We start from the raw sequence: 56,273 nt of genomic DNA, 5'->3' as shown, positions 1-56,273 counted from the left end.
CAGTACGAGCGCGCCCTGGCCCTCTTCGAGCTGTGCCGCTTCGCCGAGGCACGCAAGGCCTTCGGCGCGCTGCTCGACGACCCGGAGCGGGCCGCGCACGTGCACCAGCACCTGGGCCTGCTGCTGGAGCGCGAGGGCAAGTGGAAGCTCGCGCAGGGACACTTCGACAAGGCCCGCGAGCTGTCCCCCGAGGACTTCCCCACACCGCCGCTGCCCTCGCAGGAAGACTTCCGCGCGGCGGTGATGCAGGCCGTGGCGGACCTGTCGGGCGACATGCGCCGCGACCTGAAGGGCGTGCCGGTGGACACCGAGGAGCTGCCCTCGGACGCGGACCTGCTGGCGAACCAGCCGCCCCTGTCCCCCACGATTCTCGGCCTCTTCCGAGGCCCCTCTCTCAGCGAACCCTGCGACGGCAAGGAGACCCCGTGCCGCTCGGTGGTGCTGTACCGCCGCAACCTGGCGCGCGCGGTGCGCACCCCGGACGAGCTGCGCGAGCAGATTCGCGTGACTTTGTTGCACGAGGTGGGGCATCTGCGCGGCGAGGACGACGAGGAACTGGCCGCGCGCGGCCTGGAGTGAACACACACATGCCATCCCTTCCCACCGCCCGAGTCAGTCTCAAGGGCGCCAAGTCCCTGCGCCGTGGCAACCCGTGGCTCTACCGCACGGAGCTGACCGAGCCGCCCGCGGTGGACTCAGCCGGCGCGGTGGTGGCCGTGGTGGATCCGCAGGGCAATCCCATTGGGCAGGCCCTCTACGCGCGGCGCTCACCGCTGGCGCTGCGCCTGCTCACCCGGAAGAGCCCCACGGAGGAGCCGGTCGATGACGCCTTCTTCCGGCGCCGGCTGGAGGCCGCGCTCGCGCGTCGTGCGGTGATGTCGGGGCGGGACGGCCTCCGACTGGTGCATGGCGAGGCGGACCTCCTGCCCGGCCTCTTCGTGGACCGGTACGGCGGAGGCCTCACGCTCCAGACGCTCTCCGAGGGGATGGACGCCCGCAAGGAGAAGCTGGCGCGGATGCTGGTGGAGCTGACGGGCGTGAGCCACGTGGTGTGCCGCGACGACGCCTCGGGCCGGGACTTCGAGAGCCTGCCTCGCGAGGTGCGACTGCTGCACGGCGAGGGCGACGCGCGCTTCACGTACCACGAGGGGCCGCACCGCTTCTCGGTGGACCTCTTGGGCGACATGAAGACGGGCGCCTTCTTGGACCAGGTGGACAACCATCTGCGCGCCGGCGAGCTGGCGCGGGGCGAGGGCCTGGACTGCTTCAGCTACCACGGCGGCTTCGCGCTCGCGCTGTCGCGGCACTGCAGCTCGGTCATCGCGGTGGAGCAGGACGCCAAGGCCGCCGCGCGCGCGCAGGCCAACGCCGAGGCCAACGGTCGCGCCAACGTGAAGGTGGAGAACGCGAACGCGTTCGACGTGCTGCGCCGCTTCGACCAGGAGGGCCGCCGCTTCGACACCATCGTGTTGGATCCGCCCGGCCTGGCCAAGCGACGCGAGGGGCTGGCCACCGCGCTGCGCGCCTACCATGAGCTGAACCTGCGCGCGCTGCGCTGCCTGCGGCCGGACGGGCTGCTCGTCACGTGCTCGTGCTCGGGCAAGCTGGACCGCGCGGGCTTCGAGGAGATGGTGTTGTCGGCCGCGTCGGACGCGAAGCGGCCCGTGCAGATTCTGGAGCGCCGGGGCGCGGGGTTGGATCACCCCGTGCTCGCGGGGCTGCCGGACACCGAGTACCTCAAGGCCCTCTACGTGCGCGCCCTGTAGTCGCGGCGCGCGGCGGGCCTCACGGCATCCCCATCTCCTTGCGCAGCCGGGCCACGACCTTGAAGTACTCAGTGCGGGGGAAGGGGACGTTGAGGATGTGGAAGTCCTTCTTGGACAGGCCCACGCAGCCGAAGCAGTAGTTGCTGTCCTGCATGTTGCGGCACAGCACCAGGTAGGCGCTGTGCGTGCAGTTCTCGCTCTGCTGGCAGTAGGCGCTCGCGTGGCAGCTCTTGCAGTCCACGCAGTGCGAGCAGTTGTTGCACAGCTCGCAGCGCGTGCAGTGCGTGCATTGGTGGCAGCTGTCGCAGTCCTTGCAGAACATGCAGTTGGCGCAGCGCTGACACCCCTCGCAGGCGTAGGAGCCTGGGTTGCCGGGGTCCTGCGCGTACTGCTTGGACAGCTTCTGGAACTGGTCCAGGAACTCGCGCTTGTTCAGCGCCGCCACGCCCTCGCGCGTCGCCGCCTCCTCGGCCAGCAGGTCCGGGGTCGCCATGGGCCGAGTGCCTCTGTCCTTCACCGCCACGGATGCTCCTTGCGCTCTCATTGCAGCCGGGCGAGCCCGGCCAGATCGATTCCGCGTGCCACCCGCCGCACCTCCACGGTGCTCGGGAACCCCCGACTGGTGACGGCCACCACGTAGCGGTCGCCCACCACCAGGTTCGCCTCCGCCAACGCCTCGTCCGCGTCATAGCGCACGAAGCCCACCGCCTCCTCCCAATGAATGGGGGCAGTGGGGTCGCTGGCCGGGCGGTCCTTGGCCTTCTCCGCGGCGTCGCGGATGGCCTGGGCAATCTTCTCGCCCATCGTGGTGTCCACGATGCGCACCTTCACTTCGCGCCCCTCACCTCGCGTGTAGGTCCGCTCGGCCTCGGACACGGACACGTCGCCGTACTTGCCGGTGGAGCCGGACATCCGGCCCACGGTGAAGCCCTCCAGCGACTCGGGGAGGAACGGGGTCAACTGCTTGAAATAAACGCAGGGCGCGGTGCTCACCGCGGAGGGGGGCAGCTCGGCGGGCGCCGTGCGGGGGGAGTCCAGGCAGCTCGCGTTCGCGACGAGCACCAAAAAGGCGATGGCCGGGCCCAAGAAGTTGTCGCGCACGGCCGAATCAAAGGGTATCCCCGGCCCGCGCGCAATGGACCTCTCGAAGCTCAACCCTCCGCAGCGCGAGGCGGTGGTGACCACCGACGGCCCGCTCTTGGTTCTGGCGGGCGCCGGCAGCGGGAAGACCCGCGTCATCACCCATCGCATCGTCCACCTCCTCAACGAGCGGCCGGGCAACCTGCTGGCTCGCAACATCCTCGCGGTCACCTTCACCAACAAGGCCGCCACGGAGATGAAGGAGCGGCTGGTGCACATGGCCGGCCAGCGCGCCCAGGGCGTGCTCGTGTGCACCTTCCACGCGTTCGGCGCGGAGATGCTCCGCGAGGACATCCACCGGCTGGGCTGGCCCCGCAAGTTCGCCATCGCGGACATGGGAGACCAGCTCGCCATCATCCGCCGCGCCATGCGCGAGCACCGCATCGATGATCGCGCCTTCGACGCGCGCAAGGTGCTGGGCCTCATCTCCAAGGCGAAGAACTCGGGCGTGGCGCCTCAGCCCAAACCCGAGGGGTTGGGCGATGACTACGACCTCATCACCCACCTGGTCTTCGCGGACTACCAGCTGGCGCTCAAGGCTCAGGGCTCGGTGGACTTCGATGACCTCCTGGTGTTGCCCACGCGCCTCTTGCGCGAGCACCCGGACCTGCATCGCAAGTACACGCAGCGCTTCCGCTACCTGCTGGTGGACGAGTTCCAGGACACCAACCACGCCCAGTTGGAGCTGCTCAAGGAACTGGCGGGTGAGTCGCGCAACGTGTGCGCGGTGGGTGACGACGACCAGTGCATCTACTCGTGGCGCGGCGCCGAGGTGCGCAACATCCTCGACTTTGATCGCCTCCACTTCAACGGCGCGAAGGAGGTGCGCCTGGAGCAGAACTATCGCTCGTCGGCGATGATTCTCGACGCGGCCAACGCGGTCATCTCGAAGAACCCCGAGCGCAAGGACAAGCGCATGTGGACCGACCGCCGGGGCGGGGCGAAGGTGAAGCTGGTGGCGTGTCCGAACGACGAGGAGGAGGCCCGCTTCGTCGCGTACGAAATCCAGAAGCACATGTCGCTGGGCTACCGGGCGGAGGACATCGCGGTGCTCTACCGGACCAACGGCCAGTCACGTCCGGTGGAGGAGATGCTCCGCGAGAAGAACATCTCCTACGAAGTCGTGGGCGGCAGCGAGTTCTTCGACCGGCGCGAGGTGAAGGACGTCATCGCGTACTTCAAGGTCATCGCCAACAAGATGGATGAGATCTCCCTCATGCGCATCGTCAACGTGCCGGCGCGCGGCATTGGCGACGTGACGATGGAGCGGCTGCACGGGCACGCGCAGAAGGAGGCCGTGACGCTGTGGTCGGTGATGCGGCGGGCCACGCAGTACGAAGACCTGCCTCCTGGCGCGGGCGACAAGGTCATCGAGTTCGTGCGCCTCATCGAGCGCTACCGCGAGTCCTTCGAGCACGGCAACCTCGCGCAGATGACGCGCAAGCTGCTGGAGGAGACGGGCTTCCGCGACGCCACGCGCGCGCACGCGACCTCCGCCACCGCCGCGGACAAGAAGCTCAAGAGCGTGGATCAGGTGCTCACCTCGCTGGAGAACTTCGAGAAGCGCGAGGGCCCCAAGGCCAGCCTCCTCACGTACCTGAACCGCCTGAGCCTGGACACGCGCCAGGAGGACGACGACGAGGACGTGCCCGGCGGCAACCGCCGCGTCACCCTCATGACGGTCCATGCCTCCAAGGGGCTGGAGTACCGGCTCGTCTTCTTCATCGGGCTGGAGGAGGACCTCATGCCCCACGGCGGCATGCAGGGCGAGGCGCAGAACCTCGAGGAGGAGCGCCGCCTCTGCTACGTGGGCATCACCCGCGCCAAGGAGCTGCTCTACCTCACCCGCGCCACCACCCGCGTGAAGCGCGGCAAGGAGGTGCCTCGCACGCCCTCGCGTTTCCTGGAGGACCTGCCCCCCGAGGCCGTGGAGACCATGGACATGGACGCACCGCGGCAAGGCCCCCCGGACGAGAAGGAAAAGAACTTCTTCGCCAACCTCAAGGAGCGCTTCAAGGCGCGCCCGCTGCCGCCCGGCTCGGGCACGCCGGGCACCGGGTCCTAGTCACCCCGGAAAGGGGAGCGGAGGGCCGAGCGGGCGCCCGTTTCCGCGACCTCCCGGGTTTCAAGGCAGGGAGGCTCGAAATTCGGGGCGGGGAGGTCGGCTCGACCTTGACTTGATCCCGGCCGCCCGCTAGGAGGTTCGGCCTTTCCGGGCTTCTACCGAGAGATTGGGTGGATGACCCGCGGTTGGTTTGTGGAGTGCAAGAAATGTCGCAGAAGACCTACAGCGCTAGGGCGGCGGACATCAAGCGCCAGTGGCACGTGATTGACGTGTCCGACAAGGTGCTTGGCCGCGCGGCCAGCCAGATCGCCACGCTGCTCAAGGGCAAACACAAGCCCATGTACACCCCGTCCATGGACACGGGTGATCACGTCATCGTCATCAACGCCGACAAGGTGAAGGTGACGGGTACGAAGGAGACGGACAAGCACTACTACCGGCACCCGCGCGCGGGTTTCCCCGGCGCCCTCAAGATCACGACGCTGGAGAAGCTCCGTCAGCGTCACCCCGAGGACATCATCCTGAACGCGGTTCGCCGCATGCTCCCGCGCAACGCGCTGGGGCGCCAGATGATGACGAAGCTGAAGGTCTATGCCGGTGACACCCACCCGCACGCTGCCCAGAAGCCGGTCGCGCGCGAGGTTGAGGCGTAAGGGAGCCCACGTCCATGCCTGTCAATCCTGAGCTCGGTTTCTATGCTACCGGCCGCCGCAAGGAGGCCACGGCCCGCGTGTGGCTCCGCCCCGGTAACGGCGTCGTCACCATCAACGGCCGCGACATCAACGACTACTTCGGTCGCGAGACCTCCAAGATGGTGCTCAACCAGCCCATCGAGGTCCTCGAGCAGAAGGGCAAGCTCGACGTCACGGTGAACGTGCGCGGCGGCGGTCTCTCCGGTCAGGCCGGAGCCATCCGTCACGGCATCGCGCGCGCGCTGTGCGCCTTCAACCCGGAGTTCCGTCCGGCGCTGAAGAAGGCCGGCTTCCTCACCCGCGATGCTCGCGCGGTCGAGCGTAAGAAGTACGGCCAGCCGGGCGCTCGTCGCCGGTTCCAGTTCTCCAAGCGCTAAGCCGCTTCGGTCCTCTTCGGAGGCCGTACCTCGGCGGAGATTCCCACTCGGGAATCTCCGCCGTTGTGCTTTTGGGGGTGCGTCGCGCCCCGTCGCGAGGGCGGAGGGCGTTCTGCTACCATCCGGCCCGCTCATGGAACTCAACGAAATCCTCCAGATCGCCCTGCGCGGCGGCGCCTCCGACATCCACCTGAAGGCGGGCCTGCCGCCCATGTTCCGCGTGGATGGCTCGCTGGTGCCGCTCAAGGACGGGCGCCGTCTGCCGCCGGAAGAAGTCGCCCGGATGGCGTTCGGCATCATGAACGAGTTCCAGAAGGAGAAGTTCAAGGTCAGCAATGACCTGGACCTTGCCTATGGCGTGCCGGGGCTGGGGCGCTTCCGCGTCAACGTCTTCCAGCAGCGTGGCACGGTGGGCGTGGTGCTCCGAGTCATCCCGTTCAAGGTGATGACCATCAAGGACCTGCTGCTGCCCTCGGTGCTGGAGAAGATCTGCGGCGAGGAGCGCGGGCTGGTGCTGGTGACGGGCACCACGGGCTCGGGCAAGTCCACCACGCTGGCGGCGATGATCGATCACATCAACGCCAACGAAACCAGCCACATCATGACCATCGAGGACCCCATCGAGTTCCTCATCCGGGACAAGCGCTCGCTGGTGAATCAGCGCGAGGTCGGGGTGGACACGATGAGCTTCTCGCAGGCGCTGAAGAGCGCGCTGCGCCAGGACCCGGATGTCATCCTCGTGGGCGAAATGCGAGACCACGAGACCATCGAGACGGCGCTCCACGCGGCGGAGACGGGTCACCTCGTGATGTCCACCCTGCACACGCTGGACGCCACGGAGACCATCAACCGCATCGTCTCCGCCTTCCCGCCGCACCAGCAGAAGCAGGTGCGCCTGCAGCTCTCCAGCGTGCTCCGAGGCGTGGTGAGTCAGCGCCTCGTGCCGCGCGCGGACGGCAAGGGCCGCGTGGCGTCCGTGGAGGTGCTGCGTGTCACCGCGCGCGTGCGCGAGATGATCGAGGACAAGGACCGCACGAAGGAGATCCACGACGCCATCGCGCAGGGCACGGACACGTACGGGATGCAGACGTTCGATCAGTCCCTGATGGGCCTGGTGCGCCAGGGCCTCGTCACCTACGAGGAGGCCCACCGCCAGGCGAGCAACCCGGACGACTTCGCGCTGCGCTTCTCCGGCATCAGCGGCACGTCCGACTCCAAGTGGGACAACTTCGACTCGAAGCCCGGCGAGGCGCGGCCCATCCCCGGCTCCGCGGCCTTCGCGCAGAAGGGCGCGCCCACCGCGGGGGCGCCCGTGCCGACCCCTGTCCCCACGGCGCCCGCCGCGCAGGCCCCGCGCCCTGGAGCGCCGCCGGTGGCCCGTCCGCCCGCGGCAGCGCCAGGAGCCCCGGTGGCCCGTCCTCCGAGCGCGGCGGCCTCGGGTGCCCCGGTGGCGCGTCCTCCGGCTCCCGTGCCCGCCGCGCGTCCTCCCACGCCGGCGCCGGCTCCCGCGCCCGCCGCGGGAGGCGACGACGACTTCCAGATCGAACGCTTCTGACCTCGCTACGCGTCGTCATCCCCCAACTGCGCGCGCAGCCGGGTGAGCCGCAGGGGGCCGACGACGCCCTCCTTCGACAGGGCCTGGAGGAGCTGCACGGTGGCGCGCACGCGCGCGTCCTGCTCCTCCTCGGGCTTGTCGACAATCTCGGCCTCGAGCAGCGCTTCCAGGTGCTCGGGGTTGATGGGGGCGGGGCCCTCGGACCACGCGATGTCGAACAGCGCGCGCGCCATGTGCTCGCGCGCCTTGCGGTCCACCTCGTTCGCGGTGCCCTTCACGAAGGCGAGGAAGAGCGCGTCGACAGACTCCTTGGTGAGCGCCGCCAGCGCGGGCACCTCACCCAGGGCCTCCTGGACGAAGTCGCGGTCGAACGAGTCCACCTCCTGCTCGTAGCCGAAGGCCTCCTCCAGGAGGATGGAGGCGATGAAGGCATCGGCCTCCTCTTCGCTGGCGCCTTCCTCGGCCAGGGCCTCGCGGGCCTTGCGAGTGGGCTCGGCCAGCACGGCGTCATCCAGCAGCGCGCGCGCCGAGGCGTGGGCCGCCAGCATCACCACCGCGGCCTGCGCGTCCGAGGCCAGCACGCGTCCCCCCACGCCCAGCAGGGTCGTGCGCTGCTTGGGGTGCGCGGCGGCCGCGGCGACGAAGGCCTGCTCCTCGGGCGAGAGAGGCTCTCCGGCCTTCTCCTTGCGGAGCGTCTCCTTGGCGACATCTGCGGTGAGGTAGTGGGCGAGGACAGGGTGCATGGCCGGGCCTGTTACCACATGGTAGGGAACGGATGATGGTTCCGGAGCTGGAGGGTCCCGAGGCTGTCAACCGCGCCACCGATGCGTGCCTGCGCCTGCTGTCGGTGCGCGCGCGCAGCCGGCACGAGTTGCTGCTGGCGCTGGAGCGCAAGGGCTACGCGGCGCCCGTGCGGGACGCGGTGCTCGAGCGCCTCCTCGCGCTGGGCTACGTGGACGACGAGCGCTTCGCCCAGGAGCGCGCCAGGGCCCTGCTGGAGCGGGGCAAGTTCGGGCCCCGGGCCGTGCTCCAGCGACTGCAGGCCCATGGGCTGGCGCCGGAGGTCGCGCGCCGGGCGGTGGGGGCCGCCAGCGGCGAGGTGGAGTTCGACGCGGAGGCCACCGCGCGGCAGGTGCTGACGCGGCGAGGGCTGCTCGGCCGCACCCTGGACGCGAAGGAGGTGGCTCGGGCCGCACGCCTCCTGACCAGCCGGGGTTTTTCGCCAGACGTCATCCGCGCCGTGTTGGGTCATCCTTCGCTGGACCCCTCGGGGCTGGACGAATAGCGTGAGCAGGACCCCATGCGCTCTGTCGTCGCCTGTCTGACCACCCTGTTGCTGCTGACCTCCGGCTGTGCCGCTCTCACCCAGGGCCCCGCTGGCGAGCCGAACTACGCCACCCAGGCGGATGCGAACCTGGCCCTGGGCGAGAAGGCCATGGAGGACAAGGACCTCCTCAAGGCGGAAAAGTACTTCGAGTACGTCCGCACCAAGTTCCCCTACCTGGAGGCCGCCCGCGAGGCGGAGCTGCGGCTGGCGGACGTGGACTTCGCTCGCGAGATGTTCCCGGAAGCCCGCGACAAGTACGACGCCTTCATCAAGCTGCACCCCACGCACGCGAAGGTGGACTACGCGGCGTACCGCGCGGCGCTCACCTACGTGCAGGAGTACCCCTCCGAGTTCTTCGCGCTGCCCCCGTCGAAAGAGAAGGACCAGAAGGCCATCCACGACGCGCTCTCCGCGATGACGGACTTCCTGCGGCAGTACCCGGACTCGTCCTACGCGAAGGACGCGAAGGCGGCCGCGGACGATGCCCGCAAGCGGTTGGCCGAGCACGAGCTGTACGTGGCCGCCTTCTATGCGAAGCGGGAGCACTGGCCCGCCGTGGCGCAGCGTCTGGAGGGGCTGCTGAAGAACTACCCGGGCACGCAGTATGAGGAGCAGGCGCTCTTCGACCTCCACGACGCCTACTTGAAGATGAAGGACGCCACGCGCGCGCAGGAGACGCTGCGGCAGGTCGTCAAGCGCATGCCGGGCACGCCCGCCGCGGAGCGGGCCCAGCGTATGCTGGGGCCGTGAGGAGCACGCAGGACTGGAGCCGCCTGGGTGGGTTGTTCATCGCCGCGCTCGCGGGCGCCGTCGCGCTCGCGGTGCTGGGGCCCCGCCTGCTGGGGTTCGCGGGCGGCCCCGAGGTGGAGATCATCACCGCCCTCAAGCGCACGGAGAAGGACGGCCTGGAGCTGCCCATCCCCGGCGCGGGTGCGTCGCTGACCTCGCGCACGCACCACTTCTCCCGCATCACCGTGGCGGTGGCCCCTGGCGGCCAGCGCGCCGAGGCGTACGCGACCCTGGACTTCCAAGGGGCGCTGGGAGGCACCACCGTCAGCACGGCCGGCGTGGAGCGCGTGCCCTTCGTCCTGCGCAACGGGGACTGGGTGCCCGCGACCTCGCATGCTCCGCGACTGGCGGCGGTCGTCACCGCGCTGGAGACGCGGCGACGGGCGATGGAGAAGGGCAGCACGGAGGACCTCACGCGGCTCCTGGCCCCGGCCGGCGACGGTGGAACCCGAGGCGTCGTCGACGGCGGAGGGCGGGAGTGGGACGACCTGCTCGCGGTGCGCCACCGCCGCTACGGGGTGGAGTCCTGGTACGCGCGACTGGAGCGCGACGAGGCCGTCGTGACGGAGCACTACCGCCTGGAAGGAGATCTCCCCGATAGACCGGTGGACAGCCGGGGCGCGCGAGAGCTTTCGCTCGTTCGCGAGGGGGATGAATTCTTGTTTTCGCTCCGGCTCATGTAGGCTACCGCAGCGGAGGCAGGCCCCGGCTGGGCCGAGTCATGGAAGAAGCCCTCAAGCAGCTATTGACCCTCGGCCGCGGCTACTTCGAGAAGAAGCAGTACGCGCAGGCCGAGCCGTATCTCGCGAAGGTTGTCGAGCAGAATCCGACGTTCGCGGACGTCTACAACATGCTCGGCATCATCTACCACGACCAGGGGCAGTTCGCCCGGGCGCAGCGGGCGTTCGAGTCCGCGCTGAGGCTCAATCCGGCCTACACCGAGGCGGCGCTCAACCTGGCGGTCATCTACAACGACATGGGCAAGTACGCCGAGGCGAAGGAGGTCTATCAGGCCGCCCTCGCACGGCAGAAGGGCAGCCCGGATGACCTCGACCCCTACGTGATGAAGAAGGTCGCGAACATGTACGCCGACATCGGCGACGTGTTCGCCTCCGGCGGCTTCTGGTCGCGGGCCATCGACGAGTACCGTCGCGCGCTCGCGCTGTTCCCCGAGTTCGTCGACATCCGCCTGAAGCTCGGCAACGCCCTGCGGGACGCGGGCGACAACGACGCCGCGCTGTCCGAGTACGAGCAGGTCATCGCTCAGAATCCGGCGTACATCCCAGGTCGCATCAACTACGGGATTGCGCTCTACTCCGCGGGGCGCCGCGACGAGGCGGTGCAGGTCTGGCAGGACGTGCTGGTGCGGAGTCCTGGCAACAAGAGCGCGCAGATGTACCTCAACCTGGTGAAGGAGCCGGGGAAGGCCGAGCAGGTAGGTTGAGGACCATGGAAACCCTCTTCATCGAGGTCGTGGCACCGTGAGCACTCCGAGCGGTTCGGCGGCGAAGTCCTACGCCCTCAAGTTCATCTCCGGGAAGTACCAGGGCGGAGAGTTCCCTCTGAAGTTGGACAAGCAGATCGTCGTGGGGCGGTCCAGCGAGTTGGACATGGTCCTCGTGGAGGACATGGTCTCGCGCAAGCACGCGAAGATTCTCTTCTCCGACGGGAAGATCACCATCGAGGACCTGGGCTCCACCAACGGGACCTTCGTCAACGGTGAGAAGGTCAAGCAGGCGCGCCTGAAGGAAGGGGATCGCATCCTCATCGGCACGTCCATCCTCAAGCTCGTGCACCAGGGCGCCGAGGGCGCCAGCGTGGACGAGGGCATGGCCATGAAGAAGCTGGAGGAGGCCGCCGCCGCCCAGGCCGCGCGCACCACCAAGGCCAGCTCGATGACGGGGAAGATTGAAGAGATTCCCCTGCCGGACCTGCTCCAGCTCTTCCACACGTCCAAGAAGAACGGCGTGCTGGTGGTGACGAACCAGCAGGAAGGGAAGATCTACCTGCGCCAGGGCCGCGTCTACTACGCGGTCATCGACGAGAACCACAACCTGGGGCCGCAGAAGAGCTTCAACCGCATCGTCACCTGGGAGCAGGGCGACTTCGAGCTGCGCGCCGCGGACAGCCAGGAGTTCATGGTGGAGCTGGACTCGTCCACCGAGGCGCTCCTCATGGACGCCCTGCGCCAGCTCGACGAGTTCAAGCGCATCCAGTCGCAGCTGCCGGCCCTGGCCTCGCCGCTGCGGCTTCCGCAGCCCCTCACCGCGCCGCTGAAGGAGCTCACGCCCGAGCTGATGGACGTGCTCCAGCTGGTGCACAACCACGGCTCGCTGAGCGGGGTGTTGGACCACTCGGATGGCGATGACGTGGTGACGGCCGAGGCCGTGGTGCAGCTCATCAAGCGCGACTACGTGCGCGCGGAGTAGGGGACGGCATCATGGCGGACGCGAAGCCGGTGAGGCCCAAACGCCTCACCGAATTGAGTCACTGCGCGGGTTGAGCTGCGAAGCTGCGGCCCGCGGATCTGGCGCAGGTCCTGCGCCACCTGAAGACTGTGAAGACTCCTCAAGCGCTGGTGGGTTTCTCGACCCACGACGATGCGGCCGTCTATCGCCTCACGCCCGGCCTGGCCGTGGTGGAGACGGTCGACTTCTTCCCGCCCGTGGTGGACGACCCGTTTCAGTTTGGTGCGATCGCCGCGGCGAACGCGCTGTCGGACATCTACGCCATGGGCGCTAAGCCCGTGTTCGCGCTCAACCTCGTCGGGTTCCCGGACGGCGTGCCGATGAAGGTCCTGTCGCGCATCCTCGCGGGCGGTCAGTCCAAGGCGGACGAGGCGGGCATCCCCATCCTCGGCGGCCACAGCATCCGGGACCCCGAGCCGAAGTACGGCATGGCCGTCACGGGCGTGGTCCACCCCAAGAAGGTGCTGACCAACGCGGGCGCGAAGCCGGGGGACGTGCTGCTGCTGACGAAGCCGCTGGGCTCGGGCATCGCGACCACGGCCATCAAGCGCGGCGAGGCCTCGCGCGAGATGACCCGGCGCGTGGTGGCGCTGATGTCCACGCTGAACAAGGCGGCGGGCGAGGTGTTCGCGTCCGGACGCTTCAAGGTGAACGCGCTCACGGACGTGACGGGCTTCGGGCTGTTGGGGCACCTGCTGGAGATGATGACGGGCGCCAAGGCTCGCGCGGTGCTGGACCTGGAGCGCATCCCGCTCATCGCGGGCGTTCCCGCGCTGGCCGAGCAGGGCGTGGTGCCGGGAGGAACCAAGTCCAACCTGGCCCACGTGAAGAAGAAGGTGCGCTTCCCCGAGGGACTGCCCGAGCCCATCCAGTGGGTGCTCGCGGACGCGCAGACCAACGGCGGCCTGCTGGCCAGCGTGCCGGCGCGCCATGCCCTCAAGGCGCTGACGGCGCTGGAGAAGGCGGGCGTGGACGCGGCGCTCATCGGCGAGGTCCAGGCGGGACGTCCCGGGATTGACGTCATCGGCTGAGGCGCGGTCGCGCGTGTCGGCTGGAGGACCGGGAGCGGGTCGTAAGTTCGCTCGCTGCGCCGGGGTCCGCTAGCATTCAGGCGGGTATGTCGCCGCGCCGTACCGTCTCCCTCCTCGTGCTGTTGTGGCTGAGCCTCGTCCCGGACCTCGCGGGGGCGAAGGAGCGCGCCGCACGCATCGTCATCGACCCTGGACATGGCGGAGCCAAGGAGGGGGCCCACGGTCCGGGGACCTTCCTCGAGAAGGACATGGCGCTGCAGGTCGCGCTGAAGCTGCGCGACAAGCTGGAGGCGGCGGGGGCCGAGGTCTTCCTCACCCGTGACAGCGACGCGCTGCTCGCGCTGTCCGCGCGCGTGGAGTTCAGCAACCAGCATCAGCCGGACCTGTTCGTCTCCATCCACGCCAACTCCATGCCCACCAAGCGGCTGCGCGCGCGCACGGATGGCATCGAGACGTACTTCCTGTCCGCCAACGCATCCGGCGAGGCGGCTCGGGCGGTGGCGGATCGCGAGAACGCGGAGGCGCCCACGGCGAAGGCTTCGCGTGGGGGCTCGACGCTGGCGTTCATCCTGGATGACCTGGTGCGCACGGAGGCGCACTCGGATTCATCGCGGCTGGCCTATGCCATCCACCCACGGCTGGTGGCTCGCACCGGGGCAGGGGACCGGGGTGTGCAGCAGGCGCCGTTCTTCGTCCTCATGGGCGTGGAGGCGCCGGCGGTCCTCGTCGAGGTGGGCTTCATCTCCCATCCCGAGGAGGGCGCCCGCCTGAGTCGTGGGGACTACCAGGACAAGCTGGCCGCGGCCATCTCGGACGGGGTGTTGGCGTTCCTGCGAGAGACGCGGAAGCGCGACGCCAGCCATGCCGAACCCATGGCCGGCACACCGGCACCCTGATAAACGGCGAGCTTCGACTCTTGCCTCCCTTTTCGAGAGGAGCTTCCCGTGCGTTCCTTCAACCGCGGTGCGCTGGACCTTCGCCCTGTCATCCTGACCCCTGGCGTGAACCGTTATGCCGAGGGCTCCGTGCAGGTGGAGTTCGGCCACACGAAGGTGCTCGTCACCTGCTCGGTGGAGGACCGGGTTCCGCCCCACTTGATGGGCAAGGGCTCCGGCTGGGTGACGGCCGAGTACGGGATGCTCCCGCGCTCCACGCACACGCGCAGCAACCGCGAGGCGGCGAAGGGGAAGCAGGCCGGCCGCACCATGGAGATTCAGCGGCTCATCGGGCGCTCGCTGCGCGCGGCGGTGGACCTGACCACCCTGGGCGTGCGGACCCTCACCCTGGACTGTGACGTCATCCAGGCGGATGGCGGGACGCGGACGGCCTCCATCACGGGCGCCTACGTGGCGCTGTCCCTGGCGCTGCGCGCGCTGCACAAGCAGGGCTCGCTGTCGAAGCTGCCCAAGCTGACGCCGCTGGCCGCGGTGTCCGTGGGCGTGGTGAACGGCGAGGTTCGGGTGGACCTGGACTATGAGGAGGACTCGTCGGCGGAGGTGGACTTGAACCTCGTGGCCACCGAGGACGGCCGCATCGTCGAGGTGCAGGGCACGGCCGAGCACAAGCTCTTCGAGCGCAAGACGCTGGACGCGATGCTCGATGGGGGCATGGCGGCCATCAAGCAGCTCGCCGCCGCGCAGGCCAAGGTGCTGGGATGACGAAGGCGCGGCTGCTCTTCGCCACGACGAACGCGGGGAAGCTCGCCGAGCTGCGCAAGCTGGTGGGGGACGCGGTGGACGTGGTGTCCCTGGCGGACCTGCCGCCCATTCCGGAGCCGGTGGAGGACTCGGACACCTTCGAGGGCAACGCGCTGAAGAAGGCGCGAGCGTACTCGGAGGCGACGGGGATGCCCGCGCTCGCGGATGACTCGGGGCTCTGCGTGGATGCGCTGGACGGGCGGCCCGGGGTGTTGTCCGCGCGGTATGCGCCGGGCAGCGACAAGGACCGTTACGAGAAGCTGCTCGCGGAGCTGCAGGGCGTGCCGGATGCGAAGCGCACGGCGTCCTTCGTGTGCGTGCTGGCGTTGGTGACGCCCTCGGGCGAGGCGCGTATCGAGCACGGCCGGTGCGATGGGCACATTGGCCACGTCCCTCGGGGGACGCACGGCTTCGGGTACCAGCCGGTGTTCCTGGCGGAGGGGCTGGGGGGACGCTCGATGGCGGAGATGACCCCGGATGAAAAGACGGCGGTGTCGCACCGTGCTCGGGCCTTCGCGAAGATGCGGCCCGCGCTGCTGGCGCTGTGAGGAAGGTGACGGGCGTTCGTCATTGCACTCTTGCGCGTGCGTCCACGATGGGCCAAGAATGCCCGCACTTCTCGGGGCGTAGCGCAGCCTGGTAGCGCACCTGCCTTGGGCGCAGGGGGTCGGAGGTTCGAATCCTCTCGCCCCGATTTGAAGTGAAGCCGTAGCGAAGAGGGATTTCGCGGCCAGCTCCAGTAGCTCAGCTGGATAGAGCACCGGCCTTCTAAGCCGGGGGTCGCAGGTTCGAGTCCTGCCTGGGGCGCTCGACCCGGCGTCGAAGATTCTTGAGGACACTGCTCCCGCCTCTGTGGGCGGGAGCAGGACCCAACCCCTTCCTTCCAGTCAGCTGCCGGATGACCTCGACTCTCGGCAGCCCGAGCGGCTCGTTCTCGGGCTGCGCCGCATGGCCAGGCACTGGTGGCTAGCGCGGGACGATTGAGTCGGCTTCTCCCTGCATCCGCGATGCGGCGCTCGCTGGCGTCATTGATGCGCGTGGCGGTGCCTTGGCGGAATGGGCGATGGCCATCCGCGGATGGGGCACGACCTCGCTCAGCCCAAGAAAACCATCGGATTCCAAGGGGTTGTGCGGAGAGGCGATGCTCCGCGCGAAGGATCCGAACGATGCGCGACAGCGATCGCACATTTGGACCTTGAACGGGCCCAGGTTCCGAGGTAGGGAAGCCCGCGTTTTCGTGGTGACGGCGGCCATAGCTCAACTGGTTAGAGCGCCGGACTGTGACTCCGGAGGTTACCGGTTCGATCCCGGTTGGCCGCCCTGTTTCGCCCGCCTTGCCCTGCGTCCATAGCTCAACTGGATAGAGCACTGGCCTTCGAAGCCAGGGGTTGGGGGTTCAAGTCCCTCTGGGCGCGCTTCTCGAAGTCCCGGATGTGGTTCGGGACTCCGGTGTGGGTCGAGCGCTCGTCAACGGAAGTTGACCGAGCATCCCAACACCAGCCGCAGAAATCCCACCGCGCTCCGTTTCTCCAGGTGCCTTCTTCGCTCCCGGCCCGCGACGGTGGGGCACGCGCGCAGGCCCTCCCCAGAAGATTGCGCTCCTCTGGGAAGGGCCGTGCTTCGTTTCTCAGGCGCCCTGTGCGCTCGCGCTGGTGCTCTTCGGCGTGGGGCCGTGGAAGCGCAGCTCTGTCTCAGCCTCCAGGGCCGTGAGGTTCTCGCGCATCGCCTTGGCCCAGCGTGCCTTGGGTTGCTCCATCAGCTTCTCGTGCGCCAGATCGATGGTCTCGGTCAGCTCGGAGTCCGTCAGCTCCGTGGTCGTCTTTCCCTTGTGTGGCCCGAACGCGACCAGGACGGAACTCGTTCGCTCCGCTACAGGCGCCAACGGCACGTCCACGGAGAGTCGCGCGGCCTCGGCCTCATCCTGGGTCGGTGGCGTGAGCGGCAGGGGAGAGAAGGAGGCCTTCACTGGCCCCGGCTTCGCGCCGAGCACTTCATAGGTCCCCGACGCGGGCGCGGGCTCGTCGTGCAGTGACTCAAACTCGTCGGCGGGCATCTCCTCACGGACGTACAGGCCGCCGAAGGCCTCGGGATACGCCTTGCGGAGCACCGCCACGCGGGCGCACTTCTCGATCATCGTGGTGGGGATGCGCGCCCACAGCGGCGTCTGCTGCACGTATCCAGAGAAGTCGAGCCACACCACGACAGGGAGCTTCGCGTCGCGGACCACGCGCGACCACGCTCCAACGAGCGCGCCCTTGCGCTTGGCCGGGTTGAAGCGATGCACCACCTCGCCCTTGCCCTGGTCGACGATGATCTCATCCTCGGCGAACACCGCGCTCGCCTGGATGCCCTTGAAGTCCGGGAAGCGCTCGGCCCGGGCGAGCATGCCGGCCTCGGACGGCTGGAACTCGTACTTGGTCGTCCAGTTGGGCCGCTCGCGAGTGCCGGTGTTCTGCCGGCGCGCCACGCAGAAGGCCTCCTTGAGCAGCGGATCCAACCCGCTGCGCTTGCACTGCTCGATGAAGAGGGCGAACTCATCCTCGCCAATGCCCCGGGGGCAGATGGTGCGCTTGATCAGCTCCACGCGCTCCCGGCTCCACGGATTGCTCGAGGCCACCGCGGCCTCCGTCTTCGCATTCACTTCCGTCACGGTCATCTCCTGCCTTGCTGCTCGAAAAGGGCGGACGACCCCCGTCCGCCCGCATGGCGCCGCCTCGTTCGTGGCTGGGGCCGCCCGCGCTTCGCTCTCGGTGCGAGACGTCTCTTGCTCCGAGGACGGAACGCGGGCCGCGGCGAGGAGCAACAGCCCATGCCGACAGGGGCTTCACGTGCGCGGGGCGGCAGCGCGGAGCCAGGCCGGAACTCGGCCGTCCAGCCGCGAACAGAAAGAATGAAGCAGGGACGTGCGAAAACGCTTTGACAGCGCGCACAGGCCACGGTAGTTACGCCGCCACTTGGACGTCGCGAACGCGACACACCGAGCGCAGGTCCGGGAGCGTAGCTCAATTGGCAGAGCAATGGACTCTTAATCCATAGGTTGTGGGTTCGATTCCCTCCGCTCTCATCACGGGGCCCCTTCAGCAATGAAGGGGCCCCGTTTTTTTTCGGCACTGGGCTCGCGCTGTTCGCGCGTGGGCCAGAGTCGCGCGAAGGACTGCCCTGGCGTCGGTGTTTCGCGGTAAGACGACAAGCGCACGCGGGGACCGTCGGGCGGGTGGCGAAACTGGTAGACGCACCAGACTTAGGATCTGGTACCGCAAGGTGTGAGGGTTCGAGTCCCTCCTCGCCCATTTCGCGTTGACCCGCTCGTGCCTATCCCCTAAACGCGCACGTCCCACTTATCCGGCGCCGTCAGGGGTTTGATGCCCAGCACGGCGGCGAGCGAGGCCCGTATGAAGGTCCAGGTCGAGGAGCTCTCTCCCATCGAGAAGAAGCTCTCCATCGAGGTCGACACCGCCCGCGTGGCGGAAGAGCTCACCCGCGCGTATACCGCGCTCGGCCGGCAGGTGAAGCTGCCTGGCTTCCGCCCGGGCAAGGTTCCCCGTCGCATCCTGGAGCAGCGCTTCCGGGAGCAGGTCGAGGACGACGTCATCCAGCGCGTGGTGCAGACCTCGTATCTGGAGGCCGTGCGCGCCCACAAGGTGGAGGCCGTGTCCTCGCCGCAGGTGACCAACTCGGGCCTCAAGCCGGACGCGCCGTTCGCCTATGAGGCGCGCGTCGAGGTGAAGCCCAAGGTCGAGGCGAAGGAGTACGACGCCCTGCCGCTCGCCAAGGTGGACACCGCCGTGGCCGACGCGCAGGTCGACGAGCAGCTCGAGCGCATGCGCCAGTCGCAGGGTCGCGTGGAGGCCGTCACGGATCGCGACGTCGCCGCCGCGGGTGATCAGGTCACCATCGACTTCGAGGCGACGGTGGACGGCAATGCCTTCGAGGGCAGCAAGGCCGAGGGCATTGGCGTGCAGGTGCGGCCCGGTGAGCTCATCCAGGGCAGCATCGAGGCGCTCGCGGGCGTGAAGGTCGGCGAGTCCAAGGATATCGACTACACCTTCCCGGCCGACTACCAGGCCGAGGACGTTCGCGGGAAGACGGCGCGCTTCCACATCACCGTCAAGGCGCTGCAGAAGATGGTCCTCCCCGCGCTCGACGACGCGTTCGCCCAGGGCACGGGCATGGCTCAGACGGCGGATGAGCTGCGCACGAAGCTGCGCGCGGACATGGAGAAGGCCCGCAAGGCGCAGGCCCAGCAGGACGAGCGCGAGGCGCTCATCAAGGTCCTCATCGATCGCAACGCGTTCGAGGTCCCGCGCGCCATGGTCGAGCGCGCCATCGACTCGATGCTGGATGGAGCCCTGCGCCAGATGGCGCGCCAGGGAATCGATCCGCGCCGCCTCAACCTGGACTTCAACCGCCTGCGCGACGAGATGCGCGAGAAGGCCGTCCAGGAAGTGAAGGGGACGCTGCTCTTCGAGGCGGTTGCCCAGAAGGAGGGCATCCAGTCGACCGATGCGGACGTGGAGAAGCGCATCGAGGAACTCGCCGCGGAGGCGAACCAGCCCGTGGCCCAGGTGAAGAAGTACTTCAAGGGCGAGGACGAGCGGCTGGGGTTGTCTCTGCGACTCCGAGAGGAAAAGACGATTGAATTCCTGAAGGGCCGAGCGAAGTATTCCTGAGGTCTTTCCGCCGAGCCCCCTTGCGAGGTCCACGTCATGCCCTTCATGCCCGTTCCCTACGTCATCGAGCAGACCCATCGGGGTGAGCGCTCGTACGACATCTACAGCCGGCTCCTGAAGGACCGCATCGTGATGCTGGGGACGGAGATCGACGATGACGTCGCGAACGTCATCGTCGCGCAGCTCCTGTTCCTCGAGTCCGAGGACCCGGACAAGGACATCAACCTCTACATCAACTCGCCGGGCGGTTCGGTGACCGCCGGGTTGGCCATCTACGACACGATGCAGTACGTCAAGTCGCCGGTGTCCACCATCTGCGTGGGGCAGGCCGCGTCCATGGGCGCGGTGCTGCTGCTCGCCGGCGCGAAGGGCAAGCGCTTCACCCTGCCCTCCAGTCGCATCATGATTCACCAGCCGCTCGGCGGCGCGCGCGGTCAGGCGACGGACATCGAGATCCAGGCGCGGGAAATCCTCCGCATGAAGGCCCGGCTCAACGAGCTCATCGTCAAGCACACCGGACAGTCGATCGAGCGCGTGGAGAAGGACACCGACCGCGACTACTTCATGGGGGCGTCAGAGGCGAAGGCGTACGGCATCATCGACGCCATCCAGGACCCCCGGAAGTCGGTGGCCGCGAAGGAAGAGAAGAAGTAGGCAGGCGCCGGGGCCCTCGACGGGCCTCGGTCTAGCGGCCGGAGGCTGCGGGGAATGATGGCCCGCGCCTCCGGCTTTCTGCTTTCTGCGCCGCGTTGCCGCTGCTTGTTAAGTACCTGGAAGGTCCGTGGACGCCCTGGACAGGGGCTGACTAGATTGAATCAGGGTTTCCAGGTGCGGGGCGTTTAACGGGGTAGGGGCTTTACCGGCGCAGCGAGGGATTTCATGGCGGGCAAGAACGTGGAGAAGCGAGACAACCAGACCCTCTGCTGCTCCTTCTGCGGCAAGTCCCAGAAGGAAGTGAAGAAGCTCATCGCGGGCCCAACGGTCTACATCTGCGATGAGTGCATCGGGCTGTGCAACGACATCATCGCGGAGGAGATTGACCGCGAGGAGACCAAGGACACCAAGCTGCGCATCCCTCGGCCGAGCGAAATCAAGGCCGTGTTGGATGAGTACGTGGTCGGTCAGGAGCGAGCCAAGAAGACGCTCTCCGTGGCGGTGCACAACCACTACAAGCGCATCGAGTCCAAGATTGCGATGGACGACGTGGAGCTGCAGAAGAGCAACATTCTGCTCCTCGGTCCCACCGGGTCTGGAAAGACGCTGCTGGCGCAGACGCTCGCGCGCATCCTCAACGTTCCGTTCACCATCGCGGACGCCACGTGCCTCACCGAGGCGGGCTACGTGGGCGAGGACGTGGAGAACATCATCGTCAACCTGCTGCAGGCGGCCGACCACGACATCGAGCGGGCGCAGCGCGGCATCGTCTACATCGACGAGATCGACAAGATCGCCCGCAAGTCGGAGAACCCGTCCATCACCCGTGACGTCAGCGGCGAGGGCGTGCAGCAGGCGCTCTTGAAGATCATCGAGGGTACGGTGGCCAACGTTCCGCCCAAGGGCGGACGCAAGCATCCCCAGCAGGAGTTCCTGCAGGTGGATACCACCAACATCCTCTTCATCTGCGGCGGTGCCTTCGGTGGCCTGGAGCAGATCATCGAGCGGCGCCTGGGCGGGCGCAGCCTGGGCTTCGGCGCGGAGATCCAGTCGAAGAAGCAGCGCAACCTCTCCGAGCTGCTCAAGCACGTGGAGCCGGAGGACCTGCTCAAGTTCGGCATGATTCCGGAGTTCATCGGTCGTCTGCCCATCATCACCGCGCTCGAGGAGCTGGACGAGCCGGCGCTGGTGAACATCTTGGGTCAGCCCAAGAACGCGCTCACCAAGCAGTACCGCAAGCTCTTCGAGCTGGACGGCGTGGCGCTCAAGTTCACCGAGGGCGCGCTCAAGGCCATCGCCTCGGAGGCCATCCGCCGCAAGGCGGGCGCGCGCGGCCTGCGCTCCATCCTGGAGACGGCCATGCTGGACGTGATGTACGAAATCCCGTCCCGCAAGACGGTGCGCGAGGTGGTCATCTCCGAGGAGGTCATCCTCAAGAAGAGCGACCCCGTCATCCTTCACGCGCAAGAGAAGGACGCCGCCGAGCCGAAGAAGGAATCCGCCTGAGTCGCGCTTCTCCCCTCGGGAGAAGCGCAGTCTGACGGGGCGCGTCACGTGGTCGCGAAGCCAGCGACTCGGACGCGCCCCGGGTGTTCTCAGGTACCCCGCGACGGGAGGGCAGGCGGGCCTCGTCGCGGGGCTCACTTTTTGTGGGACGGGCCGTTGGCTTTCTGTATCTGCTTCGGCCCATGCGAAAGCTGCTCGTTCCCGCCCTGATGTCCCTCGCGGCGTGCGCCACCACGCAGGAGGCCGCGCGCGAGGCAATTCCCGCGTCCGCCTCGGCGGATGCCCGGCCCGCGGTCGCCGCGGCTCGCTCGGAGGATGTCTCCCGGATGGCTTATCCCCACACTCCGTCCCAACCCATCGTGGACACCGTGCACGGCGTGCAGGTGGCGGATCCCTACCGCTGGCTCGAGGACGAGAAGGCGCCCGAAGTCCAGGCGTGGATGAAGGCCGAGAATGATCAGGCGCGCGCCGCGCTGGCCCAGATGCCGGGCCGAGACGCGCTCGCCCAGCGCTTCCGCGAGCTGTACTACGTGGACTCGATGACCGCGCCCCTGCGGCGAGGCAGCCGGTACTTCTACTTCCGCACGCACAAGGACAAGGAGAAGGCCATCCTCTACTGGCGCGACGGCGAGGCCGGCGCGGAGAAGGTGCTCCTCGACCCGAACGGCTGGAGCAAGGACGGCACCGTGTCCCTGGGCACGTGGGTGCCCTCGTGGGACGGCAAGCGCGTGGTGTTCGCGCAGCGGCCCAACGCCGCGGACGAGGCCGTGCTGCACGTGCTCGACGTGGACTCGGGTGAGTGGTCCAAGGTCGACGTCATCGAAGGTGCGAAGTACGCCGGCCCGCATTGGACGCCCGACGGCAAGGGCTTCTATTACGAGTGGCTGCCCACCGACCCGAGCATCCCCGTGGACGCGCGCCCCGGCTACACCACGCTGCGCTTCCATCAGCTGGGACAGGACCCCAAGAACGATGCGCTGGTGCACCCGCGCACGGGTGACCCCACCACGTTCCTTCAGGGCGACCTGAGCCGCGACGGCAAGTACCTCTTCGCCTACGTCATCCGCGGCTGGAGCGAGAACGACATCTACTGGAAGCACCCGGGTGAGAAGGACTGGCGGCTGCTCGTGAAGGGGCAGGGCGCCAAGTACACCGTGCTCGCGTGGAAGGACCGCTTCTACGTCACCACCGACGAAGGCGCCCCGCGCCAGCGCGTCTTCGTCGTGAACCCGACGAAGCCCGAGCGCGCCGCGTGGCGGGAGCTGGTCGCCGAGGACCCGGTGGCCTCGCTGGAGAACACCACCGTGGTGGGCGGACACCTGTCGCTTGAGTACCTGCGCGATGCCGCGACGGAGGTCCGGTTGGCCACGCTCGAGGGCAAGCCCGTGCGCACGGTGCAGCTGCCCGGCGTGGGCGCCGCGTCCAACCTGCTGGGGCAGGAGGATTCAGACGAGGCGTACTTCTCCTTCAGCTCCTTCACCACGCCGCGGCAGGTCTACAAGACGTCCGTCGCCAGCGGGAAGGTGAGCCTGTGGTCGCGGGTGGAGATGCCCATGGACCCGGACGCGTACACCGTGGAGCAGGTCTTCTACCCGTCCAAGGACGGCACGCGGGTGCCCATGTTCGTGGTGTACCGCAAGGGCCTGAAGCGCGACGGTACCGCGCCCACGCTGCTGTACGGGTACGGCGGCTTCTTCGTGAGCATGCAGCCCGCCTTCCGCTCCAACATCCTGCCCTGGCTGGACGCGGGCGGCGTGTACGCGGTGGCCAACCTGCGCGGTGGTGGTGAGTACGGCAAGGCGTGGCACGACGCGGGCCGGCTGGCGAACAAGCAGAACGTGTTCGACGACTTCCACGCCGCGGCCGAGTACTTGACGCGCGAGCACTACACGCAGCCGAGCAAGCTGGCCATCTACGGTGGCAGCAATGGCGGCCTCCTGGTGGGCGCGGCCATGACGCAGCGCCCGGAGCTGTACGGCGCGGTGGTGTGCGCGGTGCCGCTCCTGGACATGGTGCGCTACCACCTCTTCGGCAGCGGGCGCACGTGGACGCCGGAGTACGGCTCGGCGGAGGACGCGGCGCAGTTCAAGACGCTGTATGCCTACTCGCCCTACCACCACGTGCGGCCGGACGTGCGCTACCCCGCGCTGCTGATGATGAGCGCGGACCACGATGACCGCGTGGACCCGCTGCACGCGCGCAAGTTCGTCGCGGCGCTGCAGGCCGCCCCGGGCAACACGTCGCCGGTGCTGCTGCGCATCGAGGCGAACTCCGGGCACCAGGGCTCGGACCAGGTGGCCAAGGCCATTGAGTCCAGCGCCGACATGTACGCGTTCCTCTTCCAGGCCCTGGGCGTGAAGGCGCCGGCTTCCGGGGTTGCGGTGGAGGGGCACTGAGGCCTCGGGCAGGCGCCCGGCGGTGCTCAGGTGTTCCCTTGATGGCAGCAGTGGCTCCCCCCATCTTCACGCGGGGAACGGGGGCTCGAACTGCCGTGTTATAGAGCCGTGTTTCACCTCGCACTCGCGCCCTGCGCGGGTGTGGGCAACTCTTGAAGGGCTTGCCTGTACGGCTGGCCAGCAGGTGGCGGATACATGTTCTTCGGACGTGACGACAAGAAGGAAGCCCAGAAGCGGGGACTCACCGTCCCGCTCTTGCCCCTTCGGGACATCATCGTGTTCCCGCACATGGTGGTGCCGCTGTTCGTCGGCCGGGAGAAGTCCATCGCTGCCCTCAAGGACGCGATGGCCCACAAGGGGCCGGACGACAAGGCCGTCATCCTCATGGCCGCGCAGAAGAAGGCCAAGACGAATGACCCCACCCCCGACGACATCTTCCACTTCGGGACCATCGGGCATGTCATCCAGCTGCTGGGGCTGCCGGACGGGACGCTGAAGGTTCTGGTGGAGGGCGTGCGCCGGGCCCGGGTGAAGAAGTTCCACCCGAACGACGCCTTCTTCATGGTGGAGGTGGACGAGGTCGAGGAGCAGACGGAGAAGAGCGTGGAGCTGGAGGCGCTCGTTCGCAGCGTCCACTCCGTGTTCGAGGCCTTCGTCAAACTCAACAAGCGCATCCCGCCCGAGATGCTCATGCAGGTGGCGAGCATCGATGAGCCCGCGCGCTTGTCGGACACCATCGTCGCGCACCTGTCCCTGAAGCTGAATGACAAGCAGGCGCTGCTCGAGACGGAGTCTCCCGCCAAGCGGCTGGAGAAGCTCTACGAGCTGATGCAGGGCGAGATCGAGATTCTCCAGGTGGAGAAGAAGATCCGCACGCGCGTCAAGAAGCAGATGGAGAAGACCCAGAAGGAGTACTACCTGAATGAGCAGATGCAGGCCATTCAGAAGGAGCTGGGTGAGCGCGACGAGTTCAAGAACGAGATCCAGGAGATTGAAGAGAAGCTGAAGAACAAGCGGATGAGCAAGGAGGCCACGCTCAAGGTCAAGAAGGAGCTGAAGAAGCTCCGGATGATGAGCCCGATGAGCGCCGAGGCCACCGTCGTTCGCAACTACATCGACTGGATCATCAGTCTCCCCTGGTACGAGGAGACGCAGGACCGGCTGGACGTCACCGAGGCCGAGCGGGTGCTGAACGAGGACCACTACGGCTTGAAGAAGCCGAAGGAGCGCATCCTCGAGTACCTCGCGGTGCAGCAGCTGGTGAAGAAGCTCAAGGGTCCCGTGCTGTGCTTCGTGGGGCCGCCGGGCGTGGGCAAGACGTCGCTGGCGCGGTCCATCGCGCGGGCCACGGGGCGCAAGTTCGTGCGCCTGAGCCTGGGCGGCGTGCGTGACGAGGCCGAGATTCGCGGCCACCGGCGCACGTACATCGGCGCGATGCCGGGCAAGCTCATCCAGTCGCTGAAGAAGGCGGGCAGCAACAACCCCGTCTTCCTGCTCGACGAAATCGACAAGATGTCCACGGACTTCCGTGGCGACCCGAGCGCGGCGCTGCTGGAGGTGCTGGACCCCGAGCAGAACCACACCTTCAACGACCACTACCTGGACCTGGACTACGACCTGTCCAAGGTCATGTTCATCTGCACCGCGAACACGATGCACAACATCCCCGGTCCGCTGCAGGACCGCATGGAGGTCATCCGCATCGCGGGGTACACCGAGCCGGAGAAGCTCTCCATCGCGCGGCGCTACCTCATCCCGAAGGAGCAGGAGGCCAACGGGCTGACGGACCTCAAGGTGGACTTCAGCCACGAGGCGCTGCGGACCATCATCCACCGCTACACGCGCGAGTCGGGCGTGCGCTCGCTGGAGCGTGAGATTGGCGGCGTGTTCCGCAAGATTGCCCGCGACGTGCTGAAGAACGGCAAGCGGGACATCGAGGTGGACCGGCGCACGGCGATGAAGTTCCTGGGCACTCCGCGCTTCCGCTACGGCGTGGCGGAGCAGGAGGACCAGGTGGGCATCGTCACGGGGCTGGCGTGGACGGAGCTGGGCGGTGAGATTCTCACCACCGAGGCCACCACGATGCCGGGCAAGGGCAAGCTCATCATCACCGGCAAGCTGGGCGAGGTGATGCAGGAGTCCGCGCAGGCGGCCATGTCCTACGTGCGCAGCCGGGCCGAGCGCTTCGGCATCGACAAGAAGGCGTTCGAGAACTTCGACATCCACGTGCACCTGCCGGAAGGCGCCATCCCCAAGGATGGTCCGTCCGCGGGCGTCACCATCTGCACCGCCCTGGTGAGCGCGCTGACGCGCGTGCCCATCCGGCGCGATGTGGCGATGACGGGTGAAATCACCCTGCGCGGTCGGGTGCTGCCCATCGGCGGTCTGAAGGAGAAGACGCTGGCGGCGCACCGGGCGGGCATCAAGACGGTCCTCATCCCCAAGTCGAACAAGAAGGACCTGCGCGACATCCCGCTGAAGATTCGCAAGCAGCTGCGCATCGTCCCGGTGGAGTTCGTGGACGAGGTGCTCCGCGAGGCGTTGGTGCTGGAGAAGCCCGAGGAGTTCGGCCGCAAGCCGGTGGGCGACGGCGTGAAGCCGCAGGGCGGTGCTTCCGAGGCTCCGTCCTCGCCGGCCGGCGCTCCCGCCTGAGTTCGTCGCTCGGCGGAGCGGTCTGAAGAAGTGACAAGCCAGGGAGCCGGCCGACCAGGAGTCGCCGGCCTCCTGGCTTCTCTCTTTTCTGGGGCGGGTCGCGGTACAACGGGGCCCGGTGGCTCCCCGCGCGCGACTCTGGAGGTCCTTGCTGCTCATGGCCGTGGCCCTCGGGGCCTGCGGGCCGTGCGGCTTCCAGCCCGACGCCGGCATCAAGGTCGTGGTGCCGGCCATGCCCACCACGCTGGATTGGAGCCACTCGGACCCCGCGAGCTGGGCGAACTATCCGGTGATGCTCGCCACGCAGAAGGGGCTCACCTCGCTGGGGGCGGACCATTCGGTGGGGCCTGGGCTCGCCGAGCGTTGGGAGCGCGTGCGGGACCCTCAGGGCCGCGAGCTCTACACGTTCCATCTGCGTGGGGACGTGCGCTGGTCGGACGGCTCGGCGCTCACCGCGCGGGACTTCGTCTTCGGCTGGCGTCGCGCGCTGCGAGGCCGTGAGCGAGGCGAGATGGCGGACCTGGAGGGCGCGGAGCATGCGCTCGCGCTCCAGGAAGCAGGTGCCCCCGAGGCGGACGTGGTGGCGGCGCTCGAGCGCGTGGGCGCGGAGGCGGTGGATGCGCGCACCTTGCGGGTGACGCTGGCTCGCCCGCGCAGCTACTTCCTCTCGCGCCTGGCCAACGTGTACATCTTCTTCCCCGCGCCCGCGGCGGACCTGGAGGGCAAGTCGGCCGAGGCGGTGCGTGATTACTTCGACCGGCCTCGTGATGGACGACCGCTCGCGCTGGGCCCGTATCGCGTGGAGGCGTGGGACCGCGCGGGTGAGCGCGTGCGGCTCGTGTACAACCCGCGCACTGCGTTCCCACCGCCGCTTGGACCGGGCGAGTCTCCGGCGCCGGTGCTCACGTTGATGAAGTCGGAGATTGGCCCGGCCCTCTACGAGCGCGGCCGGGTGGACTTCGTCTTCGTGGACAGCGCCGCGGCCTTGCGGACCCGCGCGCCCGCGGACCTCCAGCGCGAGCCGCTCTTGTCCACCTACTTCCTGGCCTTCAACACGCAGCGCCCGCCGTTGGACAAGCCCGAGGTTCGCCGTGCGCTGGCTCGCGCGCTGGACCGGGAGGCGCTGTTGGCGGGGCTGTTGCCCGTGGCGCGCGTGTCCAACGTGCTGCTGCCGGCGGAGTTGCCTGCATCCGCCTCGCCCGAAGAGGCCGCGCGGTTGCCTTCTCATGACGAGGCCCGAGCGCGTGAGGAGCTGGCTCGCGCCGGTGGGGTGGAGCGTCCGCTGCGCTTGGTGGTGAAGGCGGGAGACTCGTTCGTGCCCGAGGAAGCACTGGCCGAGCGCATCGCCGCGCAGCTCGGGCGCGTGGGCGTTCGCGTGGTGGTGGATGTTCGCTCGGACTTCTCCGCGGAGGTGGCGCGGCGCACTCCGGAGGGGCCGCGCGCGTATGACTTGTACGTGCGGCGGCTGGGCGCGGACTACGCGCATCCCAACACGTTCTTCACGCTGTTCGAGCGCGAGGGCAACCACCAGACCGGCTGGGAGACGCAGGCCGGTGGCGAGCCCATGGCGCGCTTCGAGCGGCTGCTGGAAGACGCGGACGCGGAGGCGGATCCGTCGCGCGCGCGGACACTCTACGTCCAGGCTCAGGACGTGCTCGTCGGGGAGCAGGCTGTCATCGCGCCGCTCTACCATCCGGATCGCTACTTCCGCGTTCGCGCGCGGCTGCACGGATTGGACGTGGATCCGTTCAACTTCCTCGCGCTGCCCTCGCTGCGCCTGGGAAGTGAGTCGGGAGCGGTCGCGGCTGACGCTCGGGGAGGGCGCTAGCGCATGTCGCCGGTGCTCTCGCGATTGGTGCGGCAGCTCGTGCTGGTGCCGGTGGTGGCCTGCGCCTCGTATTTCCTCATGGCGGCGTTGCCGCTCACGCAGGAGAGCGACGCGAAGCGACAGGTGTCTCCCGAGCTGGCGGCGTCCTATCGGCGCGACCTGGGCTTGGGGGAGCCGTGGGGGTTCCTGCGTCCCTGGGAGAAGCTCTGGCGGGGTGAGCGGCTGGGCACGAGCGCGCAGGGCGTGACGGGCGATGAGCTGCTGCGCAAGCTGTCCGGCAGCGTGGGCGTGGGGCTGGTGGCACTGCCGCTCGCGCTGACGTGGGCCCTGGGCTTCGCGTTGCTGCGCACGCGGTGGCGTCGTGGGCGCTGGGCCGTGCTGGGAGATGCCGTGCCGGCGGTGGCGTTCGGCACGCCGGTGTTCATCCCCGCGCTCCTGTTGGCGCCCGCCGTGGTGGAGCGGGGGAATCTCTTGCCCGAGCTGAGCGCGGCGCTCGTCATCTCCGTATGGCCCGGCATCTTCCTGGGCTCGCTGGTAGGGGACTCGCTGGAGACGGAGCTGTCTCGCGACTATGTGCGCACTGCTCGCGCCAAGGGCCTGGGGCCGGGCGCCGTGCTTCGCCGCCACGTGCTGCCCAACGTGTGGCCCGCGCTGCTGGATGCCGTGACGCCCGTGGCCACCGCGCTGCTCGCGGGCTCGTTCGCGGCGGAGCGCGTGTTCGGCCTGCCTTACTTCGGTCAGCTCTATGTGCTGGCCGTCCTCAACAAGCAGGTGGCCGTCGTCGTGGTGGCCACCACCACGTTCGCGAGCGTCCTCGTCGTGGTGAGCCTGGTGGTGGAGTGGCTGCGGTGGTGGGTGGATCCGCGGAGCCGCGAGGTGCGCGCGTGAGTCGTGCTCCCTTGCGGGCCTGGGTGGGGCTGGCGTTGCTGCTGGGGCTCGGAGGACTGAGCCTCGCGGCGGGGCGGCTGTTCCCCGAGGCGCTGGCGGGCACGTGTCCGCTCGGCATGGATCTGCAGCGGCCGGACCGCACGGTGTGCGAGCTGGCGTTCGGCGGGCTGTGGGTGTCCCTGGCCGTGGGGCTGACGGCGGGCGCGCTGTCCACGCTGTTGGGGCTGGGCGTGGCGGCGGTGGCTCGGCTGGTTGGCGGCAAGCTGGAGCAGGCCGTGCTGCGGGGCGTGGACGCTGTCTTCGCGCTGCCGGATGTGCTGGTCGTCATGGTGCTCCAGCTCGCGGGCCAGTCGCTGGTGGACGCGGGGCAGGGGGCGGGGCTCGGCCCGTTTGGCCTCATGGTGACGTCGCTGGCGCTGGTGGGCTGGGCGGGGCCGGCGCGGATGTTCCGGGACCGCCTGCTGACGCTGGAGTCCCAGGAGTACGTGGCGGCGGCTCGGGCGCTGGGGGGCGGCCGGGCGCATGTGTTGCGCGTGCACCTGTGGCCGGCGCTGCGCCCCTTCGTGCTGGCGGTGTTCCTCAGCCGCCTGCCCACCGCCATCCTCACCGAGTCCACTGTCAGCTTCTTCGGCATCGCGCGCATGGAGCCCATGTCGCTCGGTCGCTACCTGGGCACGTCCTACGCGGCGCTCGTCTACGAGGGCGGGTCGCGGGTGGTGCTGCCGGCCTGGGGGCTGTTGGTGCTGCTGGTGCTCGGCGCCTCGCTGGCCTCCCAGGCGTTGACGCGAGGAAGCGGCCGGACGACCCACGGACGTTGAGGGCGAGCGGGTTCGGCGCGCGGGTTCGAAGGAATTCACTCGCGCGAGGGGTGGGTTCCTCTCTCACGAACCCCTTTCCACCGGTGCCTCCATGTCCCTTCCGACCGAAGACACGCTCTCCCTCACCGGCCAGGACGCGCGCGAGCGACTCCAGCGCGAGGACGAGCTCAAGCTGGAGCCCGTCCGCGGGGCGGTGCTCGTGGTGGAGGATGACCCGAGCCACCGGGAGATCCTCGTGGAGATGCTGGCGGGTTGGGGCTACGAGCCCCTGCCAGTGGGTAGCGCCGAGGAGGCCGAGTTCGCCGTGCGCAACAAGCGCATGGACGCGGCCGTCATCGACGTGTTCCTGCCGGGGCGCAGCGGCACCACGCTCATGTCCCGGCTGCGCGAGCGCTTCCCGCAAGCGGTGCTCATTGGCGTGAGCGCGATGAGCGACGCGACCATGGCGCGCAAGTGCAAGGGACTCGGCGCAGACCTCTTCATCGGCAAGCCGCTCAGCCCCGAGCAACTCGCGAAGGCGCTCCAGTCCCGCCACACGAGCTGGCACTGACGGGTTCCGGTTGCGTGGTCCGCGTGAACGCCCGATGCTCCGGGTGTGAAGAACCTTGCTCCCGGTTTCCTGCTGGCCATGCCCCAGCTCGGGGATCCGAACTTCCAGCGGTCGGTCATCCTGATGATTGAGCACGGTGCGACAGGCTCCATGGGGCTCGTCGTGAACCGCGGCGCCGCGCTGACGTTGGGCGAGCTGGCGCGCGGGCAGTCCATGGACATCTCCTCGGCGCGCATGCCCGAGGCGGTGTTCGTGGGAGGGCCCGTGGAGCCCCAGCGCGGCTTCGTCCTGCACGACGACGCGGAGCAGGTCGAGAAGCTTCCCGTGCTCCCAGGCCTTTACCTGAGCGTCACGCTGGACGCGCTGGGGCCGCTGTTGCAGAACCCCACGCCGCGCCTGCGCTTCTGCCTGGGGTATGCGGGCTGGGGCCCCAAGCAGTTGGAGGGCGAGATTGCCGCGGGCTCGTGGCTGTTCGCGGAGGCCACGGCGGATGCGGTGCTGGGGCAGGAGCCCGACAAGTTGTGGGACGCCACGCTGCGAGGCATGGGGGTGGACCCCGCCATGCTGGTGATGGGAAAGGGGATGAACTGATGTTGGATGCCGAAATGCTTCGCCAGACCCTGCTGGAGGCGCTGCCCGGTTCCGAGGTGGAGTTGCGAGACACCACCGGGACGGGAGACCACTTCGAGGCGCGCATCGTGAGCCCGGCGTTCGCGGGCCGGTCGATGATCGAGCAGCACCAGCTCGTGTACGCGCCGCTCCAGGCGTGGCTGAAGACCGGGGAGCTGCACGCGCTCGCCCTGAAGACCTATTCGCCCGAGCAGTGGAAGAAGCTCGGGCCTCGCTAGCCAGAAGGAGAACGACCCATGAACGACCAGCTCAAGGCCCGCTTCGACGCCGAGACGAAGGGCCACGCCATCGTCCTGTACATGAAGGGCAACGCCCTGTTCCCGCAGTGCGGTTTCTCCGCGCGCGCGCTGGAGCTGCTCCGGCCGTTCGGCGCGGTGCACACCGTGGACGTGCTCTCGGACCCCGAGGTGCGCAACGGCATCAAGGAGTACACGAACTGGCCCACGATTCCGCAGATCTTCATCAACGGGAAGTTCGTGGGGGGCTCGGACATCCTGATGGAGCTGGCCGAGCGCGGCGAGCTGGCCGACCTGGTGGCCGGCAAGTCGCCCGCCTGAGCCGGGTCGAGACCTCACCCCGGTCCTGCGCATAGAGTGGGCGGCGTTGCCCGAGGGGAATGCCGTGTTGAACGCGACGCCGCCCAAGCCACGACAGACGCAGCAGGACGAGACACCCGAGGCGCCGGCCCACCCGGCCGGAGCGCCCTCCGCCGAGTCGAACGCGGGCCACGCGCCGCCGAGCCCCGCCGTGGCGGTGGATCCCGACGACCTGGTGGCCACCGCGAAGACGCCCACGCTCATCGACCGCGTGCAGGCCTTCCGGTCCCGCTACGAGAAGGAGGAGATGGCCCTCTTCTTCTTCGCGGGCTTCCTCTACGACATCCTCACGCTCAGCCCCATCGACGACGGCTTCAGCCTGGCGCAGTCGTTCGTCTATCTGTGCGTCCTCGCGGGGCTGCTGCTGTTGGAGCAGCGCTTCCCCGAGGGCACCGAGCCGCCGAAGCTGCTCGCGCGCGTGTGGCGCTTCCGCGAGGACGGGCTGCACTTCTTCTTCGGCAGCCTGCTCAGCTCGTTCACGCTGTTCCTCTTCAAGAGCACCTCGGGCTTCACGCCGTTCTTCTTCCTGGTGGCGATGTTCGGGCTGCTGGTGGCCAACGAGCTGCCGCGCTTCCGACAACTGGGCCCCATCATCCGCGTGGTGCTCTTCAGCCTGTGCGTGACGCTGTACTTCGCCTACCTGGTGCCGGTGCTGCTCGGCCGCATGGGCTGGTGGGTCTTCACGCTCGCGGTGCTGCTGGGCTGCGGGAGCATCTACGGCCTCTTGCGCGTCATCCGCCGGTGGCGCCCGGACATGCACTTCCTGGTGCGCAATGTGGCGGTGCCGGGGTTCGGTACGCAGGTGGCGCTGCTCGGGTGCTACCTGCTGGGCCTCATTCCCCCCGTGCCGCTGGCGGTGCAGTACAGCGGGCTCTACCACGAGGTGAAGAAGGTGAGCCCGGGCGTCTACCAGCTCTCCTACGAGGAGCGGCCCTTCTGGCAGTTCTGGCACCATGGCAACCAGCACTTCCTCGCGCGGGCGGGTGAGCAGCCGCAGTACTTCTTCCGCATCTTCGCCCCCAGCAACTTCGCGGCGTACAAGGTGCGGGTGCGCTGGTTCTTCGACCATCCCGAGAAGGGCTGGACGTCGCTGGGCAGCGGGTGGCTCGCGAGCGTGAAGGCCAATGGCTCGGAGGGCGGCTATCGCTCGATGGCGCGTCCGGGCGCGCCGCTCAAGCCGGGTGACTGGCGCGTGGTGGTGGAGACGGAGGACGGGCACGAGATCAACCGCCTGTCCTTCACCGTCGAGGCCGATGCCCGCACGGAGCCGCGCGTCTACGCGCAGGAGATGTCCGTGCTCAACCGCATCGAGCCCATGTCGCTGGAGGCGTGGCAGAAGGCGTATCCGCAGGCCGTGAAGCCCGCGGACACCGTGCCCGCGCCCGTGCCTTCCGGTGACGCCCCGGTCCCCCAAGCCAGCGAGACCGGGCCGTAGGCGCGGCGGCGGCTCAGCGCTTCTTCGCCGCCTTCTTCACCGCCTGCTTCTTCGGGGGCTTCGCGCCCTTCCACACGGACTTCATCCACGCCTCCACGTCCTTCACCTCGCGCGGGATGCCGCCCGACAGGACCTTGCAGCCGCGCGCGGTGACGACGACGTCGTCCTCGATGCGCACGCCGATGCCGCGGTAGCGGGCGGGCACCGTGAGGTCATCGGCCTGGAAGTACAGGCCGGGCTCCACGGTGAGGACCATGCCGGCCTTCAGCTTGCCGTACTTGTAGGCCTCCAGCCGCGCCTGCGCGCAGTCATGCACGTCCAGGCCCAGCATGTGGCTGACGTTGTGCAGCGAGTAGCGCTTGTAGAACTGGTTCTCGTCCTTGAGCGCCTCGTCCGGCGGGGTGCGGAGGATGCCCAGGCGGTGGAGTCCCTCGGCCAGCACGCGCATGGCCACGCGGTTGGGCTCCATGAAGTCGTTGCCGGGCTTCACGGCCTCGATGGCCTGGAGCTGCGCGTCGAGCACCAGCTCGTAGATGTCGCGCTGCTCCTTGGAGAACTTCCCGTTGATGGGCAGCGTGCGGGTGATGTCCGCCGTGTAGAGCGTGTGGCCCTCCACGCCCGCGTCCAGGAGCAGCAGCTCGCCGGGCTTCAGGGGGCCGTCATTGCGCGTCCAGTGCAGCACGCACGCGTGCGAGCCGCTGGCGGCGATGGTGCCGTAGCCCACGTCGTTGCCCTCCACGCGGGCGCGGAGGTTGAAGATGCCCTCCACGTGGCGCTCCGTCTTCGCCACCTTCAGGTCGCGGATGACGTCCTCGAAGCCGCGCTGGGTGGCGTCGATGGAGATTTGGAGCTCGCGCAGCTCCTGCGCGTCCTTGAGCAGCCGCAGCTCGGAGAGGGCCTGGGCGAGCCCCTTGTCCTTGTCCGCCACCGCGGTGAGCGCGCCATCCACCTTGGGCGAGAAGCCGCGCAGCACGCGGGTGGGTGCGTCCTTCAGGCCGGTGAGGAAGGCGGGCAGCTCGTCGAGGCCGCGCGCGTGCTCGATGGCGAAGCGGGCCTGGCTCTCCTTGACGCCCAGGCGCGGCCCGACCCACAGCTCGCCCTTCACGCGGTCGGTGAAGAACGTGGAGTCGGAGCGGCCCGGGTTGGGCTCCACGAAGAGGATGTCCGTGTGGCCACCGCCGGCCTTGGCCTGGAGCACCAGCACGCAGTCGGGCTCGGTGTTGCCGGTGAGGTAGTAGAAGTCGCTGCCCGGCCGGAAGCGGTAGTACGTGTCGTTGGCGCGGACCTTCTCGTGTCCAGTGGGGATGACGAGCGTCTCGCCGGGGAAGAGCTTGGACAGCGCCTGACGGCGGGCGCGGAAGGCCTCGGCGTGCTTGAGCTTGGGGGGGAGCTTTCGCGCCTGCGGCTTCCAGTGCTTCATCATGAAGTCGAGCAGCGCGGGCGGAGGCACCGTGTCGTGGCTGGCGGGCTTCGCCTGCGGCTCGGACGTGATGGGCTGGGGGGCGGAGGTGGCCGGCTTCTGCGGCTCGGCCTCGGACGTGGCGGCGGCTTGGGACGGGTGAGTGGCCATGGCGCGCCACTCTTCATCAGGCGCCCGCGCGCCTTCAAGTCCGCTCGCGCCGTCACGTCCTCGGGATGTCTTCTCGCAGAAGCGCCACTTGTCCGAGCAGTACGGGCACGGCGGTCTCCACGCGGAGGATGCGCGGCCCCAGCGAGAAGGGGTGGAACCCGTGGGATTCCAACAGTTGCGCCTCGAACGGCACCCAGCCGCCGTCCGGACCGATGGCGAGCACCACGCGCTCGGCGGTGTCCGCGCCCAGGGCTCGCAAGGGCTGCTGCGCCGGAGGGTGGGGAAGCAGGCGCAGGGCCTTGGGGCCGAAGACGGTGTCCAGCTCGTCCTCGACGAAGGGGCGGAAGCGCTCGCGCACGAGCACCTCGGGGAGCCGCGTGTCACGGGCCTGCTCCAGCCCTTGGAGGAGCAGCTCCCGGACGAAGTCTCCGTCCAGCACCTTCGAGTCGAAGTAGCTCTTCTCCACGCGGGCCGCGTTGACGAGCACCACCCGGTCCACGCCGAGCGAGGCCACCGCGGGCAGCACCTTCTTGAGGGCCTTGGGGCGGGGGATGGCGAGCAGCAGGTCCACGCCCGCGCGGGGCGGGGGCGGCTCGGTGAGGGACACGCGCAGGTGGAGGGTGCCGGGGCTGTTCTCCAGCACCTCGCCCGTGCCGGTGAGGCCGCCCAGGTGGCCCACGCGGAGCACTTCACCGGGCTCGGCGCGGAGCACCTCGCGGGCATGCTGGGCGCGGCGGCCCGTGAGCCGGGCGGTGCCGTCCGGCAGGAAGTCCTCGTCGAGCAGCAGGAGCAGGTTCACGCTGGGGGGCGTGTCTAGCCCGTCCGGGGCCTCACGGGGGAGGGACATCGACCGGAGGACGGGCGGGGGAGCGGGGGCGTCGTTTCCTCGCCTCCTGGGGGCGCGGACGGTCGCTCGGGCTTGCCCCTCCCGGCGGCGTGCCATAAAGCCGCAGCGTGCGTTCCCTCTGTCTGCGTTGCTTCCGCCCCGAGAGCGCGTGCTACTGCGCGCACCTGCCCCAGTTGGAGACGCGCACCCGCGTGGTGTTCCTGCAGCATCCGCGAGAGCGGCGGGTGGCCATCGGCACCGCGCGCATGGCGCACCTGTCGCTGCCCAACTCGGAGCTGTACCAGGGCGTGGACTTCACCGGACACGCGCGCTTGGAGGAGCTGGCCGCGCGGCGTGAGCGCGTGGCGGTGCTCTTCCCGGGCGAGAACGCCATCACCGTGGACGAGGCCCGCGCCGCCGACTTGGAGACCGTCATCGTCGTGGACGGCACCTGGCCCCAGGCGAAGAAGGTTGTGATGCGCAACCCGCTGCTGGCGGGACTGCCGCGCATCGGCTTCGTGCCGCGCCGCCCGAGCAACTACCGCATCCGCGCCGAGCCGGCCGACCACTGCGTCTCCACCATCGAGGCGGTGGTGGAGCTGCTGGGGCAGCTGGAGGGAGACCCGGAGCGCTTCGACCGCATGCTGAAGGCGTTCGAGTTCATGGTGGACACGCAGCTCGACCGGCAGTCGAGCCGCACGTCTCCCAACCGACGCCGCATCTACCGCGGCGCGTGGCGCCCGCCCGCGGAGCTGCGCTCGCTCGCGGACGATGCGGAGCGGCTGGTCCTCTTCTACGCGGAGGCCAACGCGCACCCGGCCGAGGCGAACATCCCGCCCGAGCTGGTGCACCTGGTGGCTCGGCGCCTGTCCACGGGCGAGTCCTTCGAGGCCATCATCGCGCCCGAGCAGCCCCTGGCGTACAGCACGCCGCTGCACGTGGAGCTGTCCGAGGACGTGCTCCGCGCGGGCGAATCGCGGGCCCAGGCGCTCGCCCGGTTCGAGGCCTTCCTCCGCCCGGATGACGCGCTGACGGTGTGGACCACGTTCGCGCTGGACCTGCTCTGGAGCAGTGGGCTGTCGCGCAAGGCATCGCGCAACGTCCGGCTCGCCACGGCGCGCGCGCTCAAGGGGAAGGCGGGGGGCGTGGAGCAGGCGGTGGAGATGCTCGGCTCGCCCGACGTGGCTCCCTGGGCGCGAGGCCGGGCTGGCCGCCGCATCCGCGCCCTGGAGTCCGTGGTGCGCGAGCTGGTGGACCGGGGCAACGCGACGTCGCCGCCCGCGAAGCTGCCGCGTACGGGCACGGACGGCTGAGGGCCGCCGCGCGCCTCAGATGCGCTGGCTGGCGCGCCCCGAACTCAGGTTGGCACCCAGCGTGGTGGAGCCGGAACGCCAGGGCAGCGCCTGTCGGCGTCCCCAGCTCAGGAACCGCGCGAGCAGATAGCAGACGAGCAGCAGCGCGGTCCCCACGCCGAGCGCCGCGGGGACCCCGAGCGTGGGCCCCACTCGGCCCGAGAGCCCGGCGATGCCGGCCCAGCCGTACACCACCGGCAAGTGCAGCACGTAGATCCACAGCGACAGCCGGCCGAGGGGCGCGAGCAGCGCGCTCAAGCGCTGGGGCACCAGATTCACGCCGCCGAGCACCAGCAAGCCCTGGCCGACGCGGAACTGCACCATGGTCGCGCTGGTGGCCGTCCACTCGCCGGGCGAGAAGCGCGTGAGCCACACCAGCGCGCCGCCCAAGGCGAGCAGCGCCAGCCCCTGCGGCCACCCCGGCCGCAGCAGCCCGAGGACATGCGCGGTGACGGCGCCCGCGAAGAAGAAGCCCGCCCAGGGGAAGAAGGGGAAGCGGCTGCCCTCTCCGTTGCCGATGAACTGTTGCACGGGCGCGGGCAGGTGCTCGCCCAGGCCCCACATCGTCGTGCTCACCAGGGGGATGCCCACCGCGAGCGCCAACAGGACGCCCAGGCGCGCCCAGCGGTTGGGCGTCAGCACCAGCAGCACGGCGCCCAGGAGCAGGGACGTGCCGATGCACTGGAGGGCATCGAACATGAACACCTGCGTGAGCATGGCCGGGGTCCAGCCCATGTCTCGCACCACGCCCCAACCGGGCCAGTGCAGGAAGTAGCCGAGGAACAAGAGCAGCAGGGCGCGGCGGAAGCGGCGGCCGAAGGACTCGCGGGCGGCTCCGGGCTTGGTGCCCAGCGCCATCACCACGGCCCAGCCGCTCACCACGAGGAAGAGCGGGGCGGTGATGCCGCGCAGCTCCCAATAGCGCTGCACCCAGGGCGTGTCGCGAACCGCGGGGGAGAGCAGGGCGTCCAGCGCGTGCCCCATCACCATGGCGAGCACGGCCAGTCCCCTCGCGCCGTCGAGCGCGGGGTGGCGCGTCTGCCGGAAGGTGAACGAGGCGTCCAGTCGATTCACGTTGGCGGAGCATAGGCCCGTCCGCGGGCCGCGTCTCGAAAACGCACGAGGCGTGTTCATCCAGCGGGATGAGACCTCGTGGGTTTCACCCTCAGTCGAGGGTTCCAGTCTGGCGGCGAGGTGCTACATGCCTGGAATCATGCGCCCGTCCTGCTTGCTCGTGCTGGCCCTGATGCTCGCGTCCCCGGCGTTCGCGGCCTCGGGAGATGAATGGTTCGGCTCGGACAAGCCCAGGCACTTCGGCGCGTGTCTGGCATTCACCGGCGCGGGCTACGGCGCTGGAGCCCTGCTCTTCGACGAGCCGTCCGCGCGCTGGCTCACCGGCGCGGGCGCGGGGCTGGGCGCGGGCGTGGGGAAGGAGCTGTATGACCTGGCGCGCGGCAAGACGTTCTCGCTGAAGGACCTCGCGTGGGACACCGCGGGGACCGCCACGGGACTGCTGGCCTCGTTCCTCGTGGACCAGTTCGTCATCGCGCTGAGCCACCCCTCCGAACCTGCGCGTGCACCCGCGACAGTGTCGGCGCGCGCCGGGCGGGCGTGGGGGCCGCTCGCGGTGCTGGATGCCCAGCTCGCCTCGCTGCCTCGGGCGCAAGGGAGCGCGAGCGCGGAGGGGCCTGCCGACTTCGCGTCTTCGCGCGCGGTGCCCTCTGTTCGAGCGGCGGGTGGGCTCGCGACATGGCGTGACGTGCCGCTGCGCAGCCCCTAAGCGGGCTTGGGCGCGTGGGCCACTGATGGCTGCGGGAAGCAGGCGTCACGTGGCGCAAGGGAAGCGGGACACGGTGCGCCTCGGGCTGCTGTTACCCTGGCTGTCCACACCCAGCCATGCGGAGGGATGTTCCATGCGGTCGCGACGCCCGGTGCTGTCTTTGCTCACGCTGTCCGCGGTGGGAGTGGGGTCGCTGGTGGGGTGTGAGCGCTCGGGAGTCCCCGCGAAGCCGGCCGTCGCTGAAGTCAGGCCCGAGGTGAAGCCCGAGGCGCCCAAGCCCGCGGCGCGTCCTCCGCTGGCGCCCGCCAAGCTGGTGGCGGCGTTCCAACCTCCCAAGGGCGGCTATCCCGCCCTCCAAGACACCGAGGCGCAGGTGTCGCTGGGGCGGATGCTCTTCTTCGAGCCGCGCCTGTCGAAGAACCAGGACGTGTCTTGCAACACCTGCCACGGGCTCGACACGTACGGCGTGGACAACAAGGCGCTGTCCGACGGGCATCGGGGGCAGAAGGGCACGCGCAACTCGCCCACCGTCTACAACGCTGGGCACCACGTCGCGCAGTTCTGGGATGGCCGCGCCGACACGCTGGAGGCGCAGGCGAAGGGGCCCATCCTCAACCCCGTGGAGATGGCCATGCCGGACGCGCAGCGCGTCGTGGCCACGCTGTCCTCCATCCCCGAGTACACCACGCGCTTCCGCGCCGCGTTCCCGGGTGAGTCGAAGCCCGTGACGCTCGACAACACCGCGCGAGCCATCGCCGCGTTCGAGCGCCAGCTCACCACGGCCTCCCGCTTCGATCGCTTCCTGATGGGCGAGCACGGTGCCCTGTCCGAGCAGGAGCGACGCGGCCTGGAGACCTTCGTGTCCGCGGGCTGCACCACGTGTCACAACGGCCCGGCCGTGGGCGGGACGTCGTTCCAGAAGCTCGGGCTGGTGGAGGCGTTCCCCGACCTCAAGGACCCGGGGCGCTTCGAGGTGACGCACGAAGAGGACGACCTGGGCAAGTTCCGGGTGCCGGGGCTGCGCAACGTCGAGAAGACGGGGCCCTATCTCCACGACGGCCGCGTGACGGACCTGCCCACCATGGTGCGGCTGATGGGCCGGCACCAGCTGGGCCGCGTCCTGACGGACCCCGAGGTGGATGACCTGGTGGCGTTCCTGAAGAGCCTCACGGGCGAGCTGCCCCCGGCGGAGGTCATCTCGGCGCCCGCGTTGCCAGCCAGCACGAAGAAGACTCCGAAGCCGGACCCCTCGTAGTCGCTGCGTCTCGCCTCACGGATTGCTAAACCGCGCCCCATGACCTTCTTCTTCCATCTGCATTCCGGCCTGCGCTACCTGGTGCTGCTCGCGGGTGTCCTCGCCGTCGCGTACTTCGCTTTCGGCCTGGCGACGCAGCGTCCCTTCGACAAGGTGGGGCGCATCCTGGGCGCGTCCTACGCGGGACTGCTGCACACGCAGGTGTTGGTGGGCATCTGCGTGCTCATCACGCGCGTCTACTATCCGGCGCTCATCGGCCACATCGTGATGATGGTGCTGGCGGCCGTCGTCGCGCAGGTGTGCATGTCGATGAACCGCCGCCGCACGCCGCCGGGCTATGCGCTGCCGATGGCCGGGGTCATCGTGTCCCTGCTGTTCATCGTCGGGGGCATCATGGCCATCGGGCGCGGCGTGTTCATGTCCACCGCCTTCTGAGGCGCGCTCCAGCGTGCGAGCGCCTTGCTGCTCGGCCCGCACGACCTGGAGGGGTGAATGTCGCGTGCACACGTTCCAGGAGAGGCCCTAACGTGGGCGGGGAGCGGGTGCACGATGGGACGCGGAATCCCAGAAGGATGGCGCCAGGGCGTGGTGCTCATCGCGCTCGCCCTGTCTCCCGCGGTGCAGGCGCTTCCCTCCCTGGGACAGCACCTGCCGGAGTTCCCCACCCGGGACTTGCGGAGCCAGCCGCATGACAGCCGCGAGCTGGACGGGCGGCCCACCCTGGTCGTCATCATCACCGACAAGGACGCGGGGCCGGCGATGCGCGCCTGGTTCGACACCGCCCAGGCGCATGTCCCCGCCGCGGTGCATCGCGCTTCGTTCATCAGCGTGCGAGCGCCCTTCTTCGTGAGCGATGGCTCGGCGCGCGGAAAGGCGAGGAAGCAGGTGCCTCCGCGGTTCTGGACCGACACCTGGATGGACAAGAACGGAGACATGGCGCGGCGGTTGGATCTCCCCGTCAGCCGCACGCCCTATGTGCTCGCGCTCGATGCCGAGGGACGCGTGACGGCCAGCCTCCATGCTCCCGTGAGCGCGCCCGAGTCTCGTGCCATCTGGACCGCGCTGCAGGGGCGCTGAAAACACGACGGGCGCCGCGGAGCTGACTCCGCGACGCCCGGGAGGACCGCCCGAGGGCGAGTCCGTCAGTTGTTGAGGATCTCCTGCAGGCGCTTCTTGTCCGGGGAGAACGTGAACGCGTTGTAGAGCTGGTAGCTGTTCTGCATGTCCAGCAGGCCCGGCTTCATCGCGCGGACCACCTCGAGCTTGTCCTGCGAGAAGCTGAACTGGTTGAGGACCTGCAGCACCTGGGCGACCACGAAGTGCTCACGGGACGTGGCGCTGGTGAGGATGCGCATCTTGTCCTCCGCGAAGGCCTCGCGCGACATGGCCGAGGTCAGTCGCTGGAAGGCCCCGTCCGGCATGGGCTGCACGACCGGGGGCGACGGCGGGGTCGGGCGGGGCGGGCCGTTCGAGCCGAGCGGCGGCGCGTCAGAGATCATCTCCTGGAGCTCTTCCAGCTCATCCTGGGCGCGGCGCAGGGCCTTGCGCGCCGACTGGCCGTCGCGGCGGTCCATCGCGTCGTCGAGCAGCTCCTCCAGGCGCGCCAGCTTGCGGCCCACGGCGTCGCGGTCCACCACCACGAGCCCGCGGCCCCGGTAGCGCTCGGTCTCACCCTCGCGGTAGTCCGGCGAGTCCGGCATGGGGCGACCCGGGGGCGGCGGGCGACGCATCAGCTCCGCGTCCGGGCCGAAGCCCTGGGGCTGCGCGGCGGTGGCGGCGGGAGCGGCGGCCTTCGCGGCGGCGGTGGCCGGAGCCGCGGGCGCGGTGGCCTTCGCGGCGGGGGTGCCCGTGGCGACAGTCGGGGCCTGCTGCGCGAGGGCTGCGGCGGAGGTGAGCATCACAACTGCGAGGGTGAGGGCCTTCATGGCGGCGTCCTTGGTTTCGTGTACTCGCTGCGTCAGACGGGCAGGCGGCCTGCTCATTCAATCACCGTGGAGGGCAGGCCCCTTCTCGGTGGAGGCCCGCGAAGGGCCGGCCGGGCGCGAGGCCCGTCATGCTTCTTGGAAACTAAGGGACGCGCTTGGCGAGGACCGTCGCTTCGACGGACAGCTCGTAGACGACGGGCTTGCCCGTGGCCAGCTCCAGCCCCACGACCTGCTCTCCCGTCAGTCCATCCAGCTTCATGATGAGCGCGCGATTGGAGTTGCCGTGCGCCACCACGAGCACGTTCTTGCCCAGGCGCAGGTCGCCCGCGATGGCCCGCTCGTAGAAGGGCAGCACGCGCTTCGCGGTCATCTCCAGGGACTCGCCGTTGGGCGGCGGCACGTCATAGGAGCGGCGCCACAGCTTGATTTGCTGCTCGCCGAAGTGCCGTGCCGCGTCCGCCTTGTTCAGGCCCTGGAGGTCGCCGTAGTTGCGCTCGTTGAGGGCCGCATCGCGAATGATGGGGGGCAGCTGGCCCAGCCGCTCCAGCAGCAGCGTGAGGGACTCCTGAGCGCGGCTGAGCGCGGAGGTGTACGCGACGTCGAAGGTGATGCCCTGGAGCGCCTGAGCGGCCTGCTGTGCCTCCCTGCGGCCCTGGTCAGTGAGCGGGACGTCCACGGAGCCCGTGAAGCGGTTCTCGAGGTTCCACAGGGATTGGCCATGGCGGACCAGGGCGAGCGTCGGCATGGGCTCCTGCTAGCTCAACCGGGGTGACGGCGTCCACGGGGGGGGCGGATGTCGTGCTGGCAGGCAGAGCGGGGCAAGCGATTGACGGAATGTCTCTCACTGGGGCTGGATGCCTTCGCAAGGGTGCGGAATCCGTAGGCCGCATGCGTTGGAACGGCGTGTGAAATGGGGGAGGGCAGGAGGTCGTCGACATGCGCCAGAGCCCCGCGTCATCCGTGTTCTCCCTCACCCAGCTCTTCCTCGAGCAGTGCGCGCGGTGGAGGCTCCGCGAGGAGGTGGTGGCCTTCATCCTCGAGTTCGGCTCGCCCGCGCGAGCGTGTGGCGCCACCCATCTCACCGTGTTGGAGCGAGACCTGCCCGCGCACCTGCGTGGCTCCTCCCTGGCGAGGCAGTCGCGTGGGTGGATTCTGCTGCTCAACGACGAGGACCGCTTGATGACGTGCTACCGCCGTCGGCACGTCACGCGCTTCCTGCGACAGAAGTCGAAGCGCCGTCCCTCGGGTGCCTTCCGACCGCCGCGTCGGGCGCGCGTCACGGCGCGGTGGCCGGCGGCGAGCTGAGCGTGCCGCGCGCCTCGCCTTTCGGGGCGAGCGAGCGCTCTCGCACGGGGGCATCCGGGAAGAGGTCCCGCTCACCGACAGGGACCGAGGCCACGGGCATGAGCAGCAGGGCCCGCTCGATGACGTTGGCGAGTTGTCGCGCGTTGCCGGGCCACGCACAGGCACGCAACGCCGCGCGGGCCTCGTCCGTGAAGCCGCGAGGGGTGTGGCCGAGCGCGGGAGCAAGCAGCGAGAGGAAGTGCTCGGCGAGGGGGAGCACGTCCTCGGGGCGTTCTCTCAGCGGCGGGACGTTCAGGACCGTGTCTGCGAGGCCTTGGTGGAGATCCTCGCGCAGCGTGCCGGCGCGGACCGCCTCTCGCGCGGGCTCTCGGATTGTCGCGACGACGCGCACGTCCACCGGTGTGCTCACGCGGGCGCTCGCATGATGGAGGACCTGCTCTCGCAGCACCCGGGCGAGCTGTTCCTGGAGTGGCGCGGGCAGGGCGGGCACGTCACCGACGAGCAGCGTTCCGCCCTCCGCCTGCGTGAGCGCGTCGAGCAGCATGTTCTCCGAGGTGTCGGCGCCACAGCGCAGCACGACGTAGGGGCCGCTCGCGCGGGAGCCTTGGGCGTGGAGTGCGCGCGCCAGCGATTGCTTGCCCGTGCCTCGCTCGCCGGACAGGAGCACGGGCGTGTGGGCGCGCGCGGCGGCGTCCACCGCGCGCAACACTTCGCGCAGGGCCGGGCTGTTCGCCACCAGGGGCGGGGACGGCGCGACGGGCGTCGGCGGTGCGAGTGACGAAAAGGCAGGGCCTGCCACGCCCGCGAGTGCTCCCGCGAGGGCCAGCTCCTCGGCCTGGAAGGGCTCGTCGCGGACCGCGCAGAGCACGCCCACGGGCGCGCCTCCGGCGTACATCGGGGCGCAGAGCACGTGCGCGGCGCGCTGGGCCAGCCGGGCGTGGCGTGCCTCCGGCTCGGCGCGGAACTGGGGCTCCGTCATCGCGAGCGCGCAGCCTTCCTTGAGCACGCCACCCACCAGCTCCCGGCTGACCGTGAGGTGGGCCCCCGTGGGCCAGGTCTGGTGCGGACGTGGTCCTCGGGGACTGAAGCGCAGCAGGACCAGGGCGGTGGGCTGGAGCGCGGACTCGAGGGCCTCGAAGACCATGTCCGCGAGCGCGTCTGGCGTGCCGGGCCTCGCGATGCGCAGGGCCAGCTCTCCGGCCCTCGCGAGCACCTCGGGACCGGGCGCTCGGGCGCGCTGGAGCGGCGTGGCCTTGGTCCGCGTGAGCACCACCGTGGACTCGCCGTCGCTCGCGCGCAGGGCGTCGAAGGTGGGCTCGTAGACGAGGATGCTCTCGCCCACCGAGACCTGGTCTCCCGGCCGCAGCCGCGCGGGCGCTTGGATGCGCTGGCCGTTGAGCCAGGTGCCGTGGCTCGAGTCCAGGTCCCGCAGCGTGTGCCCCGAGCCATTGGGCTCGATGGCGCAGTGCTCGCGGCTCACCTGCTCGTCTCTCAGCCGCCAGCCACCCTCGCACGCACGGCCAATCACCAACGCCGCGTCCAACCTCCGCGCCACGCCCCTGCACGGTCCAAACATCGCCACGAGTCTCGCCACGCGCGCACTTTACGAGATGTCCGGGCAGTCCAAGCGTGGCAGGAGTCCGGGGTCCTCCAGATTCGTGGCCGGACGGCACCCGGTTGTTCGGAACTGGGAAGTGGGTTCCCATGGCTGACATGTCCGGATCCCCTCCGGCGAAGGGATTCCAGTGACTTGCCGCGCGCTCCCACCCTGGCCTGTCCCTTGCTGTGGTGGGCCGGTACAGGTGGGATTGCGAGGAGGATCTGATGTCGGACGTCATCCAGGAAGTTCGTCACGCGGCGCGCTCGCTGTGGCGCCAGCCGACGTTCGCGGCCGTGGCGGTGCTGACCCTGGCTCTGGGGATTGCCGCGAACACCGGCATCTTCAGCGTGGTGAACGCGGTGCTCCTGGCGCCCCTGCCGTATCCCGCCGCCGACCGGCTGATGCTGTTGTGGAGCCACTTCCCCGAGGTGGGGCGCACGTCGGTGTCGCCCGCCAACTTCCGGGACTGGCGCGCGCAGAACGACGTCTTCGAGGGGCTCGCGGCCTTCTCCTCGCTGCCGGTGAGCCTCTCGGAAGAGGGCACGCCCGAGCGGTTGATGGCGGCCAGCGTGTCCACCAACTACTTCCAGGTGCTGGGCCGCTCGCCGCTCCTGGGTACCACGTTCCAGGCCCGCACGGATGCGGATGGGCCACGGCAGGAGGTGGTGCTCAGCCATGGGCTGTGGGTGAGGCGCTTTGGCGGGGACCCGGGAGTCATCGGGCGCTCGGTGCGGCTCGATGGGCGCAGCTACGAGGTGCTCGGGGTGATGCCCCCGGACTTTGGCTTGCCCGCCATCGTGCCGCAGGGCGTGGCCTCGCAGTCCCCGGAGCTGTGGGTGCCCGCGCCCATCAAGGACATCCCGCAGCTGGAGATGGGGACCGCGCAGGACCTCAGCGAGCGGCGCGGCACGTCGTTCCTGCGCGTGCTCGGCCGCTTGAAGCCCGGCGTGACACCCGAGCGGGCCGCGAGCGTCATGTCCACCCTGGCGGCGCGGCTGGAGCGCGACCACCCGGACGAGAACGCGCACTCGGGCATCGCGCTCGTGCCGTTGCGTGAGCAGGTGGTGGGTGACTCGCAGCCGGTGCTCTGGGTGCTGCTGTGCGCGGTGGGGCTGGTGCTGGCCATCGCCTGCGCGAACGTGGCCAACCTCTTCCTCGTGCGAGCCGCGGCGCGGAGTCAGGAGCTGGCGGTGCGCACGGCCCTGGGCGCTGGGCGAGGGCGGCTGGTGCGTCAGCTCTTGCTGGAGAGCCTGCTGTTGTCGGTGGTGGCTGGCGGGCTCGGCTTGTTGTTGGCGATGTGGGGGCTGGATGGCTTGCTGCACATCGTGCCGCCCGACCTGCTGCGCTTGGGCGAGGTGCGGATGGATGGGCGGGTGCTTGCCTTTACCTCGGGCGTCTCGCTGATGACGGGGCTGCTCTTCGGCGTGATGCCGGCGCTCCAGGCGTCCTCCCCCGAGCTGAGCCTCGTGTTGCGGCGCGGCGGCAACGGGCGCGCGACCGAGGCGCGGAGCCGCTCGCGCAGCGCGCTCGTGGTGGCCGAGGTGGCGCTCGCGGTGGTGTTGCTCATCAGCGCGGGACTGCTCATGCGCAGCCTGTGGCGCTTGCAGTCCGTGGACCCTGGCTTCCAGGTGGACTCGATGCTCACGTGGAAGCTCTCGCTTCCGGTGGACAAGTACCCCTCCGCGAGGCAGGCGGAGTTCTTCGAGCAGGTCCGCCAGCAGGTGGCCGCGCTTCCAGGCGTGATGAGCGTGGGGGCCGTGTCGGACCTGCCGTTCGGTGGGGCGGGGATCCGAGAGGGATTGGAGATCGACGGTCGTCCGGTCGCAACGCCCGCGGACATGCCCTCGGTGGGGTTCCAGAGCATCACGCCGGGGTATCTGACGACGCTGGGCATCCCACTGCGCCAGGGACGCGATGTCGCGAGTTCAGACACCTCGGAGACGCAGCCGGTGGTGCTGGTCAACGAGGCCGCCGTGCGCCGGTTCTGGGCGGGCGCGAATCCCGTGGGGCAGCGGATCCGCGTGGGCGGTGAGACCACGCCCTGGCTCACGGTGGTGGGCGTGGTGGCGGACGTTCGCTACGACGGGCTGGGGAACGCGAGTCGGCCGGAGGTCTATGTGCCGGGGCTCCAGCGCACGTTCTTCTTCATGGCCTTCGCGGCGCGGACACGCGGGGATGCGTGGGGCCTGGTGTCCGGCGTGCGCGCGGCCGTGGCCGAACTGGACAAGGGGCTGGCCGTGGGCGAGGTCCGGACGATGGCGCAGCGGGTGGAGGAGGCGACCTCGCGGCCACGCTTCGTGTCGCTGCTGGTGGGGATGTTCGCGGGCATGTCCCTGTTGCTGGCGGCCGTGGGCCTCTTTGGGGTCATGGCCTACATGGCGCGGCAGCGCACTCGGGAGATGGGCATCCGCATGGCCTTGGGCGCGCGTCCGGCGGACGTGCGGCGGCTGGTGGTGGGCCACGGCATGCGTCTGGCGTTGCTGGGCGTGGCGGTGGGGTTGGTGGGTGCCTGGGCGTCGACGCGAGTCCTCTCCAGTCTGCTCTTTGGCGTGAGCACGACGGATCCGCTCGTCTTCGGGGGACTGGCGCTGGTCGTGACGGGCGTGTCGCTGCTGGCCACGTGGATTCCCGCGCTGCGCGCCACGCGGGTGGATCCGCTGGTGGCCATGCGCGCGGACTGAGCGGCGGGCGGGCCTTCAGCCCTCCGCTCGGCCCGGTGTCTTGTCGGGGTCTGGATAGCGATGCTCCCGGTGGGGGGCATCCTCGTCGTCTCCCTCGGCCACGAAGGGCGTGTGGCCAGGGACTTCTTCCAGGGCTTCGGCCTGGCGCTCGCGCTCCTCGTTGCTCTGTGGCTGGGGCGCTCCCTCGCGGATCTCCGGCATGGTGTCTGCGACCTCCTTCCTGCTGAGTCAAAGATAGCCACCCGCCTCAGGGGAGCGCCCCGCGGCTGAGCTGTCTGTCATGGCCATGTCTCTGCTGCCCCGCCGCCAGTGGGAGTGGCGGAGCCATGCTCGAACGCTGTTCAACCCGCTGTGCCTCGGTCGTCGCTGAGAGGAATGAACCGATGTCCAGACGCTTGCTCCTGCTGTGTTCCGTGCTCGTGGCTTGTGGCGCACCCCAGCGCTCGGGCCCTGTGTCCAATGACGCCGCATCCGCGAAAGCGGTCTCGGCGAAGGCTGAGTTTCCTCCGGTGCCGGCCCTGCGCATTCCCGAGGGCGTCCGCCCCACGGGCTACGCGGCGGAGCTGACGGTGGATCCCAAGTCCCCCACCTTCGAGGGCGTGCTGGACATCGCGCTGGAGGTGTCCGCGCCTTCGGCCGTGGTGTGGCTTCAGGGCGAGGCGCTCACCGTGAAGTCGGCCTCGCTGGAGCAAGCGGGGCAGTCCCTCCCCGTCACGCTGGGCCGCGCGGAGGCGCCGTGGCTGGGATTCTCGCTCGGGCGTCCGCTTGCGCCGGGCCCCGCGCGGATGCGCATTGTCTATCAGGGCGCCGCCTCGTCTTCGGAGACGCATGGCGCCTTCCGCGTGGAGGAGGGCGGGGATTGGTATGTCTATACGCAGTTCGAGCCGTTGGGCGCGCGCCGCGTGTTTCCTTCCTTCGACGAGCCGGGCTTCAAGGTGCCCTGGCAACTCACGCTCCACGTGCCCGCGGGCGCCATGGCGGTGTCGAACACGGACGTGGAAGCAGAGTCCGTGGAGGCCGGAGGCGGCAAGGTCGTGCGCTTCGCGCGGACGCAGCCTCTGCCCAGCTACTTGATTGCCTTTGGCGTGGGGCCGTTCCAGGTCGCGGAGGCCGGCCCGGCCGGGCTGAAGCGCGTGCGGACGCGGGTCATCACCCCGCGCGGACGAGTGGCGGAGGCCGAGTACGCGGCGAAGGTGACGCCCGAGCTGCTCGCGCGGCTCGAGGACTACTTCGGGATGCCCTATCCGTACGAGAAGCTGGACGTGCTGTCGGTGGCGCACCACTCGGGCGCAATGGAACACCCCGGGCTCATCACCTTCCAGTCGGCCATCATGCTGGCCCCGCCGGGCGCGGACAGCATCGACCGGCAGCGCACGTTCGCCATCATCCAGGCGCACGAGCTGGGGCATCAGTGGTTCGGCAACCTCGTCACCCCGCGCTGGTGGGATGACTTGTGGCTCAACGAGTCCTTTGCGTCGTGGATCTCCCTGCGCATCGTGGATGGATGGCAGCCGTCGTGGCAGGCGCCGCTGGAGCAGATGAAGGTCCGAGGCCGCGCCCTCAAGAGCGACCGGTTGGTGGCCGCGCGGCACTTGCGTCAGCCCATCGCGTCCGCGGATGACATTGAGAGCGCGTTCGATGGAATCACCTATGGCAAGGGCAGCGCGGTGCTCACCATGGCGGAGGAGTGGCTGGGGCACGACACGTTCCGCCAGGGCATCCAGCGCTATGTGCGCGCGCACGCGGGTGGAACGGCGACGTCGGCGGACTTCTTGTCCGCGCTGTCCGAGGCGGCGGGCCGCGATGTGAGCCAGGTGTTGGGCTCGTTCATGGACCAGGGCGGAGCGCCGCTGGTGAGCGTCGCGCTGGACTGCGCGGGCGCCGCGCCGCGCGTGACGCTGCGGCAGCAGCGCTATCTGCCGCTGGGTTCGACGGGAGTCGCGGCGCAGTCCTGGAAGGTTCCGCTGTGTCTCAAGTACGGCGTGAAGGGCCAGACGCTGCGGACCTGTACGGTGTTGGAGTCCGAGGAAGCGACGCTGCCACTGCCGGGTGCGACGGTGTGCCCGACGTGGGTCTATCCCAACGCGGAGGGGGCGGGGTACCTGCGCGCCCACGTGACGGGCAAGGCTTGGGAGGGACTCAAGGCCGAGGGGCTGACGCGCCTGACGCGCACCGAGAGCATGGCGCTGCTCGGTGATGCGCAGGCCTTGGCGGAGGCGGGCGCGCTGCCCACGTCGGAGGCGCTCGGGTTGTTGTCCCGCTTCAAGGATTCGGAGCGGATGGAGGTGGTGACGTCGCAGTCGCTGCTGGAGCTTGCGCGTCCCCTCGTGCTGCGCACGGACGCCGAGCGCGAGGCGCGGGTCCGGCTGGTGCGCGAGTTGTACGGCGCGCGGGCACGCAAGCTGGGGTTGGTGACGGGGAAGGGGGACTCGGAGGACGTGCGCTTGCTGCGCGTGCAGCTCACCCAACTGGTGGGCTGCGCGGGCGAGGACCCAGTGCTCGGCGCGGAGGCGCGGGTGTTGGCGCAGAGGTGGCTGGTGGACCACGACGCGGTGGCGGCCGACATGGTGGAGACGGTGCTGTCGATTGCCTCGCTGAACGCAGACGCGGCGTGGCAGGCCCAATTGCTCCAGGCGCTGCGCACGGAGAAGGATTGGGCGGTGCGCGAAAGGCTCCTCAATGCGCTCGGGCGCATCACGCGTCCGGAGTTGATCCGCACGCAGCTCCCGCTGTTGCTGCTCTCCGACGAGTTCGACCCGCGAGAGACCCTCTTCTCCGTCGTGGCGCAGACCTCCTCCGACTACCGCACGCGCGACACCGTCTATGCGTTCGTGAAGGAGCACTACGACGCGCTCGCGGCGCGACTCCCCGGTGACCTGGTGCGGGGGCTCTTCTTCGTGGCGGAAGGGTATTGCGACGCCGAGCACCGCGCCGACGTGAGCGCCTTCTATCGGGAGCGCAGCCAGCACGCCGAGGGAGGGGCTCGGTCGCTGGCGAGAATCCTGGAGGCGACGGACCTGTGCATCGCGTTCCGGAACGCGCAGCAGGCGAGCACGTCCGCCTTCCTGGCCGCGCCTCGCCGTCCCTGAAGGTGAATCAGGGAGGCGTGGTGGCGCTCACGCCCCGCGCCTCCCGTGGTGGTGAGGCCGGGGGCGTGGCGCTGTCGGTGAACACGGTGACCTCCACAGAGAGTCCGGCGCGCAAGCGGAGGTCCTCGGGGGCTGCGTCCCACGCGATGCGCACGGGCACGCGCTGCACCACCTTCACGAAGTTCCCCGAGGCGTTGTCCGGGGGCAGCAGGGCGAAGCGCGCGCCCGTACCTCCCGAGAGGCTCTCCACCCGGCCCACGAGCTTGCGGCCGGAGAAGGCATCCACCGTCACCTCCGCGCGCTGCCCCTCGCGCATGTGGCCCACCTGCGTCTCCTTGAAGTTCGCCACCACGTAGGTGCGCGTCGGGACGAGCTGGGCCACGGCCTGCCCCGCGGACACGAGCTGACCGACGCGCGAGCCCAGGCGAGACACCACGCCGTCGGCCGGGGCGAGGATGCGCGTGCGCGCGACCTGGAGCCGGGCTTGGGCGAGCGTGGCCTCGGCGGAGCGCATCCGGGCCTGGGCCAGTGCCGCGCTGGCGCGGGCGACGGCGATCTTCGCGTCCACGGGCGCGCTCTGGTCGAGCTGCCCCTGGGCCTCTGCCACGTGGCTGGTGGCCGCGAGTCGGGCTTGCTCCGCCGAGGCGAGCTGCGCGCGCGCGGCATCCAGCGCGGCCTGGGCCGAGGCCTGCGCGGCGTGGGCATCGTCCAGCTCCGCCTGGGACAGCGCTCCATCGGACTTGAGGGTGGCTACGCGCTCCAGCTCCACGTTGGCGCGTCCGGCGTCGGCCTCCGCGCGTGCGAGCTGGGCCCGGGCGACGGCGACGCCGGACTCGGCGCGGCTGACCTCGGCGGCGGAGGCGGACACCTGGGCTCGCGCGGTGGAGTGGCCTCCGCGTGCGCCAGCCTCGGCGACGGTGACCTGCGCCTGGGCCGCGTCCGCTTGGGCTCGCGCGGACTCCAGCTCGGCCTCGGCCTGTTGCTCGGCGAGCGTGAGGTCCGCGGGATCCAACTCCACCAGGACATCGCCCTGGGAGACGTGGCTGTTGTCGGCCACGCGCACGCGCAACACCTGCCCGGCGACGCGGGCATGCACCGGCACCACGTCCGCTTCCACCTGCGCGTTGTCGGTGGACTCCTGGCCGAGCGTGAGCAGCTTGTAGCCGCCCAGGCCCAGGAGCATGGCGCTCGTGAGGACGCCGAGGACGAGCGCGCCCTGGCGTCCCTTGCTCGGAGGCGTTGGGCTCGCGCCATCCGCCGTGCCCTTGCCTTCGTTCTCGACCAGCCTGGGTTTCGCGGTCATCGCGTCAAATCTCCACGTCCACGTGAGCCTTCGGGGGCTCGGGGGTCGGCGTCGGGACGCTGGCGGCGACCTTGGGGGCGGTCCGAAGGAAGAGCATGAGGGGCACGGCGAGCAGGAACAGCAGCGCGCCCAGGAGGAACAGCTTGTCGAAGGCGAGCACCGTGGCCTGTCGCAAGGCGGAGCCCGCCAACAGCCGGAGGCTGGCCTCGTGCGCGCTGAGCGCGTCCATGCCCTTGGCCATGAAGCTGGCCTGGTACTGGGCCACGCGGTCGAGCACGTCGGTCCGGTCCGAGGCGAGCTGCGCCGAGACGCCCACGTGCGCCTGGGCCGTGTAGCGCGCCAGGAGCGCGGCGAACACCGCCAGCCCCACGGAGCTGGAGAGCTGACGCAACAGCGTGTTGAGCCCGGAGGCGTCCGCGAGCTTGGGTCGAGGGATGCCATCGAACGCGACGGTGTTGAGCGGCACGAAGAGCAGGCTGGTGCCGAGCCCCTGAAGGAAGATGGCGATGACGATGTCCATGGCGCCGGTGTCCAGCGTGAAGCTGGCGCAGCGGTAGACGCCCAACCCCGCGATGAGCAGCCCCGAGCTGATGAGCACCTGCGGTGGGACGCGCGAGTAGAGCCGCCCCACGATGGGCATGGTGACGATCATCACCAGCGTGCGCGGCATGAGCGCCAGGCCCGACTGCATCGCGGTGAAGCCGAGCAGCTCCTGCATGAACAGCGGCAGCAGGAACATGCTCGACACGAGGATGAAGAACATCAATCCGCCGAGCACCGTGCCCGAGGTGAAGACGGGGTCCTTGAACAGGCGCAGGTTGACGGCGGGCACGGGCGCGGTGAGTTCGCGCAGCACGAAGGCCGGCAGGGCCACGGCGGCGACCAGGGCCACGGCGACGATTTCGGGGGACTCGAACCAGTCATGGCTCTGTCCCTCCTCGAAGACGAACTGGAGCGAGGCCATCCCCACGCACATGAGGATGATGCCGGACCAGTCCATGTTGCGGCGCTGCTCCTCGGCGGCGGTGCGCAGGGCGAGGCGCACGTCCTCGGGCTCCTCCACGAAGCGGCCCACCATCAACAGGCCGATGAAGCCCAGCGGGAGGTTGATGAAGAAGATCCACGACCAGTGGAAGTTGTCGACGATGTAGCCGCCGAGCGTGGGGCCCACGGCGGGGCCCACGGTGATGACCATGGTGAAGAGGGCCATGGCCATGGCCTGTTCCTCGGGAGGGAACGTCTGGCGGAGGATGGCCTGCTCGGTGGGCGGCAGCGCGCCCGCGCCCAGGCCCTGGATGAAGCGGAAGAGGATGAGCACCGGCAGGCTCCACGCGAGGCCGCAGAGGAACGAGCCGCCGATGAAGAGGGCGAGGCACGTGAGATACGAGCGCTTCTGTCCGAACATGCGCCCGAGGAACGCGGACAGCGGCATCACCATCACCGTGGCGATGGAGTAGCTGGTGGAGGCCCAGGTGATTTCCTGCGTAGTGGCACCCACCGAGGCGCGAATCTGTGACAGCGCCACGTTGACGATGGACGCGTCGATGGCCGCCATCAACGTGCCGAAGGACACCGACGCGGTGATGAGCCACTTGTTCGCGGGATAGGTGGGCGCGGGAGCGGTCGACATGGTGGCGCCTCAGGCCGAGCGGGCCTGCTCCGGTCGGGCGGCTCGGGCTCGCTCCAGGGCTTCTCGCAACACCGTGGCGAGTTGCTGGACGCGCGCGCCTCGCAGGATGGAGTAGTGGTCGCCCGAAATGGTCTGGACCTCCAGCGGGCCGGTGACGAACTCCTCCCAGCCTCGCGTGCGTGCGGGCTCGCTCGCCTCCAGGAGCAGGACGCGTCCCGGATACGCTCGCGGCTCGTAGGTCCAGCCCAGCAGCAGGTGCGTCTGGAACACGTCGCGCAGGGCTTGGAGCGGCTGCGCGGCGGTGGCTCGGCTGGCCTCTTCGAGGAGCTGGAGCCTGCGCGCGGGTTCCAGTTGCTCCAGCTCCGCGTCGGGCAGTGGCAGGGCGTGGCCGGCCGCTCGCAGGAGGTCTTGGTAGAACAGCGTGCTCGCGCGCGTGGCCTCCACCTGGAGGTTCGGCGTCTCTCCCTTGGGGACGAGCCGCGCGTAGGTATCGATGAGGACGAGCAGCTCGACCTCTTCGCCTTGCTGGCGGAGCTGCTGGGCCATCTCCAGCGCGATGGAACCTCCCAGCGACCAGCCTCCGAGCAGATAGGGCCCCTTGGGCTGCACGGCGCGCATGGCGGCGAGATAGAGCCTCGCCATCTCGGGGATGCTCTGGCAGGGCGGCACATCTCCCTCCAGTCCGCGCGCCTGGAGTCCGTAGAAGGGCTGTGCGTCTCCCAGGGCTCGAGCCAGCTCGATGTAGCTGAGGACGTTGCCGCCCACGGCGTGGACGCAGAAGAAGGGCCGCTGTTGCTTGCCGCCTCGGAACTCCACGAGCGGGGACCAGTCCGCGCGGGTTCCCTCCGCCTCCTGTCGCAGTACCGCGGCGAGCGACTCCACGTTGGCGTTCTGGAAGAGGGTGGCGACGGGGAGCGCGCGGCCGGTCGCTTCGCGCACGCGGGCCAGCAGCCGCACGGCGAGCAGCGAGTGGCCGCCCAGCTCGAAGAAGCTGTCGCGCACGCCGATGGCGCCGACTCCGAGCACCTCCTCGAAGATGCGCGCGAGCTGGAGCTCCAGCGCGGTGCGCGGTGCCATCCGCTGGAGCGTGCCGTCCTGGCTCGCGTCGGGCGGTGGCAGGGCCCCTCGGTTCACCTTGCCGCTGGGCATGAGCGGCAGGGCGTCCAGCCGGACGAGCGCGGCGGGCACCATGTACTCGGGGAGTCGCCGCGCCAGGGCCGTGCGCAGGGCCTCGGGCTCCCACTGCGTCTCCGGTGACACGATGAGGTAACCCACGAGGCGGCGAACGCCGGGCGTGTCCTCGCGCACGACGACGATGGCGTCCTTCACTCCGGCCGCGGCGCGCAGGGCGGACTCCACCTCGCCCAACTCGATGCGGAAGCCGCGCAGCTTCACCTGGCCATCGAGGCGGCCGAGGAACTCGAGGTTCCCGTTGGCCAGCCAGCGGGCCTTGTCTCCGGTGCGATAGAGCCGCGCTCCCGGCGCGGTGTCCAGGTGTGAGGGAATGAAGCGATCGGCGGTGAGGTCTGGCCGCGCGTGATAGCCGTGGGCCAGGGTGTCTCCCCCCACGAATATCTCGCCGGGGACGCCGATGGGGCACGGCTCTCCCCGCGCGTCGAGGACGTAGAGCTGCACGCGCGGCATGGGCACACCGACGGGCGGCAGCGCGGGCCACGTGCGCGGCGGGCCCGAGGCCCTCCAGGTGGAGACGGCGTGCGCCTCCGAGGGGCCGTATTGGTTCTCCAGGATGCAGCCGGGCAGTCGCTCGAAGAAGGCGACGAGCGCGGGCGTCACCTGGAGTTGCTCACCGGCGGTGATGACCTCGACGAGCGGCGGCAGCTCGGGCTCGTGCGCGGCCGCGTCGCAGAGCGCCTGGAGCGCGACGAAGGGCAGATACAGGCGGTCCACCTGGTGCCGCACCATGTAGCGCAGCATCTCCACGGGGTCCTGGCGCAGCGCGCTCGTCACGAGCAGCACGCGCCCGCCCAGCCGCCACGTGCCGAACAGCTCCTGGAAGGAGACGTCGAAGTTGAGCGAGGCGAACTGGAGCGTGGTGCCCGTGGCCACGACGTGGCGCGGGGTGAGCCAGTCGAGCATGTAGCCCACCGCGCGGTGGGACATGACGATGCCCTTGGGCTTGCCCGTGCTGCCGGAGGTGTAGACGAAGTAGCAATGCGCCTCGGTGGACAGCTCCAGCCCGAGCGGGTGCGTGGGGCAACGGGCGATGTCCGCGGCGTGCTCGTCGAGGCGGAGGATGCGGGCCTGGGTGGAGGACGGAAGCGCGGAGGCGAAGGTGGCGTGCGCGAGGACGACAGGCGCGGAGGTGTCCTCGAGCATGAAGGCGAGACGCTCGGAGGGATACGACGGGTCGAGCGGGAGGTAGGCGGCGCCGGCCTTGAGGGTGGCGAGGACCGCGACGGGCATGTC

At 69.5% G+C, this 56,273-nt stretch carries 49 protein-coding genes, 6 tRNA genes and 1 pseudogene (1 of these 56 running past the window's edge); 42 read left to right on the top strand and 14 right to left on the bottom strand.

From position 1 onward, the window contains the following. Positions 1–579 carry the 3' portion of a metallopeptidase family protein gene (locus JGU66_31635; GenBank protein MBJ6765334.1) on the top strand. The gene continues 657 nt to the left of window position 1, outside the view, so 579 of the gene's 1,236 nt are visible here — the last part of the coding sequence; its start codon lies off the left edge, out of view; its stop codon occupies positions 577–579. A gap of 8 nt (positions 580–587) precedes the next feature. Further along, on the top strand, positions 588–1,766 hold the full coding sequence (locus JGU66_31630; protein ID MBJ6765333.1) for a class I SAM-dependent rRNA methyltransferase: 1,179 nt from the start codon (positions 588–590) through the stop codon (positions 1,764–1,766). 19 nt (positions 1,767–1,785) lie between these two features. Here JGU66_31630 and JGU66_31625 read toward each other — a convergent pair whose 3' ends face one another. Both JGU66_31625 and JGU66_31620 read right to left on the bottom strand, forming a co-directional pair. Beyond that, positions 1,786–2,310 (bottom strand): caib/baif family protein, encoded by a 525-nt coding sequence (locus tag JGU66_31625; protein MBJ6765332.1) that lies wholly within the window; start codon positions 2,308–2,310, stop codon positions 1,786–1,788. Further along, positions 2,307–2,774 carry a hypothetical protein gene (locus tag JGU66_31620; GenBank protein ID MBJ6765331.1) on the bottom strand — a complete coding sequence of 156 codons (468 nt, stop codon included), beginning with the start codon at positions 2,772–2,774 and terminating at the stop codon, positions 2,307–2,309. Before JGU66_31620 ends, JGU66_31625 begins: the two co-directional genes overlap by 4 nt. Positions 2,775–2,901: 127 nt before the next feature. On the opposite strand from JGU66_31620, the gene JGU66_31615 reads away from it, so the two are divergent. The 4 genes from JGU66_31615 to JGU66_31600 all read left to right on the top strand — a co-directional run bounded on the left by JGU66_31615 (position 2,902) and on the right by JGU66_31600 (position 7,595). Further along, positions 2,902–4,971, top strand: a complete 2,070-nt coding sequence (locus JGU66_31615; GenBank protein MBJ6765330.1) for a UvrD-helicase domain-containing protein — start codon at positions 2,902–2,904, stop codon at positions 4,969–4,971. Positions 4,972–5,177: 206 nt separating this feature from the next. Next, complete coding sequence (gene rplM, locus JGU66_31610; GenBank protein ID MBJ6765329.1) at positions 5,178–5,624, top strand: 50S ribosomal protein L13; 447 nt, start codon at positions 5,178–5,180, stop codon at positions 5,622–5,624. A 14-nt stretch (positions 5,625–5,638) separates the two neighbouring features. Further along, complete coding sequence (rpsI, locus tag JGU66_31605; protein ID MBJ6765328.1) at positions 5,639–6,040, top strand: 30S ribosomal protein S9; 402 nt, start codon at positions 5,639–5,641, stop codon at positions 6,038–6,040. Positions 6,041–6,173: 133 nt separating this feature from the next. Beyond that, positions 6,174–7,595, top strand: a complete 1,422-nt coding sequence (locus JGU66_31600) for a type IV pilus twitching motility protein PilT (protein MBJ6765327.1) — start codon at positions 6,174–6,176, stop codon at positions 7,593–7,595. Between the two features lie 5 nt (positions 7,596–7,600). On the opposite strand, the gene JGU66_31595 is transcribed toward JGU66_31600, so the two are convergent. Further along, entirely contained in the window at positions 7,601–8,338 is a 738-nt protein-coding gene (locus JGU66_31595; GenBank protein MBJ6765326.1) for a hypothetical protein, read from the bottom strand. Between the two features lie 35 nt (positions 8,339–8,373). Between JGU66_31595 and JGU66_31590 the strand changes: the two genes are divergently transcribed. The 13 genes from JGU66_31590 (at position 8,374) to JGU66_31530 (ending at position 16,322) form a co-directional block, all read left to right on the top strand. Beyond that, complete coding sequence (locus JGU66_31590) at positions 8,374–8,880, top strand: regulatory protein RecX (protein ID MBJ6765325.1); 507 nt, start codon at positions 8,374–8,376, stop codon at positions 8,878–8,880. A gap of 15 nt (positions 8,881–8,895) precedes the next feature. Continuing rightward, positions 8,896–9,672, top strand: a complete 777-nt coding sequence (bamD, locus tag JGU66_31585) for an outer membrane protein assembly factor BamD (GenBank protein ID MBJ6765324.1) — start codon at positions 8,896–8,898, stop codon at positions 9,670–9,672. Continuing rightward, the gene (locus JGU66_31580; protein MBJ6765323.1) at positions 9,669–10,394 is read left to right on the top strand and encodes a hypothetical protein; all 726 of its coding nucleotides are present in this window, start codon (positions 9,669–9,671) and stop codon (positions 10,392–10,394) included. Before bamD ends, JGU66_31580 begins: the two co-directional genes overlap by 4 nt. A 38-nt stretch (positions 10,395–10,432) precedes the next feature. Next, entirely contained in the window at positions 10,433–11,155 is a 723-nt protein-coding gene (locus JGU66_31575; GenBank protein ID MBJ6765322.1) for a tetratricopeptide repeat protein, read from the top strand. A gap of 37 nt (positions 11,156–11,192) precedes the next feature. Continuing rightward, positions 11,193–12,140: a DUF4388 domain-containing protein gene (locus JGU66_31570; protein MBJ6765321.1), complete on the top strand. Its 948-nt coding sequence runs from the start codon at positions 11,193–11,195 to the stop codon at positions 12,138–12,140. Positions 12,141–12,151: 11 nt separating this feature from the next. Next, positions 12,152–13,210, top strand: a complete 1,059-nt coding sequence (gene selD / locus JGU66_31565; GenBank protein ID MBJ6765320.1) for a selenide, water dikinase SelD — start codon at positions 12,152–12,154, stop codon at positions 13,208–13,210. Positions 13,211–13,296: 86 nt separating this feature from the next. Beyond that, a complete protein-coding gene (locus JGU66_31560; GenBank protein ID MBJ6765319.1) occupies positions 13,297–14,106 on the top strand; it encodes an N-acetylmuramoyl-L-alanine amidase in 810 nt (269 codons plus the stop codon). Between the two features lie 48 nt (positions 14,107–14,154). Further along, positions 14,155–14,868 carry a ribonuclease PH gene (rph, locus tag JGU66_31555; protein MBJ6765318.1) on the top strand — a complete coding sequence of 238 codons (714 nt, stop codon included), beginning with the start codon at positions 14,155–14,157 and terminating at the stop codon, positions 14,866–14,868. After that, positions 14,865–15,455: an RdgB/HAM1 family non-canonical purine NTP pyrophosphatase gene (rdgB, locus tag JGU66_31550; GenBank protein ID MBJ6765317.1), complete on the top strand. Its 591-nt coding sequence runs from the start codon at positions 14,865–14,867 to the stop codon at positions 15,453–15,455. The genes rph and rdgB overlap by 4 nt, the downstream gene beginning before the upstream one ends. Positions 15,456–15,527: 72 nt before the next feature. Then, positions 15,528–15,601, top strand: a tRNA-Pro gene (locus JGU66_31545). 39 nt (positions 15,602–15,640) lie between these two features. Continuing rightward, positions 15,641–15,714: transfer RNA gene (locus JGU66_31540), tRNA-Arg, on the top strand. A gap of 439 nt (positions 15,715–16,153) precedes the next feature. Next, a tRNA-His gene (locus JGU66_31535) sits at positions 16,154–16,227 on the top strand. A gap of 21 nt (positions 16,228–16,248) precedes the next feature. Next, positions 16,249–16,322, top strand: a tRNA-Arg gene (locus JGU66_31530). A gap of 212 nt (positions 16,323–16,534) precedes the next feature. On the opposite strand, the gene bet is transcribed toward JGU66_31530, so the two are convergent. Then, the gene (gene bet, locus JGU66_31525; protein ID MBJ6765316.1) at positions 16,535–17,563 is read right to left on the bottom strand and encodes a phage recombination protein Bet; all 1,029 of its coding nucleotides are present in this window, start codon (positions 17,561–17,563) and stop codon (positions 16,535–16,537) included. A 335-nt stretch (positions 17,564–17,898) separates the two neighbouring features. Here bet and JGU66_31520 point away from each other — a divergent pair. The 15 genes from JGU66_31520 (at position 17,899) to JGU66_31450 (ending at position 33,530) form a co-directional block, all read left to right on the top strand. Further along, a tRNA-Lys gene (locus tag JGU66_31520) sits at positions 17,899–17,971 on the top strand. Positions 17,972–18,115: 144 nt separating this feature from the next. Beyond that, positions 18,116–18,197, top strand: a tRNA-Leu gene (locus tag JGU66_31515). A 102-nt stretch (positions 18,198–18,299) separates the two neighbouring features. Beyond that, positions 18,300–19,577, top strand: a complete 1,278-nt coding sequence (gene tig, locus JGU66_31510; protein ID MBJ6765315.1) for a trigger factor — start codon at positions 18,300–18,302, stop codon at positions 19,575–19,577. A gap of 36 nt (positions 19,578–19,613) precedes the next feature. Beyond that, complete coding sequence (gene clpP, locus JGU66_31505) at positions 19,614–20,231, top strand: ATP-dependent Clp endopeptidase proteolytic subunit ClpP (protein MBJ6765314.1); 618 nt, start codon at positions 19,614–19,616, stop codon at positions 20,229–20,231. A gap of 225 nt (positions 20,232–20,456) precedes the next feature. After that, the gene (gene clpX / locus JGU66_31500) at positions 20,457–21,737 is read left to right on the top strand and encodes an ATP-dependent Clp protease ATP-binding subunit ClpX (GenBank protein ID MBJ6765313.1); all 1,281 of its coding nucleotides are present in this window, start codon (positions 20,457–20,459) and stop codon (positions 21,735–21,737) included. 209 nt (positions 21,738–21,946) lie between these two features. Then, positions 21,947–24,133 carry a S9 family peptidase gene (locus JGU66_31495; GenBank protein ID MBJ6765312.1) on the top strand — a complete coding sequence of 729 codons (2,187 nt, stop codon included), beginning with the start codon at positions 21,947–21,949 and terminating at the stop codon, positions 24,131–24,133. A 195-nt stretch (positions 24,134–24,328) separates the two neighbouring features. Beyond that, the gene (lon, locus tag JGU66_31490; GenBank protein ID MBJ6765311.1) at positions 24,329–26,785 is read left to right on the top strand and encodes an endopeptidase La; all 2,457 of its coding nucleotides are present in this window, start codon (positions 24,329–24,331) and stop codon (positions 26,783–26,785) included. A 157-nt stretch (positions 26,786–26,942) separates the two neighbouring features. Further along, entirely contained in the window at positions 26,943–28,613 is a 1,671-nt protein-coding gene (locus tag JGU66_31485; GenBank protein MBJ6765310.1) for a peptide ABC transporter substrate-binding protein, read from the top strand. A 3-nt stretch (positions 28,614–28,616) separates the two neighbouring features. Beyond that, on the top strand, positions 28,617–29,501 hold the full coding sequence (locus JGU66_31480) for an ABC transporter permease subunit (GenBank protein ID MBJ6765309.1): 885 nt from the start codon (positions 28,617–28,619) through the stop codon (positions 29,499–29,501). Continuing rightward, positions 29,498–30,319 (top strand): ABC transporter permease subunit, encoded by an 822-nt coding sequence (locus JGU66_31475; protein ID MBJ6765308.1) that lies wholly within the window; start codon positions 29,498–29,500, stop codon positions 30,317–30,319. Before JGU66_31480 ends, JGU66_31475 begins: the two co-directional genes overlap by 4 nt. 91 nt (positions 30,320–30,410) lie before the next feature. Continuing rightward, the gene (locus JGU66_31470; protein ID MBJ6765307.1) at positions 30,411–30,869 is read left to right on the top strand and encodes a response regulator; all 459 of its coding nucleotides are present in this window, start codon (positions 30,411–30,413) and stop codon (positions 30,867–30,869) included. Positions 30,870–30,914: 45 nt separating this feature from the next. Further along, entirely contained in the window at positions 30,915–31,460 is a 546-nt protein-coding gene (locus tag JGU66_31465; GenBank protein MBJ6765306.1) for a YqgE/AlgH family protein, read from the top strand. Next, positions 31,460–31,717: a BolA/IbaG family iron-sulfur metabolism protein gene (locus tag JGU66_31460; protein ID MBJ6765305.1), complete on the top strand. Its 258-nt coding sequence runs from the start codon at positions 31,460–31,462 to the stop codon at positions 31,715–31,717. The genes JGU66_31465 and JGU66_31460 overlap by 1 nt, the downstream gene beginning before the upstream one ends. An 18-nt stretch (positions 31,718–31,735) precedes the next feature. Beyond that, a complete protein-coding gene (grxD, locus tag JGU66_31455) occupies positions 31,736–32,056 on the top strand; it encodes a Grx4 family monothiol glutaredoxin (protein MBJ6765304.1) in 321 nt (106 codons plus the stop codon). A gap of 64 nt (positions 32,057–32,120) precedes the next feature. Next, positions 32,121–33,530, top strand: coding sequence for a DUF2914 domain-containing protein (locus tag JGU66_31450; protein ID MBJ6765303.1), 1,410 nt, complete (start codon positions 32,121–32,123; stop codon positions 33,528–33,530). Between the two features lie 13 nt (positions 33,531–33,543). Here the strand turns inward: JGU66_31450 and JGU66_31445 are convergent, their stop codons facing one another. Both JGU66_31445 and JGU66_31440 read right to left on the bottom strand, forming a co-directional pair. Continuing rightward, a complete protein-coding gene (locus JGU66_31445) occupies positions 33,544–35,100 on the bottom strand; it encodes an aminopeptidase P family protein (GenBank protein ID MBJ6765302.1) in 1,557 nt (518 codons plus the stop codon). A gap of 52 nt (positions 35,101–35,152) precedes the next feature. Beyond that, entirely contained in the window at positions 35,153–35,899 is a 747-nt protein-coding gene (locus JGU66_31440) for a 16S rRNA (uracil(1498)-N(3))-methyltransferase (protein ID MBJ6765301.1), read from the bottom strand. 155 nt (positions 35,900–36,054) lie between these two features. On the opposite strand from JGU66_31440, the gene JGU66_31435 reads away from it, so the two are divergent. Continuing rightward, positions 36,055–37,239: a DTW domain-containing protein gene (locus tag JGU66_31435; protein ID MBJ6765300.1), complete on the top strand. Its 1,185-nt coding sequence runs from the start codon at positions 36,055–36,057 to the stop codon at positions 37,237–37,239. A gap of 15 nt (positions 37,240–37,254) precedes the next feature. On the opposite strand, the pseudogene JGU66_31430 reads toward JGU66_31435, so the two are convergent. Continuing rightward, positions 37,255–38,399, bottom strand: a pseudogene (locus JGU66_31430) (acyltransferase). Between the two features lie 80 nt (positions 38,400–38,479). Between JGU66_31430 and JGU66_31425 the strand changes: the two are divergent. From JGU66_31425 to JGU66_31410, 4 genes are all read left to right on the top strand, one after another. After that, entirely contained in the window at positions 38,480–39,058 is a 579-nt protein-coding gene (locus JGU66_31425) for a hypothetical protein (GenBank protein MBJ6765299.1), read from the top strand. 133 nt (positions 39,059–39,191) lie between these two features. After that, complete coding sequence (locus JGU66_31420) at positions 39,192–40,313, top strand: cytochrome-c peroxidase (GenBank protein MBJ6765298.1); 1,122 nt, start codon at positions 39,192–39,194, stop codon at positions 40,311–40,313. A gap of 39 nt (positions 40,314–40,352) precedes the next feature. Beyond that, positions 40,353–40,748: a hypothetical protein gene (locus tag JGU66_31415; GenBank protein MBJ6765297.1), complete on the top strand. Its 396-nt coding sequence runs from the start codon at positions 40,353–40,355 to the stop codon at positions 40,746–40,748. Positions 40,749–40,862: 114 nt separating this feature from the next. Continuing rightward, complete coding sequence (locus tag JGU66_31410; GenBank protein ID MBJ6765296.1) at positions 40,863–41,390, top strand: hypothetical protein; 528 nt, start codon at positions 40,863–40,865, stop codon at positions 41,388–41,390. A gap of 65 nt (positions 41,391–41,455) precedes the next feature. Here JGU66_31410 and JGU66_31405 read toward each other — a convergent pair whose 3' ends face one another. Together JGU66_31405 and JGU66_31400 are read right to left on the bottom strand one after the other, a co-directional pair. Next, positions 41,456–42,238: a DUF4476 domain-containing protein gene (locus tag JGU66_31405; GenBank protein MBJ6765295.1), complete on the bottom strand. Its 783-nt coding sequence runs from the start codon at positions 42,236–42,238 to the stop codon at positions 41,456–41,458. A 142-nt stretch (positions 42,239–42,380) separates the two neighbouring features. Beyond that, on the bottom strand, positions 42,381–42,983 hold the full coding sequence (locus JGU66_31400; GenBank protein ID MBJ6765294.1) for a 2,3-bisphosphoglycerate-dependent phosphoglycerate mutase: 603 nt from the start codon (positions 42,981–42,983) through the stop codon (positions 42,381–42,383). 191 nt (positions 42,984–43,174) lie between these two features. Between JGU66_31400 and JGU66_31395 the strand changes: the two genes are divergently transcribed. Continuing rightward, positions 43,175–43,543 (top strand): hypothetical protein, encoded by a 369-nt coding sequence (locus tag JGU66_31395; protein MBJ6765293.1) that lies wholly within the window; start codon positions 43,175–43,177, stop codon positions 43,541–43,543. On the opposite strand, the gene JGU66_31390 is transcribed toward JGU66_31395, so the two are convergent. Then, positions 43,515–45,137, bottom strand: a complete 1,623-nt coding sequence (locus tag JGU66_31390) for a sigma 54-interacting transcriptional regulator (protein MBJ6765292.1) — start codon at positions 45,135–45,137, stop codon at positions 43,515–43,517. The two genes, JGU66_31395 and JGU66_31390, sit on opposite strands and share 29 nt — an antisense overlap. 230 nt (positions 45,138–45,367) lie before the next feature. Between JGU66_31390 and JGU66_31385 the strand changes: the two genes are divergently transcribed. After that, positions 45,368–47,824, top strand: a complete 2,457-nt coding sequence (locus JGU66_31385; protein ID MBJ6765291.1) for an ABC transporter permease — start codon at positions 45,368–45,370, stop codon at positions 47,822–47,824. Positions 47,825–47,839: 15 nt separating this feature from the next. Here JGU66_31385 and JGU66_31380 read toward each other — a convergent pair whose 3' ends face one another. After that, positions 47,840–48,025: a hypothetical protein gene (locus JGU66_31380; GenBank protein ID MBJ6765290.1), complete on the bottom strand. Its 186-nt coding sequence runs from the start codon at positions 48,023–48,025 to the stop codon at positions 47,840–47,842. A gap of 182 nt (positions 48,026–48,207) precedes the next feature. Between JGU66_31380 and JGU66_31375 the strand changes: the two genes are divergently transcribed. Further along, positions 48,208–50,913 (top strand): M1 family metallopeptidase, encoded by a 2,706-nt coding sequence (locus tag JGU66_31375; GenBank protein MBJ6765289.1) that lies wholly within the window; start codon positions 48,208–48,210, stop codon positions 50,911–50,913. A gap of 7 nt (positions 50,914–50,920) precedes the next feature. Here the strand turns inward: JGU66_31375 and JGU66_31370 are convergent, their stop codons facing one another. From JGU66_31370 to JGU66_31360, 3 genes are all read right to left on the bottom strand, one after another. Next, positions 50,921–52,216 (bottom strand): HlyD family secretion protein, encoded by a 1,296-nt coding sequence (locus JGU66_31370; protein MBJ6765288.1) that lies wholly within the window; start codon positions 52,214–52,216, stop codon positions 50,921–50,923. A 4-nt stretch (positions 52,217–52,220) separates the two neighbouring features. Continuing rightward, positions 52,221–53,846 (bottom strand): DHA2 family efflux MFS transporter permease subunit, encoded by a 1,626-nt coding sequence (locus tag JGU66_31365; protein ID MBJ6765287.1) that lies wholly within the window; start codon positions 53,844–53,846, stop codon positions 52,221–52,223. 9 nt (positions 53,847–53,855) lie between these two features. Beyond that, the coding region (locus JGU66_31360; protein MBJ6765286.1) for an amino acid adenylation domain-containing protein at positions 53,856–56,273 on the bottom strand (2,418 nt) is incomplete at its 5' end.

The organism is Myxococcaceae bacterium JPH2 (genome assembly GCA_016458225.1).
Taxonomy (GTDB): Bacteria; Myxococcota; Myxococcia; order Myxococcales; family Myxococcaceae; genus Citreicoccus.
Note: the sequence above shows the minus strand (reverse complement) of the source record. Positions and strands in the feature narration are given on the sequence as shown.

What these genes read in the sequence shown, in the direction of transcription:
- JGU66_31630 (MBJ6765333.1), top strand. Translation starts at nt 588, where the DNA reads ATGCCATCCCTTCCCACCGCCCGAGTCAGTCTCAAGGGCGCCAAGTCC.
- JGU66_31625 (MBJ6765332.1), bottom strand. Translation starts at nt 2,310, where the DNA reads ATGAGAGCGCAAGGAGCATCCGTGGCGGTGAAGGACAGAGGCACTCGG.
- JGU66_31615 (MBJ6765330.1), top strand. Translation starts at nt 2,902, where the DNA reads ATGGACCTCTCGAAGCTCAACCCTCCGCAGCGCGAGGCGGTGGTGACC.
- rplM (MBJ6765329.1), top strand. Translation starts at nt 5,178, where the DNA reads ATGTCGCAGAAGACCTACAGCGCTAGGGCGGCGGACATCAAGCGCCAG.
- rpsI (MBJ6765328.1), top strand. Translation starts at nt 5,639, where the DNA reads ATGCCTGTCAATCCTGAGCTCGGTTTCTATGCTACCGGCCGCCGCAAG.
- JGU66_31600 (MBJ6765327.1), top strand. Translation starts at nt 6,174, where the DNA reads ATGGAACTCAACGAAATCCTCCAGATCGCCCTGCGCGGCGGCGCCTCC.
- JGU66_31595 (MBJ6765326.1), bottom strand. Translation starts at nt 8,338, where the DNA reads ATGCACCCTGTCCTCGCCCACTACCTCACCGCAGATGTCGCCAAGGAG.
- JGU66_31590 (MBJ6765325.1), top strand. Translation starts at nt 8,374, where the DNA reads ATGGTTCCGGAGCTGGAGGGTCCCGAGGCTGTCAACCGCGCCACCGAT.
- bamD (MBJ6765324.1), top strand. Translation starts at nt 8,896, where the DNA reads ATGCGCTCTGTCGTCGCCTGTCTGACCACCCTGTTGCTGCTGACCTCC.
- JGU66_31575 (MBJ6765322.1), top strand. Translation starts at nt 10,433, where the DNA reads ATGGAAGAAGCCCTCAAGCAGCTATTGACCCTCGGCCGCGGCTACTTC.
- JGU66_31560 (MBJ6765319.1), top strand. Translation starts at nt 13,297, where the DNA reads ATGTCGCCGCGCCGTACCGTCTCCCTCCTCGTGCTGTTGTGGCTGAGC.
- rdgB (MBJ6765317.1), top strand. Translation starts at nt 14,865, where the DNA reads ATGACGAAGGCGCGGCTGCTCTTCGCCACGACGAACGCGGGGAAGCTC.
- bet (MBJ6765316.1), bottom strand. Translation starts at nt 17,563, where the DNA reads ATGACCGTGACGGAAGTGAATGCGAAGACGGAGGCCGCGGTGGCCTCG.
- tig (MBJ6765315.1), top strand. Translation starts at nt 18,300, where the DNA reads ATGAAGGTCCAGGTCGAGGAGCTCTCTCCCATCGAGAAGAAGCTCTCC.
- clpP (MBJ6765314.1), top strand. Translation starts at nt 19,614, where the DNA reads ATGCCCTTCATGCCCGTTCCCTACGTCATCGAGCAGACCCATCGGGGT.
- clpX (MBJ6765313.1), top strand. Translation starts at nt 20,457, where the DNA reads ATGGCGGGCAAGAACGTGGAGAAGCGAGACAACCAGACCCTCTGCTGC.
- JGU66_31495 (MBJ6765312.1), top strand. Translation starts at nt 21,947, where the DNA reads ATGTCCCTCGCGGCGTGCGCCACCACGCAGGAGGCCGCGCGCGAGGCA.
- lon (MBJ6765311.1), top strand. Translation starts at nt 24,329, where the DNA reads ATGTTCTTCGGACGTGACGACAAGAAGGAAGCCCAGAAGCGGGGACTC.
- JGU66_31485 (MBJ6765310.1), top strand. Translation starts at nt 26,943, where the DNA reads ATGGCCGTGGCCCTCGGGGCCTGCGGGCCGTGCGGCTTCCAGCCCGAC.
- JGU66_31480 (MBJ6765309.1), top strand. Translation starts at nt 28,617, where the DNA reads ATGTCGCCGGTGCTCTCGCGATTGGTGCGGCAGCTCGTGCTGGTGCCG.
- JGU66_31470 (MBJ6765307.1), top strand. Translation starts at nt 30,411, where the DNA reads ATGTCCCTTCCGACCGAAGACACGCTCTCCCTCACCGGCCAGGACGCG.
- JGU66_31460 (MBJ6765305.1), top strand. Translation starts at nt 31,460, where the DNA reads ATGTTGGATGCCGAAATGCTTCGCCAGACCCTGCTGGAGGCGCTGCCC.
- grxD (MBJ6765304.1), top strand. Translation starts at nt 31,736, where the DNA reads ATGAACGACCAGCTCAAGGCCCGCTTCGACGCCGAGACGAAGGGCCAC.
- JGU66_31445 (MBJ6765302.1), bottom strand. Translation starts at nt 35,100, where the DNA reads ATGGCCACTCACCCGTCCCAAGCCGCCGCCACGTCCGAGGCCGAGCCG.
- JGU66_31425 (MBJ6765299.1), top strand. Translation starts at nt 38,480, where the DNA reads ATGCCTGGAATCATGCGCCCGTCCTGCTTGCTCGTGCTGGCCCTGATG.
- JGU66_31420 (MBJ6765298.1), top strand. Translation starts at nt 39,192, where the DNA reads ATGCGGTCGCGACGCCCGGTGCTGTCTTTGCTCACGCTGTCCGCGGTG.
- JGU66_31415 (MBJ6765297.1), top strand. Translation starts at nt 40,353, where the DNA reads ATGACCTTCTTCTTCCATCTGCATTCCGGCCTGCGCTACCTGGTGCTG.
- JGU66_31410 (MBJ6765296.1), top strand. Translation starts at nt 40,863, where the DNA reads ATGGGACGCGGAATCCCAGAAGGATGGCGCCAGGGCGTGGTGCTCATC.
- JGU66_31405 (MBJ6765295.1), bottom strand. Translation starts at nt 42,238, where the DNA reads ATGAAGGCCCTCACCCTCGCAGTTGTGATGCTCACCTCCGCCGCAGCC.
- JGU66_31400 (MBJ6765294.1), bottom strand. Translation starts at nt 42,983, where the DNA reads ATGCCGACGCTCGCCCTGGTCCGCCATGGCCAATCCCTGTGGAACCTC.
- JGU66_31395 (MBJ6765293.1), top strand. Translation starts at nt 43,175, where the DNA reads ATGCGCCAGAGCCCCGCGTCATCCGTGTTCTCCCTCACCCAGCTCTTC.
- JGU66_31385 (MBJ6765291.1), top strand. Translation starts at nt 45,368, where the DNA reads ATGTCGGACGTCATCCAGGAAGTTCGTCACGCGGCGCGCTCGCTGTGG.
- JGU66_31380 (MBJ6765290.1), bottom strand. Translation starts at nt 48,025, where the DNA reads ATGCCGGAGATCCGCGAGGGAGCGCCCCAGCCACAGAGCAACGAGGAG.
- JGU66_31375 (MBJ6765289.1), top strand. Translation starts at nt 48,208, where the DNA reads ATGTCCAGACGCTTGCTCCTGCTGTGTTCCGTGCTCGTGGCTTGTGGC.
- JGU66_31370 (MBJ6765288.1), bottom strand. Translation starts at nt 52,216, where the DNA reads ATGACCGCGAAACCCAGGCTGGTCGAGAACGAAGGCAAGGGCACGGCG.
- JGU66_31365 (MBJ6765287.1), bottom strand. Translation starts at nt 53,846, where the DNA reads ATGTCGACCGCTCCCGCGCCCACCTATCCCGCGAACAAGTGGCTCATC.